The organism is Mesorhizobium sp. ORS 3428 (assembly GCF_001854785.1).
GTDB lineage: Bacteria > Pseudomonadota > Alphaproteobacteria > Rhizobiales > Rhizobiaceae > Mesorhizobium.
This window is the reverse complement of sequence record NZ_MDFL01000124.1, coordinates 1-57,671: the sequence shown is the minus strand read 5'-3', so window position 1 is coordinate 57,671 and position 57,671 is coordinate 1. Positions and strand designations below refer to the sequence as shown.

Sequence of the window (57,671 nt, the reverse complement as noted above, 5' to 3'; positions counted from 1 at the left end):
GGCTCGCGACCAGGCTCTTCGTCCAGTGGTGGTCGATCGGGCCGCCGGGCAGCAGCGTCAGCACCGTGCCTGGAGCGGTGATCTTGGTTTCACCCGGCTGATATGGATAGCGCACGATCGCGTCCGTATTGGCGACGTAGAAGTCGTTGCCGACCAGCGCCACGCCGAAGGGCGAGTTGAGATGATCAAGGAAGACGCCCTGATATTCGGGCTTGCCGTCGCCCGTTGGTGTCGCGCAGCAGGGTGATGCGGTTGCTCGGGCCTGTGTCGCCGCCCGAAGTGACCCAGGACTCGACCAAGTCCATGATAATGTCCTTCGGCCGCTTGATCGATGCCCCCTTCGGCGCCGTGGACTCCACGACAAGAATATCGCCGTTGGGCAGAACATAGAGTGAGCGGGGATGCTGCAGACCCTTCGCCAGCGCCTGGATCTGCAGGCCCTGCGCGACCGCAGGTTTTTCGTCATTCCTCCAGCCGACCACCGACGCGAGGTGCATGGGCGGGAAGAGATACTGGTTTATCTCCGRCAATTTAGGGTTCGGACCGATCTGGTCGCCGGGGCTGATGTCGTCATTGTCGCTGCAGCTTGAAGCCCCATGGCAACTGCGAACAACAAAGCCGCCGTCGTCCATTTGAAATGTCCATCAGATCGTCTCATCGGCCACTCCTACGTGACGGCGGATAGACCAGCCCCCARCCGAGCCAGCCCGTGAAGATCAGGATCACCACGACCAGCGCCGACAAGATCAGTCCTGTCGGCACGACCGAAGTCCAGGCGTCGYGCGTGTGGACGAGCATGTTGAAGAAGGCGAGCACGAGCGCGAGCAGATTGCCGGCCATGTGCAGCCAAGCGGTCGGTTGCTCGCGTATCTGGCGTCCGCCGACGAAATCTGTGAGGCCGACGATGGCCGCGAGGATCCCGACGATGACGCCGACGGTGACCAGCCATGCAGAGAAGTCGRCTCACATCATTTCCGCAGCCCGCCAATAGGCTATGTCAGTCAGTAAGGTGCCGAAAAAACAGGCTATCGGCACCGTGACCAGCATGGGATGAATAGGGTGTCCGGCTAAACTTGCCGTTGATCTTGGATTTGCCATGCCGAAGCTCCTTTCCGCGATCTGTCGGGTATCCAGAGATCGAACAAGGCAATCAGGCGGGACGTTCCGACCAAAACCTGCCGGGTCACCAAATGGTGAACTCGGCGACCAACATGGTGCCCAGCGTTCGACTGCGAATTGGCGCCTGTCGAGCATTTGCCTTTTGGYAGCGGAGCGGTCTTTGCGCTTGTTCGGCGCCCGATTTGTTCGCCCCACTATTCGGATCTTTCGTTGTCAGGCGCAGTTCGTTCGTTCCGTTTCGTCCTCAGCGCATCGCCAAGGTCGTCTTTGTCGGGATCCCGCAAATTTTCGCCGGCGGCATCGCGATCCTCATCCGGATTGTCCTCCGCGGGGAGATAGCCCCGCGGTCGATTTTCGGGTGGCCCTTCCCAGCGCGGCTTCTGGTCGGTGGTRCCTGGCGCGCCTTTGCGTGAGTTAGTCATAGGCGTTCTCCTTCAGTTGCGCCGTCGATGCTGTGTCTCTTCGCCGGCGTCGGTATCTTCACCAACCCGCAATAGGAAAGACCGTTCCGTCCAACGGCATAGGACGAGCAAGAATCTCTGAGACCGCCTCCGCGCGTTCGAGACCGCATGCCGGAGTAGATGCAATGGCAGGAACTTCCGGTTATTGCCGGCTCACAGCTGCTCCCCAAGTTCGCGTACCAGCCGKTTTCGTTCTCGGGACGAGACTATTTGGTGAGTCTCCACGGTCTTGGATCGCAAATGCGCCTTACCGCTGGTGCGGATGATCTCAAACAGTCGGGACGCTCCTATCAGTGCATCTTCAGAACCATACATGGCAACGATCGTTATTTCGAACTGATGGATGCTTGAATTCGATCCTTGAAAGGTCTTGTCGCCCGCCTTTTTCACGAAAGGYGTAGTCGAGGATGCTGTCGAAACTTCCCATGTCGATGAGCTTTCCGGGACCACGTGGTCCCTGGCGTGTCATATGCCGCCAGTCGGAGGGTCGCTTGGAGTTCCGCAGATCTTCCGCATCTGAGATGAATACACGATGATGGCCGAGCGGCGTTCCCAGATCGACGATGACGCTTTGAATAAAGACTGCACCTTCGCTCATATTGGTGACGAAGCATCGCGCGGAGAGCTCGCGTCCTTCTCCCCAATTGATCAAGAGCTTTGGCGTTCGTCGACGCCGATGGCTCCGCCAAAAGACGTGCAGATAGACTGACCAGATCACCAGCATGCCTATACTGGCAAAAGCAGAGATTAGGGTCGCCTTGTGCACCAACCACGGGAGCATCGGTCGTCTCGTACAGTGCCGTCGAATAGCACGTGGCCAGTTTTGTTCCACGCCGACAGGCCGGCCGCTTCGCCGACCTTTCTCCAGTTATTTAGGCCTGACGATCAGCTGACGCTCAGGCTCACGGCAGAGCGACCCGAACGGCGACCGTGCAACGGATAGAAGCAGCACCGGATGGCACTTCAATTAGCGAGTCTCGTAGGTGCCCACGAACTCGGTCGTGTCGATCACATGCTGTCGCGCGTGATCAAGTATGTTGGCAATGCGAGCCTTCTCCCCACAATTCAGCGTCTCGGTATCGAGCGCCGAGAGACGGAAGTGATATTGGTGCACACCATGTTCCTTCGGCGGCTGCGGCCCGTCATCCCTCGCATGGCAGGCCGCCGCCATGTGTCAGCTAGCTGAGAACAACGACTATTTTGTAGGTACTCGGATCGACAATGACGATCCGGCCGTCGGCGAGCACGAAATATTCATAGCCTTCGTAGGCCGGAACAATCTTGACAATCCTTGCCGGCAGACGACGCAGATGGACCTTCTGTCGCGGAACCTCCACACCGACCGAGATGTCGAAATCGACGTTGGAAACAGGCTCGACGTTGCTTTCCTTGATGACGTCGATGATCTGGGTTTTCTGTTCGACCGTCACATTGCTGATCGAGCCGGTCGTTTGGTTTTCTTGCGTCGAGGTTTTGCCCTGCGCCTGTTCGTTGGTCTGCCCATTCGTGCTACCCTGGGCCTGGTTATTCATTGTGCCGGTCGTGCCTTGGGTCGCCTGGCCGGTTGTCGTGCCGGTTTTACCCTGGGCCTGCTCATTGGTCTGCGTTTGGCTCTTGCTCTGGGCTTGATTGGTCGTCCCACCCTGGGTTTGCTCGCCGGTATTCGAACCCTGTTTGCAATTCTTCATTCCGGCCGCACAGTTGGCGCTTGGCTTTCCCTGAGCCTRCTGTTCGCTGCTCGTGCCCGAAGTGCCCTGAGCCTGTTGGTCAGTGGTGCYGACGGTCTTGCCTTGGGCCTGCTCGTTGGATTGGGATTTTGTGCTGCCTTGAGTTTGCTGTTCGGTAGTAGTGCCGGCTTTGCCTTGCGTCTGCTCGCCACTAGTCGAGCCCTTTTTGCAGTTGGTCATTCCGGCGGTGCAGTTGGTGCCGGATTGGGTGTCGGTTGGCTGCTGTGATTGAGCGAGCGCGGTTCCGCAACTGACGCCAAGGGCCAACATACTTGTTATCAAGACGCGTTTCATGGGTGATCTCCTCGGACAAAGTGCGTCCCCTCGCTGGGTAAAACCTCAGCTAAAAAGAATTGTTCCGAAGGAGGTTCGGTCGAAAAATGCCTTCAATGGGAGCAGGTGCCTTAATCCAACTGGCTGCGATTGGAACAAAGCCGTGGGACGGCTGTTCGGCCCCAGTTCATCGAGCAAAGGAGCTTGAGACCATGAACCCGCGGGCACTTCTTGCACCATTGGTAATCGCTGCGGCGTCACCCGCCTTTCCAGCCGCCGCCGCGGACAATGCGCAGACCTTCGTCAACAAAGCAGCCGTCGGCGGGATGTTCGAGGTGGATTCGAGCAGGCTTGCGCAGGACAGAGCCAAGGAGCAGCAGGTCAAGGAATTCGCCGGGAAGATGATYGCCGATCATGGCGCGGCGAATGAGAAGCTCAAGAAGATCGCCAACGAGCAGAAACTGGGAGTGCCGACCGAGCTCGACGCCGCACATCAGAACGAGCTGGATGAACTGCGGAATACTCTGCCTGGATTTGACCAGCCGTATATCGAGATGCAGCGCAGCGCTCATCGCGATGCCGTTGACCTCTTCCAGTCTTACRCAAACGGCGGCGACAACCCCAGCCTGAAGACATTTGCTGCGGAAACCCTGCCGACACTGAAGATGCACCGAGCCATGATCGCGAAGATCGCGGCCGCCAACGCGAGCATGCCGGCGGTCAAGTCGGCTTCGACACCTAAACCGCCCGCCCCGGTTCCGGGTGCCAACAKCTTTACCGAAGCGCAGGCGAAGAACCGTCTTCAGAACGCCGGGTATAGCGACATCTCTTCACTGACTAAGGATCCCCAGGGCATCTGGCGCGGCCAGGCGAAAAAGGACGGAAAAAGCATCTCCGTTGCCCTCGATTATCAAGGCAACATCTTTGCCGGCCAATAGCAATCCAGCAGGAGTCATCAACATGCAAACGATCACAGCGCTTTTTGACGATTATGACGATGCCGCCGATGCTGTGGGCGAACTGGAGTCCATGGGCGTGCCGACAACCGATCTCAGCATTATCGCCAGCAATGCCGACGGCCGGCATTCTGTCGCGGCGGAGAATGCGGCTAGCGGCGCCAGCCTTGGGGCCCTCGTGGGCGGCGCCGGGGGCTTGGCGACTGGTCTTGGAGCCATTGCGATTCCCGGCGTCGGACCGGTCGTTGCTACTGGCTGGCTGRCAGCGACCGCCGCAGGCGTAGCCGCCGGCGCAGTTGTGGGTRGCGCAGCCGGCGGCATTATCGGGGCACTGACTGACGGCGGCGTGCCGGAGAACGACGCCCATGTCTATGCGGAGGGTATTCGTCGGGGCGGCACGCTTGTTACCGCCCGCGTCGCGGACGATCTGGTTCAACCAGCTCGGGATATCCTGCATTCCGCTGGATCCGTGGACGTCGGCGACCGGCGAAACGAATACCAAGCAGGCGGCTGGAGCGGTTTCGATCCGGCGGCTGACGATCCCCGAACTGAGAACTTCGATCGCGGCATCGCACGCCGGAACCGATGACCCCCGCATCTGTCCGGAAAGATCGATCGCCAGCGCAGCGAATGAGGGCTCCAGCATGAAACGAGTTCTGTTGCCGCCGATACTGACCCTTGGGATCCTACTGGCGCTTGTCTATGTAGGGAAAGGTTGGCCGACGCCGCTGAAGCGAACGCTCGAGCAGAACCAGGGCGGAAAGCACCCCAGGACTCGTCTCCGGCTGCCGGCATGAAAAAGAACCCGCAAGCTAGCAACAAATGAAGGGGGGAAACAGTGAATTTGCCTGACCAGATATGCAGTCGCTCAGCCACGTTCGACAAATTTGTTGAAACGGCTGGGCAAACCTTCCGCGGTTATGTCCTGGTGCAGAAAAGCTAGATTGTTGTCATCCAGTATCGTGAAGAACTGATCCCACTCGATGGGCTCCAGATCCTCTGCTTGTTCGCCGAAGTCGACGCACAACACCGCAGTTCGGCCTTGAGCCCGCACCAATGCAGGCCTGCCGTCGCGGGCCTCTATCCATGCCCGGATCACCTCGTGGTTAGTGGTCTTCGATGCGTCGCTCATTATGAGCCTCTCCGGCGATCATTCCTGCTACTTTGCCCATCCGCCATTGACTATAATCCGCATCCAGCTCGCTCGTTCCCGCAAGCTCGTCGGGACGGCGTTGTTCAGCATGAATTCACTCTTGACCCTTGCAATTAGGCGTAGGTTCGTTTGTCGTCCGTACCGATGGAGGCACGCGAATTCTTGGAAGCGGCCATCATGCTTTCGCAGCGTCCAGGCAAGCCAAAATGCTGCCGCGCGATGTGGCGGACCGGCCCACTGGCAATTCTCGCAAAGGTCGTGGCTGACCATTGCTCACGGCTCAAGATTGCGCGAGTGGATGACCGCGAACGATAGGGATCAAAGCGGGGCATGCGGGACCTGGATCGGCTATCGGCAGAGCTTGAAACCAGGACGGGCGAGTCCGGCTTCACCAAGTAGTCAGCCCGCAAATCTGATAGCGTATCAACCTCATTATTCAGTGCCGCTCAAGTGAGCCATTTCCTGCCGCCACACGATGAATCCGGCGTTTGAAATGAAAGGCCCGTTGCCGGATTTGACAACGGGCCAGTCGGGGCCTGAGTGGGACCCAGATCGCAGGAGGGAAAACGATCGGGCTCAGAACCGGGAAGCTGACGAAAAGTTCCGGCAAGAACCGAAGAGTTTCGCAACGCGGTCCTTAGGGACGGCTAACGCATTTGACCGCCGTCTTGGATGGAAGGAACCAACAGCCGTCCTGCCGGTTCGGAGAGGCATTCAGCGGAGCCCTCATCATGTCAGATGCAGCGGAAATCCTTGTCGACAGCTTGATTGCCTGGAACGTCGGGGTCGTGTTCGGCCTGCCTGGCGACGGCATCAAGTCATGGAGGCGCTGCGAAAAAACCAGGACAAAATTTCCTTAGAGACGAAGTGAATATCGGCCAACTCTGCGGCCAGCAGTTCGGGGACGATGTAGCCCTTATCGGCTTCGGCACGCATGCGGCACCGTCGCCGCCGCCAAGGGTTGGGGTGGCGAGATGGAGCGGCTCTGCCGTGACTCCGGCGCCCCTCATTTTCTGCTCGATCTTGGAGCCGACGAAATCCTTCGTGACCGACCGAACGTCGGCTCGAACGCTTCATCGGCGTGATCTATCGCCCGGAAGCGGAGCTGCACAGCCGCTATGCCGACGTCTCGCTGGCGCGGCAATTCGATGCCTTCGTCTGCTTCGATGAAACAACCGCGGTGCCGGAGCATACGGCCGATAAGGTCCCGGAAACCTTCCCCTTCGGCGTGAAGAGACGGCCCGTCTCGATCGATATCAAGCTGACGGGAACCTTCGGTGCACCTCACGGTTCGTCCAGCATACACTCAGCGAGGAAGGCTATGACAGGAAATCAACACCCAAAGTCGAAAAAGCCCAGCGACGCCGACATTGGTAGCGACCCCGGCATTGGAAGGTCCAAGGGCAGCTACAAGGAAGGCGACCAGCTGGACCAGGGTGACAACACCGTCGAAGGCGATGTCGAGAATAACACCACCGACGCCGGCGGGATCAATCCCAGGCAGAAGGTGCGAACGAACAAGTGATGATGCCCGGCCGGGCACCACTTGTTGCAAATCAGGAAGAGCGGCAGCTGCTGCGTGACGATCTGAAGCYAGAACTATGTTCCATCGCCGCGAGCAGTCCTCAAGCGGATACCAGGATCGCCGACGTCCTTAGGCGCCCTTTTTACGCTTGGAGTGCTTGGCCGCCGACGGACCCGCTCCGGAACTCTCTTCTCCGGGCGGACCGGAGCCACGTTGGCCCGGAGGGTTATGGCCTTCGGACTGATGTGTCTTGTCTTCAACTTCGCCTTTTTTGCGGGTGAGCCCAAATCGGGCGTGAGGCTTTTCATTGTCGGCCGCAGCCTGTGAAAACTGGTCTGAAGGATCCGGATCGGTATTGGCCGGGTACTTCCTGGCGCCGGTCTCGCGGTGGTTCTCTTCTTTGCCCACGACTTTCTCCGGTTGATCTTGAGGATAACAGGACCATGGAATGAGCGTTCCCGAGCTCACGCAATCGGGCCGGCCGCTTCCAGCGATCTCCAGTGGAACTACCTGTTGCCCAATTGGGCGAGCAAGCGGCGGGAAGGGCGCGAGCAGGCGGCAGCGATGGACAGGGAAGAACGCGTYAGACGCCGCACCCACGAATCTGGGAGCGGCAAGGGCGGCCGGAAGGGCGGAATCGGAAACATTGGATCAGGCGCTCCAGGAGATCGAATCCAAAGGGCCGAGGCCGAGCGCGGTCCGGTTGCGCCCGATCCGACGTTCGGCGGGGCCTCGGACCCGAACACGAACAAGCCGGGCCGCTGACAGCCGCGCTGCGGAAGGACTGCTGATGTCTCGGATTACGCCGTTGGTTGCGATCGCGATAAGAATACTTGTGCTGATCGCCGTCTGGATCTGGGTCGGCAGAGAGCCACGACATTCCCTCGGCCAGCAGCCTCCGCCCCACGCCATGAACGAGAACGGGTGAGGCGAGCCTGAACGCGGCCTGCCGCGTTCTCAGCGCGCGGCCGTCYCCCCAGCCTTGCTTTGCCGGGCCTTGGGAGGCACGAGCCGGCCGGAATTGGCTCGCAGGCCCCTGAGGAGTTCCTCCAAATAGGGCAGCAGCTCGAAAAGCAGGATCACGCTCATGACAATTGCGATGTAGGCCACGGGCAGTTGCTGGCTTTTCCAGGCGAGGTCGAAGCGGGCGTTTTCAGTCCCTGCCCCAAACAGAGCCTGGAACTGGTCCCAATGCAACGTAACGACGCTGACAAGCCCCATCAGTGGGATCATCTCAAGGAAGCTGTGCACATGCTGTTCGATCGGGCTCACGGTGCGCGCGGTGGTCGCATAGCGCACGTCCCATATGGCGGTAGCTTCATGGATAAGAAAGACGATCATCATAGCGGCGATGACCAGCGAATTGATCTCCAGGAACATCGCCGCGAGCAGCGGAATCCCGACTTCGACAAACATCAGCAGGTGGATCAGCGATTCCTTTGCCCCAGTCGTGGATTCGATGTGTGTCGCGCGATGGCAGAGCCAGTCGGCAAATCCGGCRATCAGCCAGATAGGCAGGACGAAATACATCAGGATCAGCACCATCGGATCGTTCAGCATTGAGCAACGCTCCGACCCTGAGCCGTTTGCACTCTTCCGTTCCTGGCGAGTTTCTCACGCGGCGCCACTTCGCGGATCRAGTACCGCCGGCGCCCAACGCAACGGCGCGGTGAATGACTGATATGCTCAATGCACAAAGCGGCTTCTCAGCCAGGCAAGGAAGCGATTGCCGGTGATGATCCTGCGCACGCGTCCAGCAGCCCAACCGGCTTGCATAGTTGCGCCCGTGTGGCAACTGCAGACGATTTCGTGGAGTTCCCAATCCGAAAGTTGGAAGAAGCGTTTCGCCTCCCCATAAGTGTCGGATTGCAGCCCCGCAGCACGCAGCAGCGGATCCTCGAACGCAACCGTGAGAGGAGATCCCGGCGCCCGCGCTTGTTCGCGCATATTGGGATAGAGATACTCAGTACCGTTGAGCGCGGAGAGACAGCGCGATGGATTTCGTTCGAGCAGTTCCGCCCACCTCTTTATCTTTTGGATCCTCGTCGCGACCGGCGCCACCGGATTGACATCCGCGACTGATCGCAATTGATCGAATGTGTGATGTTTCATTGCTGAGCTCCTGTCCATCCTGGTCTGACCGGCCTTTCCTGGCGAAAATCGGCAGGGCCGCGTCGGAGGACAGCGTGGACCGATCAGCGTTGCCCACCGATCTTCGGCAAGCGCCGATCAGTGGCGTCTGCACCGATGAACTGGCAGCCGTCTCCAATGTTCCCGAAGAACCGGAATAATGTTGCATCCAAGAGTTCTCGATAGCAGACCGGCACAGTCTGCAGACGATGCGCCGCGAGCCAGGAAGGCAGTTTCCGGAGAATAGAGTTTCGCGTCCGCTACGTGCAGCGAGATTCCCGATCATCTGATTTGCAAGCTTCACCAGATCCAGGATCGCAGCCGGCTTGGTCATGTAGGGCGCGCATCGTGAAAGGCAGGGGCCTGGAACGCAGCGTCGTAGCCCGAATGAATTATGAAGGGCACATTCATCGTCTTGACGTAGCCGGCAGCGACACCGCGCTGCCCGTCCAGCAGTTGGATGGATAATTGCTGGATCCGGCACGTTGTCGGGTAACCACCTCTCGGCCCGCACTGTCGGAAGATACGCAGGCTACTTTGAACCCACTTGACGCAGTCCGTTCGCCACATCGGAAGCGATCAGATATTCGTCTTCCACGATCAGCGCCTTCATGTTTGGCCTCCTTAGCCTTTGCCTTCCCTGGCCTAACAAGATGTCGGCTCGCCCATCGAAGATGGCAAACCACCTTGCCGGTCGCTCCGCGAATGACCTGGAGACCGGCTTTTCGTCGCTTGTCTAACTCTTCCGTCGGAGCGTAGGGCTTTGCCGGGCAGGAAGACGAACCACCCCCTTTTGCGGCGCTCCGCCAACATTGCCGACCGGGTTAGGGCCGGCCTGGATCTCTGTGCCCTTGCACTGACGGAGTACGACCACTCCAGAAGCGGCAAAAGCCATACGTGCTCTGAGTAGGTTGGCAAGTTTTGGGTGCAGCCCGTCGCCTCTCGGCGCTGCGAGATTATCCAGGGCCAGAAACGGATGCATTGCGTATCCTTCTTTGTCTGAGCAGCCTGCGGTCCTCATTCCGCTGCCGCTTTTTCCCGTCTCGCCTCATCGAAATCGACCGAGACCACTATCTTGCCGCTACCGTCCAGKACCCGAACTGCCGAGCCCTCTTGCCCGCTTTCATTTGCCGTGCCGTCAACAAGCTCGACCCGCTGAACGCAGCGCCTCCTCATGCACGGACTTCAGGTTCGCAAGTTTCACGCCCTGAAGCTGCCGTATCTCGTCGCCGTCACGATATTCGAACGCGAAGAGACCCTCCGCTTGGCCGGTGCGGCAGGCCGGTCGGGCTCGCGATTGGCCTCTGGCCCGGGCCGCTATTCCGTGGCCTCGAAAACCGCACACTGCAATCTTTTCTCCGCTTTCGCCGAGAAATTCGACCACMACCACGCCTTCCGGCTTGGAAAGTATTCGGGTTTCGAGAACCTGCATCGGTGCCTCATTATCTCCAGGCAATGAAGATAAAAGCTGGGCCAATTGGAAAGGTTCCTGCTGCTCCGAAGATCGCCGCCGGCAGTGACCGGCATGCACGCAGCGGTGCTCATGCATGGCAGCGTTGCCATGGTTTGGAACCGGTGGGGCGGACAGATGTTTGGTTGCGAAGGAGCTGTCCGATGGCCTCAAAGAGCAAGCGAACACCTGCCGAGGATCGAGGCGAAATCCAGTCAGGCATGACGCAGGACAAGACGCCCGGTTTCGATCCGGCAGCCRCGGCCCAGGAAACTGATTCCGAGGCAGGAGATTCGGCGAGTCCGGCCCAGCCCGCACCTCGGCATCGACCAGGCTTTTCCAATCAGGCGACTTTCGCCAACGCCATGCGGCGCCCCGAGAACGCGCCCGGCCTTCAGCCGAGCAGGAAGGGACCGGTGCTGGCGATTGCGGCGCTCGTGCTTGTAGCTGCCGTCGCTTTTCTGCTTGCTGTCCTGTTCGCTTAACGTCTGCGCGGCGGCCCATCAGAAAAAAGTAGCGTTCAAATCTGAAACATCCGTCCTTCCGAACAGTTTTGGTACCTAGGGAGTGACTTACGATGCCAATATTGAAAAGGCTTCTTTGTCGTCTATGGTCGCGGAAGACCAAGCCGGCAACTGATCCGCCTCCGGTCGATGCGATCATCCGGCTGCTGCGCGAAATCAAGGACCAGGAATTGCATGGCTACAAAGGGTGAAATTGGCCCTGCTCCTCCTACGGTTCGGAACAGCAGCCTGTCGCGCAACGGCTGTCGCTCCGACGGTGAATAACGCTGGATCACCCTTGACCGCATGGAAGATCGACGAGAATAAACATGAGCCGACTGCCGCGGCGCGAGAGAGATTGGAAGCAGAGCGACTGATGCGTCAGACAAACACGGCTCGACTGTGCGAACGGCGCCAGCCGCAACACCGGCGATCAAGACTACCCTCCGCCGCTCAAGCCTGAGCCGCCGCCGAAGAAAACGAACCGTCGGTTAGCTTCCGCTTACGGCTGCCGCACTCTGGTAAGCTGCGGCAAAGGATCAGCCCGACCTTGTCGTCTTGCCGAGATGCATTGGCGTAGCCTGTTGACGTGCCTGTCTCGTCACCTCGTCAGCCCCGCTGGTGTCCTGATCGTCGGATTCCCTCAGCGTCTTCGTCGCTTCGGTCAAAGTGGCACGATCATTGCCGTGCTCTTCAATGAGTCGCTTCATTTGCTCGATGGTGACCCCGTTCTGACGCGCGAAATGCTCGATCTCATGATCCTCCACGACAGTGGGCGGGTCCCGGTGTTTGCCTGTGCTGTTCGGCACTTCGAATCCTCCTCGAACGGTATCGACGAAGTGCAACGCCTTCCAGCGCTATTCGTTGCCTCGGCCTGTCGCTAAAGGCACACGCCGCATCGCCCGACGCGGAGGCAGCTCCTATGCCAACTTGCGCCCGGAGGCACGCGTCTTCGTCTTTCTTCGTTTCGGGGCTCGTCTTGACGTTGGCRACGTGGATTGCTTTCCAGCCTCCGCGTTCAGGCTCTTCTTCAGCGCATCGAACAAATTGACCACATTGGATGGCTTGGGTTGTGYCTTGGTTTTTGGCGCCTTCCTGCCAGTCTGCTTAGTGCGAACCAGTCCCAGCAGCGCCTCCTGGTATCGATCCCGGAACTCGGTCGAATCGAACTTACGCTTCTGTTTGTCGATGAGAGTTTCGGCGAGTTCGATCGTCTTGCCATCCGGCTTGCCCGACTTAATGCCGGCAAAGACGTGGTCGGACCCGCGCACCGTGTCGCCGTAGCGCAAAGTGGTGAGCATCATACCCTTGCCGTGCGGCTCGATGACCACAGGGCGCTCCCTTTGATACAGCACGATACGGGCAAGGCCGGCCATCTTCTTTTCAGCCAGCGCATCGCGGATCACAGTAAAGGCTTCTTGCGACACCTTGTCCGCCGGCGTCACGTAGTAAGGTGTGTCGAGATAGATCTGCTCGATCGAAGATTTATCAACGAAGCCGTCGAGATCGAGCGTATGGGACGACTCGATCTGCACGGCCTCGATGTCTTCATCTTCGATAAAAATGAATTCGTCCTTGCCGACTTCGTAGCCCCTGACCTCGTCGTCTTCGTCCAGCGGCTTGCCGCTTCTGGCGTCGATATAGACGCGCCGGACCCTGTTGCCGGTCTTGCGGTTGAGAACGTGGAAGGAAACCTTCTCAGCATGGGTCACTACGTTGGTCAATTCGACGGCACAGGTGACCAGTGACAGCTTGAGATAGCCGCTCCAGGCAGGCCGCGGCGCCATAGCAATCTCCTTGGCGACAAGAATATAGCCGCAACGGACAACGCGCCGCTTCGTTCCGATGTCGGGAAGCCGGCGCATAGTGTCGGCTTTCGGCTGGCCGCAAACCAACGCTAGAGAATGTCATTCTTCCAACAGATGTCCTAAAGACCTGAGAGGCCGCAGCCGATCGGAAACGATTTTCAGGATGGCCAGCAGCGGGAATGCCAAAAGCGCTCCAGGCGCTCCCCACATCCAAAACCAGAATATCAACGACAATACGACAAGCGCGGGATTCAACGTGAAGCGGCGCGCGAGCAGGAAGGGAGTAAGCGTCTCACCCTCGACAAGGTGGATCAGAAAGTAGAGGACCGGCGCTAGTAATGCCCACCATAAACTGTCAAACGAGAGCAGCCCGACTAGCATAAATATCCCGACTCCCAGCAATGGTCCCAAAAATGGGRTGAAGTTTAGCAAGAACGCCATTGTGCCCCATAGCAATACGTCTTGAAACCCGCACGCATACATCACTCCGGCGGTCGCAAGTCCCACTCCGGCATTCATAATGGTTATCGTCAGCAGATAGACGGAAATGTCACTTTCGATTTCTTGGACTATCTCAACGGCCTGCCGCTTGTCGGCGAAAGTCGGGAGTATCTCGACAATGCGCCGAAGAAAGGTGTCTCCCGACAGCAACAGAAAATAAAGGACAAGGACTGTCGTGATTAGTCCATCCAGAACGGCCTTTGTGCCGGCAAACAGCGCTCCGGCAACACCGAGATCGCTGCGTACTGCCACCGTCGTGCGCCCTTGCGGGGGTGCGYTTGCGATTTCCTCCGCAACTTCGAGGGCACCCTGCAATTTGTGCATGGGGCCGCTCAGYACCATCAAATGCTCTTCCAGCCTCGGTATGCCTTGCGGCAGCTTTTGAGCCCATGTCGTTGCTGGCGCGGACAGGGCGGCCACCAAGCCGACCAAGAGTCCGACCAAGAGGATGATCGGCAAGATTGCTCCCAAAGCCCTGGGCACAAAGAAGYGTTCCAACAGACTGACAGCGGGTTGCAGGAGCAACTTGAGGAACWCAGCAAGCACGAGCGGAAGTACTATGGCACTCGCCGCAAAGGAGGCGGCGAGGATTGCTAAGACGAAGAGACCGCCAGTGAAGAACGTCACCCCGCCCAATCGTGTTGCTCGGCATCTCTCGCCAGATTGCGAAATCGGCTCAACCGCCTCTGCAGGAGCCGGCGGTGATTGTTCGAGCTCGAAGCGTCCGTTTTGCATTGAAGTCTCATTGCCTGTTTATTGAACYGRCAAACGACGCTGACGTTCCCTCCGGAATACAGAACAGTGAGCTCCGGCTGGCAAATGACGCCGGATGAGGTCGGCAGCCGCCGGATTGAGCCGAAAAGATGTGATCGAGTTTTAATAGCACTAGAAAAGGAAACTCTCATTCTTCGGTCGCCGGACCTTCCGTTCCAGCCGCGGGCTTTTCAAATATGTGCTCGTGGATGATGCCTAGAATTTGCAGCCTCACGGTCTCGCGTGCCTCCGGCTCGACGAATGGCATGAGTAGGTCAACCGTTTCTTTGACCCGGTCCGGCAGATCAGCGCTGGGATCGGTTAACCGACTCCCATGATCATAGATGTTTTCTGTGAGCTTCTTATCCAGATCCGAAAAAGTGCCCATAGTAGCGCTCCGACTAACGCCAACGGCCGGATCCTAAAAATGGTTCCGTCCTGGAGCGCTTGTTTCTGCCCGACATTTCAAAGAGTTGGACAGAATGTCCCCACCCAGTATCGACGATGCTGCTGAGACGATGCTGCTGGTTGGAGTCGCGTAGATCGAGGCCGGCCTGAGGTCAGCCCTACTTGGTGCGCTCGATGAATTTATTGAATCGGCTCTTTCCGCCGCTCTCAACTTCGTCCTGATGGAGGAATGCGAGGTCGTTCTCCTCGAATATCCGGAAGAACTCGTCCCACCCGATCGACTCGAGCGACTCCTCGGGCTCCCCGAAATCGACGCGCAGGATGCCGCCCTCGCCTTGTGTGCGAACCGCGGCGGGACGCCCGCCCCTTTCCTCAATCCATTTGCGTATCTCGTCATGATTGGTGGTCGTCTTAGCCTCGGACATGACTTTCCCTTTCTCGCGTGGAACCAATGCGGTTCTAACAGCGCGCAACGGGCAATGTTCCAACTATGCGGGCGGCCTGATCGCAGGTTGTCACGCGCATTGCGGGAGGAACTTTGTTGAAGCAGGGAACAAACCTTTTGTYCCGCAGTTCGGAAGCCCAACGCCACATCCGCAAGGAGTTCTCGTGAAACGTGTACTGATTACTGGGGGCTGCGGTTTCATCGGCCGTCATGTCGCCGAGGAGCTCATCGAATGGGGCTATGGGGTGCGTATCCTGGACGTGCTCCTGGACCAAGTGCATGGGAGCGAAATCAGCATTCCACCTGGCACCGAGYTGATAAGAGGCGACGTGCGCGACAAGGACTTGGTCGCCGAGGCGGTATCCGATGTCGATGCCGTTATCCATCTCGCTGCGGAGGTCGGCGTCGGCCAATCCATGTATGAGATCWCCCGCTACGTAGGTACCAACGATCTCGGCACCGCAACCCTGCTTGAGGCGTTGATCAAGAAATCGGTCGAACGCATTGTCGTCGCATCGTCGATGAGCATCTACGGGGAAGGCCTCTACGAGACACCGGACGGGCGGCGTGTTGATGACGCCCGTCGCAGGCCAAGCGACATCAGGAACGGTCAATGGAACCCGTTATCGGCTGCCGGCGAAAGGCTGTCGCCGATTCCTACTGACGAGCAGAAACGTCCTGACCTCGCCTCGATTTACGCGCTGACCAAATATGCGCAGGAGCGCGCGGTGTTGATTTTCGGCCAGGCATATGGAGTGGATGCGGTGGCATTGCGCCTGTTCAACGTCTTCGGCGCAGGACAGGCGCTGGCCAATCCCTACACCGGTGTGCTCVCCAACTTCGCGTCGCGGCTTGCCAACGGCAAGCGACCAATAATCTTTGAGGATGGCGAGCAAAGGCGCGATTTCGTCCATGTACGCGACGTCGCCCGCGCTTTCCGGCTGGCCTTGCAGCAGCGCCAGGCAGCTGGCCATGCAATCAACATCGGCAGCGGACGCTCGTATGCCATCAGCGAGGTCGCCCGCCTGCTTGCCGAAGCGATGGGGCTTCCGAAGCAGTCACCGGAGATCCTCGRCAAGGCGCGTTCGGGCGACATTCGCAACTGTTTTGCCGATATTGCTAAGGCGCGCGAACTGCTCGGCTTCGATCCGAGTCATCGGATTGAGAACTCCCTCGGTGAATTCGCGACGTGGGTTGGCAATACTGTGGTCATCGACCGCGGTAGCGACATGAGGCGCGAGCTTGAGGAGCGAGGGCTGGTGTCATGAGCGAGCGGCACCGCAAGCTTCACAAAGCGCCAGTGGCCGTCATCGGCGGCAGCGGCTTCATAGGATCAAACCTGGYCGACAGCCTGTTGTCGGATGGCGAGCCGGTGCTGGTTATCGACAATCTCAGCCGCCGCGGCGTCGAACAGAACCTGGAGTGGCTAGCGCGAAAACATGGAAGCCATCTCAGCATCGAGACCGTGGACGTGCGCGACAAAGGCAGGCTGGCTTCGGCGCTGACACCAGCAAGGGCGATCTTCCATTTGGCTGCGCAGACCGCCGTGACCACGAGTCTGCTCGATCCTCGGCAAGACCTCGACATCAATGTCGTGGGCACATTTAACGTGCTCGAAGCGGCGCGCCGCGTGGGCGCACCGGTGATCTTCGCAAGTACAAACAAGGTTTACGGCAGCCTGCAGCAGCTCGTGGTGCGGGAGACAGACGATCGTTACGAACCGCGTGACGACGCCATTCGCGCCAATGGAGTGGACGAGACGATCGGCCTCGATTTCTGCACGCCTTATGGCTGCTCCAAGGGCGCGGCGGACCAATATGTGCTCGACTACGCCAAATCCTACGGGCTACCGACTGCGGTGCTGCGGATGAGCTGCATCTACGGACCGCGCCAGTTCGGCACCGAGGACCAGGGCTGGGTCGCGCATTTCCTGCTGAGCGCACTCTGTGGCCGGCCAATCACCATATACGGCGACGGAAAGCAGGTGCGCGATATCCTGCATGTGTCGGACGCGGTTGCCGCCTATCGCGGCGTGCTCAGCAGGATCGAAGACCTGAAAGGCCAAGCATTCAACCTCGGGGGCGGACCGCGGAACACTGTCAGCCTGAGCTCGCTGCTGTCGGAAATCGCMGCCATGACCGGCCGCGACATCGTGCTCCGCCACGACCGGGAACGTACCGGYGACCAGCCCTTCTTCGTCGCCGATACCCGTAAGATTGAGGCCGCGCTCGGCTGGCGAGCCAATGTCCCGTGGCGCGAAGGCGTCAGCGATCTTGCCGGCTGGCTGTTGCAGAATCGCCTCCTGCCGCGCCTCGAAACGGCGAGGTACGTCGCGTGAAAGTCGCACTGGTCAACCCGCATTGGACATATGAGCACAGCATCTATTTCGGCTGCCGGCAGCCGCATTTGCCACTGGAGCTTGGGTACTGCAAAGCCCTGCTGGAGGCCGACAGCCACAGTGTGCTGATGCTGGATGGGCAGCTGCAAGATCTCGATAATGCTGCGCTTGCCGAGCGGGTGGCCGTATTCGAGCCGGACATGACGGTGGTCACGACCGCGCCGACTTACCTTTTCTGGCGCTGTGCACCGCCGGAGTTGCGGGTGCCGGCAGAATTCTTGAGACGTCTGGGCACGCGCGGCGGCCGAACCGTTGCCGTCGGACCGCATGGCTCAGCCACGCSCGCCCCCACCCTGCGAAAGCTTGGCGTCGATGTCGTTGCGCGCGGCGAATGCGAGGAAGTGGTGGCAGAGCTCGCTGAGCGGAGCGACTGGAGCGCGGTCCCTCACACGGCGCGGCTCGACAGCGGCGTRCTGGCCTGCAACGGTGGCGTAAACGTCAGCCGTTTCGCCGACCACCCGGCACTTCGCTGGCCGTTAGACTGGGTTGGCGCCCATTCGCACCATCATCATCGGTTCGACGCGGACCAGAATGGCGCCGGCGCAGAAGTAGAGGCTTCGCGGGGCTGCCCCTACAATTGCAGCTTCTGCGCCAAAATCGAATTTCGCGACGCCTACCGGCGCAGGAACCATGACGCCATCGTTGCTGAAATCGACGGCCTGATCGCCCAGGGCGTCGGGTACATCTATTTCATAGACGAGATCTTCCTGCCGCAGAAGGCATTGCTCGAGGCATTGGTCGATCGCGATGTGCTATTCGGAATCCAGACGCGCATCGATCTTTGGAAACCGGAGCTGCTGAAGTTGCTTGGCGAGGCCGGCTGCGTGTCGATCGAAGCCGGGCTCGAAAGCCTGACCGTCGAAGGCCGCGAGATGCTGGCCAAGCGCTGCCGGCTGGGGACCGAGGAACTAGCGGCGCTGCTGGTCGATGCCCGCCGGCATGTGCGTTTCGTCCAGGCCAACCTGATCGGCGTGGTCGAGGACGACCCTGCGTTGGTGGAATATTGGCGCAGGTACCTCATAGAGCACGGTGTCTGGGCCAACGAGCCGGTGCCGCTTTATCCCTATCCAAGCTCGCCCAGCTACCGCGAGCTCTGGGGCGAGCCCGACGATTTGGCCTGGGAGCGCGCGCACGAGCACTATCTCGCATCATTCCAGACATTCAGCGACATCCAGGACCAGCGCCCGCGCGCCCTGGCCGAGTTGGAGTCCTCATGCTGCAATCATTGATCCATCGCCCGAGGCGCATCCTCATGACCACCGATGCGGTCGGCGGGGTCTGGCGCTACTCGCTCGACTTAGCGCGCGAGCTCGCCGCCCAAGGCAACAGTTTGGTGCTTGCCGGGCTGGGGCCAGAGCCTTCAGAGGAACAGGCACGAGAGGTGCAGTCCTTCGCAACGCTCACATGGCTCGATACCCCCCCGGACTGGATGACCCGCAACGAGAGCGATCTCGAAGGCTTGCCCGGCGAGCTTCGGGACCTTGCAAGGGCCAATGCTGTCGACCTCGTTCACCTCAACGCACCGGCCCAAGCGGCAAAGCTCGATCTGCCGTGTCCCGTCGTCGCGGTTTCGCATTCCTGCATAGTGACGTGGCTGCATGCGGTACGCGGTCAAGTCGCAGCGGGGGCCTGGGCCTGGCATAAAGACCGCAACAGGGCTGGTTTCAATCGAGCCGAAGTCGTAGTTGCACCCAGCCGAAGCCACGCCGACATGCTGGAGGCCTGCTACGGGCCGCTCGCGCGGCTGAGCGTCGTACACAACAGCGCCCTCGCCGGCCCTATAGCATCGCGGCGCAAGCCTTTCGTCTTCGCAGCCGCCCGCTGGTGGGACGAAGGAAAGAACGCGGCGGCGCTGGACGCCGCGGCCGCAGTTATCGAATGGCCGGTCTATGCCGCCGGCCCGCTCGACGGTCCGGATGGGCAGAGGGCGTGTTTCGATCATTGCCTCGCGCTTGGCCCGATCGGCCATGCCGAGACGCGTCGGCAAATGGCCCGGGCCGGCATTTTCGTTTCGACATCGATCTATGAGCCCTTCGGGCTTGCCGCTCTGGAAGCCGCACTCTCGGGCACGCCACTGGTGCTCGCGGACATTGCGACCTATCGAGAGATTTGGGACGGCGCGGCCATGTTCGTCGACGCGCGCGAGCCGCATTCGCTTGCCGAATGCATCGCCCGCCTCTCCCGCGACGGAGGATTGCGGCGTCAGCTCGGCCGGCGCGCCGCTCGGCGGGCGCGCAACTTCTCGGTGCAGGCACAGGCAATGGCGATGCRCAAAATCTATGATCAGGCTGCGATCGCGGCTGCAGGGCGCTGATCATGCATTTCGTTTTCTACACGCATTCCGTCGTTTCCGATTGGAATCATGGCAACGCGCATTTCCAGCGCGGTATCATGCGCGAGCTCATTTCGAACGGACATCATGCCCTCGCACTCGAGCCCGCGGACGGATGGAGCCGTTCGAACCTGCTGGCCGAGCAAGGGCCTTTCGCTATCGAACGCTTCCGGAAGGATTTTCCCGAACTCGTTCCCGTGACCTATGATGCTTCTTTCGACCACGAAGCATGGATTGCCGACGCGGACGTGGTGATCGTCCACGAATGGACTGACCCGGATCTGGTCGCACGCATCGGAAGAGCGAAGCTCTACGGCGGCAATTTCACGCTGCTGTTCCACGACACGCATCATCGCGCAGTATCGGCGACGCAGTCGATCTCTGCACTGAGCCTTGAGCATTACGAGGGTGTTTTAGTCTTCGGTGAGGCGTTGCGGGAGAGCTATCTTCGAGCCGGTTGGAGTAAGCGAGTTTTCACCTGGCATGAGGCGGCGGACGAACGGCTGTTCAAGCCGTCTTCCGATGTCGATCGCGTCTCGGACCTGATCTGGATCGGCAACTGGGGCGACGACGAACGCAGCTCTGAAATCCAGGAGTTTCTCGTCGAGCCGGCGCGCGAGCTCGGACTGTCGGGAACCGTTCACGGCGTACGCTACCCCGCGCACGCGCGTGCCGAATTGGCCAACGCGGGCCTTAGCTACGAGGGCTGGATCGCCAATGCCGATGTCCCGAAGGTCTTCGCACAGCATCGCGCCACGGTGCACATTCCGCGCCGGCCTTACCGGGAACACCTGCCCGGCATTCCCACAATCCGCATGTTCGAGGCATTGGCCTGCGGCATTCCTCTCATCTCAGCGCCCTGGTCCGACGTCGAAGGGCTGTTCCGTCCCGGCAAGGATTTCCTTTTTGCCCGCGACGGCGCGGAGATGCGGCGACACTTGCGTGCTGTGCTGCATGACGCCCAGCTAGCAGAGGAACTGGCGGCAGCCGGGCTGCAAACCATTCTTGCGCGGCACACATGCCGGCGCCGCGCGCGCGAGTTGTTCGACATACTTGCCGCATGCGGCAATCGCCATGCGGTCGACAAGATGYCAGCAAAGGAGGCCGTCGCGTGAAGATCGCCTTTTACGGATCGAGCCTGCTATCGTCCTACTGGAACGGCGCAGCCACTTATTATCGGGGCCTGCTGAAGGCACTTTCCCAGCGCGGCTACGAAATCGTTTTCTATGAACCGGACGCCTTCGATCGGCAGAACCACCGCGACATCGAGATCCCCGAGTGGTGCGACGTCGTCGTCTATGAAGCGACGCCGGATGCTCTGATGCAGGTCGCGTCCCGCGCCGCGCACGCTGATATTGTCGTCAAGGCAAGTGGCGTCGGCTTCGAAGATGAAGCGCTGATGCGAGCCGTGCTCAATSACGCCCGTAACGACGCGCTCACGGTGTTCTGGGACGTCGACGCCCCTGCGACGCTCAGCGAGTTGCGAAAGGATCCCGACCATCCACTCCACGAAGAGCTGAAGAGGATCGGGCTGGTCCTGACCTATGGCGGCGGCGATCCGGTCGTGCGTGAGTATCGAGCGCTTGGCGCGGCCGAATGCGTGCCGGTCTACAATGCGCTCGATCCCGAAACGCACTACCCGGTCGCCGGGAATCCGCGTTTCGCCTGCGATCTCGCCTTTCTCGGTAATCGCCTGCCGGACCGCGAGGCGCGGGTCGAATGCTTCTTCCTTCAGCCAGCTCGCGCATTGGCCAGCCAACGATTTCTGCTCGGCGGGTCCGGCTGGGGTGACAAGCAATTGCCTGCGAATGTCTCGTGGCTCGGCCACGTTGGTACACGCGATCACAACGCCTTCAACGCCACGCCAAAGGCGGTGCTGAACATCAGCCGCGACAGCATGGCCAGCAACGGCTTTTCGCCGGCAACACGCGTTTTTGAGGCGGCTGGTGCGGGGGCATGTCTTATCACAGACGCTTGGGTCGGCATCGAGATGTTCCTGAGGCCCCGCGAAGAAATCCTGGTCGCGCGGGACGGCACGGAAGTCGCCGAAATCATGCGCACGCTTACGCCACGGCGAGCGAAGGCGATCGGCGCAGCGGCGCGACGCCGTGTTCTGGCCGAACATACCTACGCGCTGAGGGCTCGACTGGTTGACGCGATCTTCAAGGCGCGTTTCCAGGGCCGTACCGTGGAGGCTGCGGAATGACGAAAGCACTCAATATTGTGATCCTTGGCCTTTCGCTGTCATCTTCCTGGGGCAATGGCCATGCGACCACGTTCCGGGGGCTGTTACGGGCGCTCAACCAGTTCGGTCACAGCGTCACATTCCTCGAACGTGATGTGCCTTGGTACGCGCATCAACGCGATCTGCGCGACCCCGATTTCTGCAACTTACGCTACTACGACACCGTCGACGAACTCCGTCGCAACCATAAACAGGCCCTGCAGCGCGCGGATGTTGTGGTTGTCGGCTCGTTCGTACCTGAAGGCCGGGCAGTGATCGACGAACTCGCGTCGATTTGCACCGGGCAATTCTGCTTTTATGACATCGACACGCCAGTGACGCTCGCAAGGATTATCGAAGATGATTGCGATTATCTCGCCCGTCGGCAGATTCCCTATTTCGACATCTATTTCTCCTTCACGGGCGGACCGACCCTCGATCGCTTGGAGCTCGAATTCGGCGCGCGTCGAGCGGAACCGCTCTATTGCTCCGTCGACCCCGAGCGGCACCATCGGACGCGAAGCAAGATCAAATGGGATCTCGGCTATCTCGGCACCTACAGCCCGGACCGGCAATTATTGCTGGAAGCGCTACTGGTCGAACCAGCGCGAAGGCTGCCGGAACAACGATTCGTGGTCGCCGGTTCGCAATATCCTCCCGACATCACTTGGCCTCCCAACGTCGAGCGGATCGAGCACCTGCCCCCCGCCGAGCATGCCGCCTTCTACAGCATGCAGCGGTACACGCTGAACCTGACACGCGCGTCGATGATTGCGGCCGGTTGGTCGCCCAGCGTGCGGCTTTTCGAGGCCTCTGCTTGCGCGACCCCCATCATCAGCGATCRCTGGCCTGGCCTCGAAAGCTTCTTCCCGAAATCTGCGATTCGGACGGCTGGTCGCGCAGAAGACGTAACCGGGATCCTCCTCGGGCAATCGGACCGGGCAAGGCTCAGCATGGCCAGGCAGGCTCGCTCGATAGTCCTGGCGAGACACACCGGAGCCGTTCGGGCACGTGAGTTCACTTCCGCGCTGACGCAACCGGCACGGATACGCCCGGTGCTCGATCTGCATGTCGAAAGTGCAGCGTGACAGGCACATAGGAGAACATAGAGATGCGGCGTTCAAGAAAGCTTCAACAGACACAGACGGTGCTTGTCGCAGGCGGCGCCGGTTTCCTCGGCTCGCACCTATGCGAGGCCCTGTTTGATAGCGGCTATCACGTGATCTGCGTCGACAACTTTCTGACCGGACGGATGGAGAACATCGCTTCACTTATAGGCCAATCGCGCTTTCGACTGATCGAGCACGATATCTGCAGTCCTCTGGAGCCAGGTGAACCGATCGGCCGCATTTTCAACCTGGCATGCGCCGCATCGCCGCCCCGCTACCAGGCTGACCCGGTTCACACTACACGTACCTGCGTAATCGGAACGCTTAACTTGCTTGAGCTTGCCGTCCACGACGGCGCACGCTTCTTGCAAGCCTCAACCAGCGAAATCTATGGTGATCCTAAACAGCACCCGCAACGCGAAGACTATCTCGGCCATGTGAATTGCATCGGTCCGCGCGCCTGCTACGACGAAGGCAAGCGTACGGCGGAGACGCTTTGCTTTGACTATCTCCGAGCCGACATGGCTGACATTCGTGTCGCGCGCATCTTCAACACTTATGGTCCGAGAATGGACCCTGCCGACGGCCRCATTATCTCGAACCTAGTCATGCAGGCACTCGAAAGGCAGCCGTTGACGATATTTGGCGACGGCCGACAGACGCGATCCTTTTGCTACGTCACCGATTTGGTCGACGGGCTGCTGAGCCTCATGGACATCGAGCCTAATCCGCGCCAGCCGATCAACCTCGGCAACCCCGGAGAATTCACGATTCTGGAGGTGGCAGGCCTGGTGCAGGAACTGACCGGCACCAGATCGACCATGAAATTCCTGCCCTTGCCGGAGGACGATCCTCGACGACGGCGCCCTGATATAGCTCGAGCGAAGGCGCTTCTTGGCTGGTCGCCCAAAGTGCCCCTCAGGCAGGGCTTGCTGCAAACCGTAATGCACTTCGCCGACCTTGATGACACGTCGATGGTGCCGGCGATCTCGACGAACGGCAGACCTGGCGCGCGCAGATCAGGAAAATTCAACTCCAAGGCCCCGGATTCGGCCAGCGTTCTTWTCGCCCAGGCGGAACATCCGACTGCGGTTCTGGTTGGACTTAAAAGCCAGCGAGGAGAACGTAGTCGTGAAGCCGAAGCGATCAACCAAAGACATCGAGCAGATGGCGGCCGCGCAAACAGYCGCCTTCCTGCGACGAGCCTCCATCACGTACCTCGAATGTTGCGTCAGCCTGATGATGACGCACCTTCAACGCGAAGAGGTTGCCGCAATCCTGGAACAGGAAGCTGACATGCTGCGCAGGCTGGACTAAGGCCACYGGATCCCACGGACAGTTTCGTTCCAGATTGCCGCACCGATCTTTGCACGAGCTCCTTGCCGAGAAGGAGAGCTGGTATGAGTCTCAGCACGATCCTCATCATCATTCTCATCTTGCTCTTGATCGGCGCGATCCCGACTTGGCCGTATTCGTCGGGTTGGGGCTATGGACCTTCGGGCCTGGTCGGCGCCCTGCTTGTCATCCTGGTGATCCTGGCTGCCATGGGCAGGATTTGAGGCATCTGTCTCGCTACCRTCCTCATTCGGTCGACTGGCTGACAGCATCGGAGGCTTGCCGTATCGGCTGCTGGGTTTCGGATGCAACTCGCACCTCAGCAAATTTTCTTCACAGCGGACGATCCACTTCTGATCCAAAGGCCAGCCAGGATTAGTGCAGCTGCCAAGTAGAACGCGCTAGCACCCACCCACATGAATAAGCCTCCAAGCTGCTGGTCTTCCAACGCTGTCAGGTTCCATTGCGGCGCTGCCGAGTTCCTGGCGATAAAGATCTCATTTTTCGACAGAGCCAAAATCGCGCCGAGCAGCCCACAATGCATGGAGGTGAAGAACAAATAAAATAGCGAAGCGCCGTAGCCCTTCCGGCGCGCTCGGCCATTGAGCAAAGCCCACCAGAAGATCAACGCGCTTGCGAGGAAGCTGAAATGCTGCAGCCAGTGTATCGGCGTGCTCGCCAACGCAGCGTCGAACAGAACTGGYATATGCCACAACCAGATGGCGAGGCCGTGCAGGATCGTTRCGGAAACCGGCTCTGTCAGACTTCGCCATATGGTTCGAACAAATGGCCATCGTAACGCCCCCGCGAGCTGTTGCCGAATGGTGGGAGGAAATGCCCACAGTGTGGCGCCGAGCGGCCGCGAGAGGACAAGCGGAGGAGCTGCTGCGACCATCAGGATCTCATGTTCTATCATGTGCGCCGCGAAGAGCCGCTCGCCCAATCCATGCAGAGGCGACAAGAAAGCTGCGAAAAGTAGTGCCCACCCCGCCGCGAAGCAGCCCGGCTGYCACCACGCGATGCCATGCCCGGCTCCTGCCTGTCCCCAAAGCCGCGCCAAGYCACCAACGTAGAGCAGCAACGCGAGGCCAAGCGGGGCGACAGTCATATCGGGAGGGAACCAGCCGTCAGGGTGCTGTTCAGCGCCATGTGCGAATGCGGCGCCCGGAACCAGCACGATGCACAGCCCCGCAACCAGCGTCCTTGGCAATTGTCCCTTTTCGATGCTGGGGACGACCCGCATCAGAGCCTCGGCAGCCAATAAAGGACTGCATAGAGCGGCAACCACGACAGGACGACAAAATACCAGTAGAACGCATTGTCCTCTGCATCGCTGAAGCGTTTGCCGGACCCATGCCGCGTGAACATCAGTACGGTCAGGACCAGCGTGTCGGCGACGTCGGTCAGCACATGCACGCCATGTAGGCCGAGAAGAAGCCAAACAAAGGAAGCGTAGGCGTTGTCGCTCCAGCGCACCGGCAAGACCGAAAATTCCATGATGCGCAAGCCGACAAGCACCAGACYGACCGCGCTCATCACCAGAAGCAGCAGACGGACCGAGCGCAAGCTCTCCTGCATMGCTGCCCGCCTTATCAGAAAATTCGGCAGCGCGCTGACTATCAGGATGAGCGTGAACGTCGCGGACCAGGTTAGATCCAAAGGAACAGCGTCCTTTGCCCAATTGCTGTTGGTGACGGCTAGATAGAGATACCCGCCAATGCCAAGTGCGAACCCCGTCCCCTCCAGCAGGCAGAAGGAAAGGGTTCCCCACCAAGGCGTGACACGCGAACCGAAGGCGTAGGTAGGCAAGCCGGAGACATCCATGATGGTGCGGTCCATCTAGACGTTCTCCTCGGTAGTTTTCGGCCAGAACCAGGCGATCAGCACAATGGCAACGACAGGCGAACCCCAAGTGATCGCCCATGGCGTGTAGATCGAACCGATGAAGGCGACGGCAGTGGCGAACGCCGCCAGAAAAGGCCAAATCGACGGCGCCGGCGATTCCTCTCTAATGTCAGGCCGCGCCTCGGTGATGCTCGTCACGATCAGCTCGCGCTCATCGACTTTAAGACCGCTGACCACCGGCCTGTCGTCGCCCTGGCTCCATAGCGGCGACGCGCCTGTGACGTAGGGAATGCGGTCGAAATTCTGCGGCTGGGGCGGCGAACTGGTCGCCCATTCCAGCGTGTCGGCGCCCCACGGATTGTCGCCGGCAAGAGAGCCCGAGCGGGCATTGACTGCCATGTTGTAGAGCATGAGCAGGAAGCTCACGAAGAACAGCAGCGCACCGGCGCTGGCGAGCAGGTTGAGCCCGCCCCAGCCCATTTCTGCGGGGTAGGTGTAGACCCTGCGCGGCATACCATGGAGGCCGAGCAGGTGCATGGGAAAAAAGGCTGTATTGAAGCCGATGAAGGCAAGAGCGAACTGCCATTTGCCGAGCCGYTCGCTCATCAGCCGACCCGTGATCTTAGGGAACCAGTAGTAGACGGCAGCGACAATTGGAAAGACAGTCCCGCCTATCAGCACATAGTGAAAATGGGCGACGACGAAATAGGTGTCGTGGACCTGCGCGTCGATCGGTACCGACGCCAGCATGACACCCGAAAGCCCACCGATGACAAAGATGAAGAAGAAGCCGAGCACGTAGATCAGCGGCGTCTTCAACACCGGCTTGCCATCCCAGAGCGTAGCGATCCAGCAGAATATCTGCACGCCGTTCGGAATGGCGATCGCCATAGAGGAGGCGGTGAAGAATGCAGCGCCTACCTGCGGCAACCCTGTCACGAACATATGGTGGACCCATAGGCCGAACGACAGAAAGCCGATCGCGATCAGCGACAAGACCATTGGCAGATAGCCGAACACCGGCCGTCTGGAGAAAGTTGCAACGATCGACGAGACGAAAGCGGTCCCGGGCAGGAAGATAATGTAGACTTCCGGATGGCCGAAGAACCAGAAAAGGTGCTGCCAGAGCAGCGGATCGCCGCCCGCTTGAGCGTTGAAGAATTGCGTGCCGACCAGCCGATCCATGATCAGCATCGACGAGGCGAGCATGACCGCCGGCATGGCGAAGATGATGATGAAGGAATGGACCAACATGGTCCACACGAAGAGCGGGATGCGGTCAAGCGTCATGCCCGGCGCGCGCTGCTTCAGAACYGTAACGATGATCTCGACTRAGACCGCGAGCGCAGCAACCTCTGTGAAAGTGATCATCTGCGCCCAATAATCAGGCCCCTTGCCGGGAGTGAAATCCAGGTTCGCGAGCGGCACGTAGGAGAACCAACCGACATCCGGGCGAATGCTCAAGGCGAAGCCGCCCCATAACATCAGTCCGCCGAACAGATAGACGTAGTACGAAAAAGCGTTGAGTCGCGGAAAGGCAATGTTGCGCGTGCCGACCATAAGCGGCACCAGGTAGACGGCGAACGCCTCGCCGACCGGCACTCCGAACAGGAACATCATCGTCGTGCCATGCATGGTGAAGAGCTGGTTATAGAGCTCGGCACTGACGAGGTCGTTGTCAGGCCGCGCAAGTTGCAGCCGCATAATCACCGCCAGGATGCCGCCCGCCAGCAGGAAGGCGAAGGCGGTCACGGCATAGCGCAGCCCGATGATCTTATGGTCGACGGTCGAAAGAACGCCGATCAAACCACGCGTAGTGCCCCAGGTCTTGGCCAATCGAGCGCGCAGTTCTTCGTCGCCGAGTTCGGTGTCGCGGATCTCATGGCGCACTTCGATCCCAAGGCTCATTGCGAACTCTCCAACAAAGCGGAGGTGAAGACGCGTTGCTTCGTGAGAAAAGCGGTCGGCTTTGCCGGCGCGGCTTGGCCGATGCGCCAGCGTTCGAATTCGTGTGGCTGCAGTGCCACGACGAAGATCGCCATATGCGCGTGCTGCTGACCGCAGAATTCGGCGCATTGGCCGCGATATACGCCGGGCTTGCTTGCTTCAATTCGGAGCTCGTTGCTTTTGCCGGGGATGAGATCAAGCTTGCCAGCGAGGCTTGGTATCCAGAATGAATGAATGACATCTGCGGTCATGAGCTTGATGTCGACTGGACTGCCAACCGGAATACGAATCTCATTCGCCGTTTCGAAGCCATTGTCGCCCTCATAGCGGACCTGCCACCACCACTGATGCCCTATTACCGAGATCGTCAGCACGGCACCGGCACCGCTCCCGAAAATCGTTCTTTGTCCGCGGAAGCTGAGCACGGCCAAGCCTGATAGAACGATGGCGCTCAACGCGAGCATTCCGGCAAAGGCGACGATCATAGGCCGCTTGACGGCTGGACGCACTTCAGCAGATTCGCCGCGACCGTCTCGCCGGCGGGTTAGCGCCAGGAGCAGGCCTGCCATAGTGAGGAGCCAGACAAAACCGAGTATGGCGGTAAAGGTCCAGAACAGAACAGCAACCGTGTCGGCTTGCTCGCTATGCGGATCGAGAGCCGACTGCGCACCGGCGCAGCCTGATAAGAGAGCGTATCCGCCGACAGCACCCAGGAGGCTGGCCAACCTCGCCCTTAGACAGGCTTTGAGAACAAGAGGGAGCGCGGGATCCGCAACCCTCTGTTGCTGTTCCGCGTTGTTGGGGTCGTCCGTTGCCGAGGAGGCGCATCCGTGAGCCTGAAACACGACGCCAGAATTTTCCGCGAGCCGGGATTCTACGTGGCGACGCTCCTCGCCTTCTGCCTGGTTGGCGGCGTTCTTCTGTTTTGCGGCATTTACGCGCCTTAGCTGCAGCAGCAAACGCCCGGGGCGGTCGCCGCACCCAAAATTCTGGATCTCGTGAGCCGGCCGGAAGTCCATTCAGCGTGGTAACCCGCGGGAGAGGATGCTTCATCGGTTGTCCGCTTTCACGGTCCGCCCGTGCTTGAACAGACAGAGCGAGAGAAAGTTCCTTAAATCGACCTCGGTCTTCCTTGCGCAATATGTGCCCTCGCCGTCTTAGCCGAGATTCTGCGAGGCTCCGAGACGCGCTTCATTGCGAGCCTTCGGATCGCTCGGAAAAATAGGCCGAAACTGCTCGTATATCATYATCCGTGAGACGTTGGGCCGCGGTCGCCATGATGCGCCAGAACTGCGTGCCGCCCCGGCTCTCGGACCTGAATAGCTTCAGCTGCTGTTCGAGGTATGCGGCATGCTGACCGTCAAGCCCCGGAAAGACCGGGTTTCTGTCGGAACCGATGTGGCACCCAGAACAGGCAGGCACGTTCCGTTCTGGAAATCCAGCCTCTGCGATTTGCTGTCCTTTGTTGATTATCTCGCCCGGGCTTTGACCGCGACCCATGGAGATCGGCGGTTGTGTCGCAAAATGCCTGGCAAGCGCGTCCATTTCTGCCGGGGAGAGGCCGGTCGTCGGCAAAGCCATGAAGCCGCTCGTGCGATCTCCGCTGGCAAAGGCCTGGAGGCTGGAGCGCAGATAGGCTTCTTTTTGGCCARCCAGGGCGGGCATGAGATCACCCCTGCCCTCGCCGCGGTCTCCGTGACAGCGCACACAGTCAGCGAGTGCGCCCGGAGCGCCAGGGTGCAGTTCGCTGCCAAAGGCAAGTGCCCGAAATTCGTCCATATTGAGTTTCGGAAGTTCCCGCAGGAAGGCGACCATTGCCCAAATCTCGTCATCGCGGTCGCGGGCCGGCCAGGCCGGCATGCCCGTGAAGCGTATTCCATGCTTGACGATCCGAAACAGTTGAGCGTCGGTCCAATCTCCGACAGTCCGTGCGAGATCCGGCGGTTGCGGAAGCATTCGCAGCACCGCCGCAGATCGGGGCTCGCCAGGTGCGCCGTGGCAAATCGCGCAGCCTCGCGCAAAATGCCCGGCAGCGGCCGGCAACTCTCGCCTGTCCAGAGTTTTCGGAGCGGTCACCGTCAAAGCGTATGTGCGCACGGCCGAGCGCATGGCGAGATCGAGGAACCAAGCCGTCACCTTCCAATGGCCGGTGCTGGCGCCAACATTGAAAAAGCCGATCCAGGCTACAAACAATATCAGCACAGGCAGACCGATGGAGCCGAAGAGGACATGCTTCAGCCGGATGACCGTCGGCTGGTTTGCCACCCTAGCGATCTCATCTTCTTCACCGGACTTGGCACTGGATGGCTGTGGCCAGGGACGGATCCGAGAATCTGGCATCATTGCAAGGCTTTCAAATAGCGCGCGATCATCTGAACATCGGTTTGTGGAAGCATATCGAATGCCGGCATTTTCACGCCTGGTTTCACCAGGTCGGGTCGGGCAATGAACTGTGCAATGGCTTCATCGGTATTCGGCAGGATGCCGGYGCCRATCRCTCTTCGCGATCCGATATGAGACAGGTCCGGGCCGATCGTCCCGTGGGCCTCACTGCCTCTTATGGTGTGGCACGCGCCGCAACCGTTGCGCAGGAACAACCCTAGTCCACTATTCGGCTGGTATTGCGATCCGGCTTGCTCTTTGGCCCGCTGCGCAATTCCGATTGTCAGGAATGTCGCCACCACCGCAGGCTCGAAGGGCCGCGCACGCCGGTGCTCGCTCTCTGCTGCACCGGGAAACCAGAGAGTGCAGCCCATCAGCAGGAAGACGGTGAGGTTTGAGAACATAGTACTTCTCCCGCGCTTTAACTGGGGAGGTTGGGTAGGGTTCCATGCGGTTTGCCGACGATCATGAAACCTGCTGGATCGGCACAACCGACCGCCTTGCGGCTTTCCAAAAAATGGGAAGAGAAATGTCAGATATTCCTGCTGAGGAAGTTGAGGGCCGGCTGAACGCAATTCGGCTGATCGTCACCTTCCTGCTGGCGGAAGCTGCCCGAGTTTCGGGCAATCCCGAACGCCTGTTCAAGAAAATGAGGACGAACTGCAGCTTCACAATCACCAGGAAGACCCCGGTTCATTTCCTTCCAAGGCCTTGCGATCGAGGCCGCCCTAACCGGTGAGCTAGTCTAAAGTTGATCGCAGACCGAGCGAGAGGCCAGCTGAAATCCGAATAACTGCCTCTTCGAGCAACACCCAGCCTCCCAAAGCGCGCCCCCTGATCAGAGCAGGGAAGCGACGGCAGCCGTGACGCAGGTGAGCGACAGAAAGCGCATCGGCCATGGAGTGATGCGACGCTTGCGCCGTCTGCTGACGGTGGCCGACGCAAGCCACTATTCGGCTTCGCAATTTTTCCGTCCGGCGAGGAACATTCGAGGCTGATCGCAGTTCGGCAGCGAGGAACTTACCTCCAACAACAGAGGCGAAGATTTCGTGACATCGAAAAAGGTTCGTATCGGCATTGTCGGTATYGGCAATTGCGCATCCTCCCTTGTGCAAGGCCTCACCTTTTATCGGCAAGCAAATTGCAACGAGCCGATCCCGGGGCTGATGCATACGGATCTCGGTGGTTATCATGTCGAAGACGTCGAGATCGTCTGTGCCTTCGACGTCGCCAAGAACAAGGTCGGGCGCGATGTGGGCGAAGCAATTTACACCGCCCCGAACAACACCTTCCGYTTTGCCGAAGTGGCACCGATGGGCATCCGCGTAGCACGTGGACCGACGCTCGACGGTATCGGCAAATACCTGCGCGACGAGATTGAGGAAGCGGATGAACCTGTTGCCGACGTGACCGCAGGCCTTCGGGAAAGCGGAGCCGAGGTTCTGGTATCCTATCTGCCGGTCGGGTCGGAAGCGGCCACCCGCTTCTATGCCGAATGCGCTTTGGCGGCCGGATGCGCTTTCGTCAACTGCATACCGGTCTTCATCGCTTCGAGGCCGGAATGGAGACGGCGTTTCGAAGAGCGCGGTCTTCCGCTTGTCGGCGACGACATCAAGAGCCAGGTCGGCGCCACCATTGTTCACCGTCTGCTCGCCAATCTGTTCCGGGAGCGCGGGGTTCGTATCGACCGGACCTACCAGCTCAACTTCGGYGGCAACACCGATTTCCTCAACATGTTGGAGCGCGAGCGGCTGGAATCGAAGAAGATCTCAAAGACGCAATCGGTCACCAGTCAGATTGATGTCCCGCTCGAACCCGGTAACATTCATGTCGGGCCCAGCGACCATGTGCCTTGGCTCACTGATCGCAAATGGGYCTATATCCGCGTCGAAGGCACGACTTTCGGCGGTGTACCCCTGAATGCCGAGCTCAAGTTGGAAGTCTGGGATTCGCCCAACTCCGCCGGAGTGGTGATCGATGCCATACGCTGCGCGAAGCTTGCTCTCGATCGCGGCATTGCAGGGGCGCTGACGGGGCCTTGCAGCTATTTCATGAAATCACCGCCGCAGCAGTTCACCGACGCTGAAGCCCGCCTACGGACGCTCGCCTTCATCGCCGGCAGGGACGAGCCGATGCTCGACGCCGCGGAATGACCACGACCTTCTTCCTCGTCCGGCATGCCGCGTATGACAACCTTGGCTGTTACCTGGCCGGCCGTCTGGAAGACATCAAGCTTTGTCGCGCCGGCCAGGCACAGGCGCGACGTCTGGCGCGCCGAATGGCGAGGGAGTCGCTTGCCGCGATCCTGAGCAGCCCACGCAAGCGCACGTTGGAAACCGCGAAACCCATCGCCGTCGCCTGTAGCATCGAGCAAATCTCGATCCGCCAGGAACTGGACGAAATCGACTACGGCGCATGGTCCGGCAAGACGTTCGAAGAACTCAATGCTGATGCCGCTTGGCGGCGATGGAACCACCAGCGACACGACGCCCGCACGCCAGGCGGCGAGACAATGCACGATACGCAGCAACGAATTATCGGCCTGATGAATGTGCTGCGTCAGCAAACCCCAAACCGGTGTGTTGCGCTGATCAGCCACGCAGACGTGATCAAGGCTGCGGTGTGCCAGGTCCTTGGCTTGCAGCTGGGCGACTGTTTCCGRTTTGATGTCGAGCCCGCCTCGATCACCACAGTCGTCCATGGCGACTGGGGCTCAAAGCTCATCCGCCTCAACGAAGTTGCCTGATGGAGCTGCCCAATGCGGATGGTGATCTTCGGCCTCACTGTCACCTCCTCTTGGGGAAATGGTCATGYCACGCTCTGGCGCGGGCTAATACGTGCACTAGCGCCACTTGGCTGGCGCATCACGTTCTTCGAGCACGACAAGCCCTATTACGCCGGCRCTAGAGACCTGGACCATCTCGATGGCGGCGCTTTGGTGCTTTATGGCGCTTGGAGTGACATTGCCGACGCCGCGGCGATCGCCATCCGGGACGCCGACGTCGTCATCGTTACATCCTACTGTCCGGACGCCATCGAAGCTTCACGCCTGGCGCAAGAGAGCCGTCCTAGGCTCAAGGTATTCTATGATCTCGACACCCCGGTGACGCTCGCGCGCATCGAGCAGGGCGATCAACCGCCCTATTTCGGTCCGGAAGGACTTCGCAATTTCGATCTGGTGCTGAGCTACACTGGCGGCCCAGCGCTCAATGCACTCAAGACCGTTCTGGGCGCGCGTCTCGTCCTGCCGCTCTATGGACATGTGGATCCTCAGCACCATCGACCGGCGCAGCCCAGAGTGGAGTTTGCCGGCGATCTGTCGTATCTCGGCACCTATGCTGAAGATCGCCAGGCAGGCGTCGAGAAACTGCTGGTCGCGCCCGCAGTCCGGAAGCGCGATTGTCGCTTCGTCATAGGCGGCGCACAGTATCCGCAGGATTTTCCTTGGAGCGACAACATCTTCTTCGTCAGGCATCTGCCGCCTGCCGACCACCCGGCGTTTTTCTGTTCGTCACGCCTCACCCTGAACGTCACCCGCGGGGCGATGGCACGGAAAGGTTGGTGTCCGTCGGGCCGGCTGTTTGAAGCGGCAGCTTGYGGCGCCGCGATCATTTCCGATGCGTGGGAGGGCCTGGACAATTTCTTCGAACCCGGAAACGAAATCCTGCTCGCACATTCCACCGACGATGTGGTCGCCGCGCTCRATTTGTCAAACCGCGAGCTCGCAGCACTACGGCGCCGAGCGCACGAACGCGTTCTCGACGAACACACATCCGCGCGCCGCGCTGCGGAACTGGACAAAATGCTGAACGATGCCGCTGGGGCGTCAGCAAACGAACCGATGAAGGAAACCGTCTGATGTTGGGTATCGTGCCTGCGGCAGGTCGCGGCAGYCGCATTCAACCGCTTGGTTTTTCCAAGGAACTGCTGCCGGTGGGCAGCCGGATGGACGGGCAAACCGAGCGTCCCTGCGCGGTGAGCGAATATCTGGTGCGCCGGATGATGCGCAACGGCGTCGACAGAATCTGCTTTATCATCGGTTCGGGTAAGTCGGACATACTCGAATACTATGCAGCAGGCTATGAGGGCGCGGCTGCCATCTTCGTGGCGCAACCCTCTCCGATCGGCCTTTGCGATGCGATCTTCCGCGCCGCCCCCCTCGTTCCATCGGACGAGACAGTCCTCATCGGTCTGCCGGATACAATCTGGTTCCCCGAAGACGGTTTCTGCCATCTTCCAGATGACCGGCTGTCATTTCTGCTGTTTCCTGTAGATCGGCCGGAGCTTTTCGACGCCGTGGTCGTCGATCAGGATGCCAGGGTTGAGGAAATCCAGGTCAAGCAACGCAATGCAGCCTCCGACTGGGTTTGGGGCGCGTTCAAAATGCCTGGCTGCACCTTTCACCGGCTCGCGGCGCTGTGGCGCGCGCGGGATGGTCGCGATGAGTATTTCGGAACGCTGATCAATGCGTACCTGTCCGTAGGAGGCCAAGCGTGGGGCATCAAAGCGGGCTCGGCTTATGTCGATGTCGGCACGTTCAACGGCTACCGAACGGCGCTCCGGCTGCTTGAAAGCTATGACGCGGCGGATGGCACCTCGATGCCCRCACCGCCGATCCGTTCGCAGGTGCCGTCCTTGGCAGGCGAAGGAGGCTGATCATGCTGCATTCCCATGCGGAAATTCGCCGCCGCATCGATGCGCTGGGGYCTTGGTTCCATAACATGGAACTGGCCGGCGTGCAGACAGCACCCAACCATTTTCTCGGCAACTACCCCTTGATCAAATGGCAAAAATTCGCGGATGYGATCCCGGCTGACCTTTCGGGCAAGTCGGTACTCGATATCGGCTGTAACGCCGGCTTCTATTCCATAGAAATGAAGAGACGTGGCGCCGACCGCGTACTCGGCATTGACTTCGATGCGGACTATCTGACGCAGGCGCGTTTTGCTGCCGAAATCGTGGATTGCGACATCGAGTTCCGCGAGCTGTCGGTCTACGACATCGGCGCGCTCGGCGAAACCTTCGATATCGTGCTCTTCATGGGCGTGCTCTACCACCTTCGTCATCCGCTACTAGCGCTTGACCTGATCCGCGAGCACGTCGCGCGCGATCTGATGATCTTCCAGTCGATGCGACGCGGAAGCAGCGAAGTCCTCACGCTTCAGGAGAACTACCAATTCTGGACGCATGATCTGTTCGATCGACCAGAGTTTCCAAAGCTRCATTTCATCGAGCATCGCTACGCGGATGACCCAACCAACTGGTGGATCCCGAACCGCGGCGGCATCGAGGCAATGCTACGCAGCGCAGGTTTCGAAATCCTGCTTCACCCGGAAGACGAAGTATATTTCTGCCGCGTGTCCGGTGAGCCGGCCGGTGAAGGAGCGGTCTACCCGTCGAAAGGACAAAATGATGATTGAAGCCGCGATGATCTGGAACGAGCCCAACAACAAGTCGCATTGGGACCCCGAGCTCGATCCGGACTGGAGCCGCTTCGCCAACATGGYCATATTGGCAGCCGACGCGATCGGGCTCGAAAATCCCGCGATCACCAGAGTTCTTGGCGGCATTTCGCCCATCGATGCCGGCTTCATGTCGCTGATGAAAGGGCATGGCGTGCTGGATCACGTGGACGCCGTCGCCGTGCACGGATTCCCACTGGACTGGAATCTTTGGAACATTCACGAGTGGCCGCAGAAGCTCGGTGAGATCTCCCAAGTTACTGACCTGCCGATTTGGGTCAGCGAAGCCGGTGTGTCGAGTTTCGGCGCCGAGGAGGTTCAGGTCTGGGGCCTGCGACGGACGGCAGAACTCCTCCGTGGAAATGCACCCCGCGTCCAATGGTACAGCCTATATGATTTGCCTCACGCGTGGGGAGCGACCACCCGCCATCGAGAGGTAGAAGGCTCCTCCTATTATCGACATTTCTACATGGGTCTGTTGCGCGAGGACGGCACACCCAAGCCGGYCCTCGACGAGTTCCAGCGCCACACTCCGGAAATGGGGATCGTCCAGTGGTTCCATTTCGAGGACCATCGGCTGCACGATGCTGTCGCCTGGATGAAGCGGCTGGGCGTGACTAACCTGCGCACAGGCCTTTCCTGGGCAGACAGCTTCAGGCCGAATGCCCTCGATTGGTTTGACCGCCAGATGGAAGCCCTTGCAGATTTCAACGTCACCGTCACTTTCTGCTTTACACCCGAACATCGAGGCCTGCAGCCACATCATACCAGCCCTCCACAGTTGGCCGAAGAATTCGCTGAATTCTGCTCAAGCATGATGCGCCGCTACGCACCTRGCGTGTGCAGCACCGCGACGCCGATGCGGCGGGTCTCGGCCGCATGAGKCCGCAATGTCGTCCGCCGAACAGTCATCAAATCCGCTGGTAGAATTCGCCACACGGCTGACCGGCAACGACATCGATCTAGGTGCCCGTGTGACAATTGTTGTGGCGCACCCAGATGATGAAACGATCGGCATCGGCGGCCATCTTGCCGCGCTGCCCGCCTGTCGTATCGTGCATGTGACCGACGGAGCGCCGCGCAATCTTGCCGACGCAAAAGCACATGGTTTCAGGACCTGGCAAGACTATGCTTGTGCCCGGCGTGAGGAATCGGTCGCTGCATTGTCAGCGGCGGGTTTGTCGGCGGCAAACCTGACCGGCCTTGCCTACCCCGACACTGAGGCGGCCAAGCATCTTGTCGCAATTGCGCAGGAACTGGCCTGCCTTTTCGCCGCCGCGGAGACGTGTTTTGTCTGCACCCATCCCTTCGAAGGCGGACATCCCGATCACGACGCCACTGCGTTTGCGGTCCATGCGGCATGCCATTTGCTGCGCCGCGACCGGTGCGCGGCRCCAACCATCGTCGAGATGGCATTCTATGCGGCGGGGCCGGRGGGCCCGATCTTCCAGGATTTCGTCGACGATCCGGGGTCGGATCGCCTCGAGGTCTGCCTAACCGAAGCGGCCTTTCGGCTCAAGCGGATCATGCTGGCCAGCCATAAGACGCAGCAGCGGACACTTGCACCGTTCTTCGGGTCGACCGAGCGGTTCCGCTTAGCACGCGCCTACGATTTCCGGGCACTGCCCAATAGCGGAAGGCTCTACTATCAATCGCTGCCGTTAGGCTTCGAGCCTTCGACGTGGCTGAGCGCGGCGGCCACCGCACTTGAGGAGCTTCGGCTCGATCAGCCATGACGCTTACCGTGCTCAACGTTGCCTATCCACTCGCACCGGTCGGTCCAGATGCGGTCRGTGGCGCCGAGCAGGTTTTGTCAATGCTGGATCGCGCACTGGTGAGGCTGGGCCACCATTCCATCGTCGTCGCCTGCCGGGGTTCCAGCGCGGCAGGGACCTTGGTCGAGACGCCTGCCGAAACAGGCGCGCTTGACGAAACGGCAAAGAGCCGCGCCCAGTGCGCGCATCGTGCGGCGATCGCAGCCGCGAGGGCGCGCTGGCCGATCGATGTCGTTCACCTGCACGGCATCGATTTCGACGCCTATCTGCCCGACGGCGGCCCGACACTGGTGACACTGCACCTGCCGCTCTCTTGGTACCCGCCCGAAGTGCTGAGGCCGGTTCGTCAAAATCTGTGGCTGCACGCCGTCTCTGAGGCTCAGCACAAGACCGCGCCTCCCGGGTCGAGACTGATCGCACCCATTCCCAATGGGGTCGATGTCGATGCGCTGAACGACGTGCGGTCGCGCCGCAATTTCGCGCTCGTGCTAAGCCGGATATGCCCGGAAAAAGGCATACACTTGGCGATTGAAGCCGCGAAGYGCTCCGGAGTGCCGCTTGCAATAGGAGGGCAACTATATCCCTACCAGACACATGTTCAGTATTTCGCCGACGAGGTGCAGCCTCGGCTTGACCGGCGGCGGCGCTTTCTGGGACCGCTCGGCTTTTCTGCCAAGCGCCGGCTTCTCAATGCCGCCCGCTGCTTGGTTATTCCGAGCCTTGCCGCAGAAACGAGCTCGCTTGTTGCCATGGAGGCGCTCGCCTGCGGCACGCCCGTCGTTGCCTTCCCGAATGGCGCTCTACCCAGCGTAGTTGAGCACGGCAAGACCGGCTTTCTGGTCAATGACGTTGACGAGATGGCGATAGCCATCGACGCGTCGGCTGACCTCAACAATGAAATATGCCTTGGCGAGGCGCGACTTCGCTTCTCGCTCGATCGCATGGTCTCAGCCTATATGGATGTCTATCGGGCATTGACGGACCTCGGCGCGTCGCGCGTACGGTTCGGGACCGTTCGATGAGCCACCTGCGTGCCGATGTCATCCGGGACCGAGATGGGCTCGACGATCTCGAGCCGCATTGGTGGCCGCTCTGGTCGCAATGCCGCTCTGCTACGCCTTTTCAATCACCCGCCTGGCTCTTGCCATGGTGGCGGACATTCGCGCCGGGCGATCTCTCAACGATCGCAGTATGGAGCGGAAATGATCTCGTTGGCTTGGCACCGCTCTACCTCGAACGCCAGGCTTCCGGTTCACTCCTCCTTCCGATCGGGATATCGGTGAGCGATTATCTCGATGTTCTATGCGCACCTGAGTTTGAAGAAGCCGTCGGGATTTTGATTGCCGAAGCAGTGCTTTCGCTCAAATGGTCACAWTGGATCCTGCCCAACCTTCCGGCCGAGGCCATAGCCCTGGACATTGCGCTGGGCCATATTGAAGACAGCCGATCTCCCAGCCTTACCGCTTGCCCAGTACTTTCCTTGGCTGGCGAAGGAGCGCTTGCCTGCTCGGTTCCGGCGCGAAGAAGACGCCAGCTACGTCGAGCTCTGAAAGCAGCGCAACAAAGAGGCCGTGTAGCGATCAAGCGAGCGGAGGGCGCTTCGGAGGTGTTTCTCGATCAACTAATCCGTCTACATAAGGCTCGGTGGGCCAGACAGGGTGGCGGCGTGCTGACCGATAGCGCCATCCGATTTCATCGTAATGCCTTGCCTCGTCTTGCCGAGAACCATTTGGCACGGTGTTGGGTGATCGAAATCGATGGTGCGGTCGTCGGTGCCTACTACGGGTTCCATCACCGCGACCGAGCCTACGCCTATCTCGGCGGCTTCGACCCTGCCTATTCAGACCAGAGCCCCGGTTCCATTCTGATTGGTAAGGCTATCGACGAAGCAATTCAGGACGGCGCGCGAGAGTTCGATTTTCTACGCGGTCGTGAGCGCTACAAATACAGCTGGGGAGCAGTCGACCGATGGACGACGCAACGAGTTTGGACCCGGAACGCGCCATGACACCGACGAAGCAAGATCGAATAGCGGCGAGGCGCATTCTCGCAAATTGCATGGCAAACGACCTGTCCGCCGAAGTCGCGGTCGCCAGATTGGCTGTCAAGACGGCGATCGGCGCGATCGAATTGGCGGAGATCGCACTGGAAATGCGAGCAAACGCCGTCCACAAGAGAGGCTGGCTCGAGGACACGGCCATACTGCTTTCCCGCTATGTTGACGCCTTTGACGATCTACGGTCGACGTCGGCTTCAGTGTGCCATACCCCCCCGGGCGACGAAACAAGTGAGATCACGGTCAGTAGGCTGGCCAGGAGCTTTGACGAGRCGGTCGCTATATCTCCGGCGGCTAGCGTCCAGCTTTCTTCCCTTGCCGATGAGGAAAAGCTTTCGGCTACAACAGCCGAAATCGCGGCCTGGCTGGAGCRACGACGTTTTACCGGCGCGGGCAACACAATTCTCGATATCGGCTGCGGCATCGGTCGTTTCGAATTCGCGCTTCACGCCAAGGCAAAGCATATTGTTGGTACCGATATCTCCTGCAGGATGATCRCTGTCGCGCGTCGACGGTGCRCCGGCCTCGCTAATGTGGAATTCCGCCAGAGCTCAGGCCTCGATCTCAGCGAATTTGTCAACGCCAGTTTCGACGGCGTATTGGCGGTAGATAGTTTCCCCTATTTGGTGCTCGCCGGCGTCGCCGAGCGGCACTTCGGTGAAATCGCGCGCGTCTTGCGCCCTGGCGGCATGGCGGCAATTCTCAACTATTCATACCGGCTGTCACCTATTGCCGATTCCTCCGACGTCCGCCGTCTCGCCCATGCATATTCCATGGACATCGTCGTCAATGCTGAGATGCCYTTCCGCCGCTGGGACGGCACTGCCTTTCTTATTCGTCGTACCGGCGGAACATAACGGACGGACCGAAGTTCGGGCGCATAAGTTGGCGGATTCCGGGAGAGAATGATGGCATCCGGCGGTAAGAAACATATGGGTCGCGGCAGTCAGGGCAAAGGTGCAGGGACAGGGGCGAAGGCGACGGCTCGGAAAGACTTGGTTGGCGAAAATGTCATCCTGTCGAATAGGGATAAAAAGCAGCATACAAAAGAACGCGGCCTCGACAGCAATCGGATCAAGTCCGATCAATATCAGGACCACTCAGCGGACCGACTCCCCGAAGATTGAGCTTTTGGTGGCTGTTTAGGTGCTTGGCGATCGCGCAAACGGATCAGGTATTGGAATAAGGCAGTAGGTTTCGCTCTGTCCACAACCTAGTGCGGAGACGAAGCCGAACGGCGGCTGAATGCGCCTTGCAAACTCTGGCCGCCTATGGTCTCACTGAATTTCGATGGGACCTTGTTTGCTATGAGAATGCCATGCCTCGTTCGAGCCAGCGCGATCTCGCCGGTCAGGCGAATCTGACGATAGACCAAGAGATTGCATCGTTGTTGACCGCCATCGAGCGGGAGAAAGTCCCTGACCGCCTGACTAAGCTCGCGATCGAATTGCAGAATGCGCTCATCCTGAAGCGTCGCTGCAAAACKGAGAGCTGACGACCTTCATCGATGTCTGTCAGCACCTCTGTCCCAATGATCCTCAGGAAGATGGTCACGTTTTTCGACCAGCGCTTGGGATGAGCTTTCATCAAGAAATTCCAACACGCTCGAGCGCGCCCGGTTGAGACGGCTTTTGATGGTTCCGACYGCGCAATCGCATATCTCGGCAGTTTCTTCGTAGCTGACACCCAACACACCAATCAGCATCAATACCTCGCGCTGATGCGGCGGAAGCCTCTGGATAGCTTGGTAGACTTCCTTAGTCCGAATCGACCAGTCCTGCGAGGCTTCCGAAATTGGTCGACTGGAGGCGCAATCAACCAGCCCAGGTGATTCTCTCGCGGCCGCCTTGACCCGCGTATAGTGCGTATTGCGCATGATGGTAAAAAGCCAGGACTTCAGGCGCGTTCCCGGCTCGAACTTGWCCAAGTTCGCAAGTCCTTTGGTCAAGGTCTCCTGAACCAGGTCATCGGCATCATCGGGCACACGGCAAAGGCTGCGAGCAAAAGCTCGCAAGGCGGGAATAAGATCGACGACAGCGATTTCGCCCGATACGCGGCCAGGCGCAACACGGCCTTGAGGTAACACGGTTCGAACCCCGGTAGCGAAAGTTGACACGGATTGATTATGGAGAATGCGTGAAAAAGACGATCGTTCCTGGCCCCAACGAACTTGTCTAAAGGTCACGACCTATGATTGCATCCCCAATCGACTTACAGGAACCAACTCGCGACGAGACCACCAGAGGCTGCAAGATTGCTACCGTGGTGATGACCCAGGGTGATCCGTGCTCCGGTAATTGACCAAGCCGCCATGATCCTGCGATCGTTCATCAGGTGCGCTTCAAAGCTGATCCGGCCGAACCTTCCTCTGTAGGAACGGCGAAACGGCAGAGGCTGGACAGGCCTTGAGCGGCGTCTCGGCGCCGGGCGGTGTCCATTCGCAAACCAGCCATCGATGACAGTGACCACAATGAGCCTAGCCGTCGGTCTACGCCGGCAAAGCAGACCCACCTGAATGTCCCTGGCGTCAGCGCGGCCACTTCTCACGCTGCCCAGCTGCGCACTGGCGCTGCATGGGGCCTGCAATTCAGCGCCTAGACTCGCCGCCAGTTCGGCTGGCGCCTATCGCGGAATCATGCCAAGCGAGATTCCCGCTGCCAACTCCGACTGAACGAGCGCGCGGAGTCTCGGCGCTCAACTGATAATTTGAGCAGAAACGATCATGGGCGCACAGCTGCCGCCATAGGGGGTCGCGTTCGAATTTGCCGGCGATGTATTGCGATCAGCGGCTTGCCATCCTCCGGTCTGCAAGGTCCGCCGGCCCCGCCATTTTCGGTTGGGAGTTGCTCTGGACTTAGGYCAGAGCGGCCCGGCGTTTCGAGCCCCTCCACGCAGCCAAGCTTCAGGCATGGTTCTCATTCGCGTACGAACAGCGCTTCGCCTTCATCGCGCTGCTTGCCGCCAAGCGTTGCCGCAACACTGGCGATGAATGCGCCGACTATCATCGACAGGGCGCCGACCAGCGCAAAAGTGGCGCTTGCCTTCTTGGCCGTGTCGGCGGCTGCCTTCGCCTTATTCTTGGCATCATCCATGCCAGTGAGGACGGCGTCGACACGCTTCGCTGCATCGGCCTGCGAAAGCCCGGTCCGGGATGCGACGAGCTTCGCAAGATACGCCTTGTCGTCGGCCGACACTTCGCCTCTAGCGGCGCTCACTACCAGGATGCGCGATGCCTGCGCGCTCGAGCTGGCATCGTTCTGTCCAGCCGGAGCGACGGTTCCGGTATCGGCCGGACGGAACAGTGCGTCGACGAAATAGGCCAGGCTGTTGCCGTCGGCCGTGCCGCTCGCTGCATTCGTTGCCGCAGAGGTGGCGCCAGCAGCCGCGCCAGATGCGACATTGGACGCTGCCTGCACCCCCGCACCGACCGTTGCGGATAAAGCAGAACCGAAGACGCCCGCAACCAGCAGTGTTGCGAGCGCCCAGGCAAGGAAGCCATGCGCCGTATCGCGAAAGTAGACTTCGTCGTCGTGAATACCGACCCATTTTGTCCGGAGGCGTCCGGTAAGATAGCCACCGAGGCCGGCCGAGAGCCACTGTACGATAACCAGCCAAACCGCGGCTGAAACCACGAAAATGGAAACCGAGGCACTTGCACCGGTCCAGGGTGAAACCATAGTCAGCCCCAGTCCGGAGCCGACCAGCATCAGAATGACCGTGAGCGTCGATGCAGCGAACGCACCCGCGATGATCGGACCCCAGCTTACGGCAGATGATGAAGACTCCCTTGCGCCTGAAACTTCAACGTCGGTAACTGTGGAGTTCATCTGATGCTCCTACCGTACGAACAGCATGAGCAGAATGATGATAGGAATTGGCACTCCGAGCAGCCAAAGCAATATACCGCGTCCCATGGAGACCTCCTATATTCTTGAGACGGAATACCAATTCCGACAACCCGCTTTCGTTCCAAAGGATTAGGGAGCAGAATTGAGAATAGACAGATAGGATTTAGTTCCGAATCTTGGACAAACCCAACAGCTTTACTTCCTCGCTCCTGGCTGGGAAGCGGGGCCAATTAGCCCCCAATAGGCGGCGCCCTCACGTCGCCGCAAAGGCCAAACTTCGAAGCCGTGTATTAGTTCCATCTTAAAGACAACGGAACGGCTGGAGTGGCAACTCAGCCCTTCGCCGCCGGACTTGGGAAAAGAGAAGGGTCATCAGGCTGCCGACAAGGACCATCCGCGGATCTCGGAAATCACARGCACCTAGCTGGGCCGATTTCCATGCTGAACTGGTGCGATCGGTGGACCGCGGCTTCAGTACACCGCTGCAGTGGTGAAGACCGCCGGAAAGGCTGTCAGACCGTGACCTGGACATTCCACGTCTCTCTTCCGCGGGGATGGTCGTCGGGACTCCGCGTGGCAGTCCTGCGGCACTGACGATGTGCCATTTGGGCGGCAGCCGTTGCGGCCGGCACCAAGACGAGGGTGCAGCGAGAAGCGCTATCTTGATGACTCTCCGCGTCGTGAATAGCCCTGCTCGTTTTGTCACTTTCGCGTCGCGGTCCTCACTGAGGTAGACAAGGGCAACTCGGCATCAATTTCTCCTCGGTTTCGAGGCACGACGCATGCGAATAGAAAGGTTGGTATCGGCTCCAATGTCTGGTTGCCCAGTTCGCGTGTTATCCGAGCGATCTCCGCTGGCGCATCTCCCGCCGCATCCGAGCAAACCACAACAGCAAGTAGCTGGCATTTTTAGCCGCTGTCAGTCGGGTCAATGCAACCACCCGACGGAAGCTTCGTTTACGCGATCTCAACTATGCGATGGCGCGACAAATGAAGCTCTTGGGACCAACAACCCTGTGGCGGCGGCCCAACGGCGGCGCACCCCGTCGGGATCGCGAGGTTTACGCGCGAATGCCTAAGGTGGTGAAAGACCGTTGAGCAGATTCCTGCCGCTCACCATCCATTTCGTCAACGGCGGCACGATGGTGGTTTCGTCGATTGCCGACGCCAAGACGGCGCTCGCCGAACATGGAAGAGCAAGAACACACCAGCATATCTCAAAGCTGCCCACTTGGTGGAATGYGACCAACGGAATTTACCGTCCGGCAATCGCCTTTGCCGCCTTCAAAAAAAAGCGGCCGCCGAGCAGGTCTGCTGGAGCATGCTGGACCAAGTGCCGCACTCACCATGCTCGACCACCTTTCCCGCGACGCCAAGGGCCCGCCGAAGTAACGTCCGACCACACAGCTCGGCTGGTCGCTCCGTGTGAACTCCGGATATTGAAGTTCACAAAATATTTCACCGGGAACATCGGTTCATGCCGCCGGTTTTGATTTCCTCAAGCGCTCGAACGAAGGAGACATTGATGGTGAAGAAAAGTTCGTCCGGGGCTGCGAACGGCCTGGAAAGCCTGTTCGTGGATGGCCTGAAAGACATCTACTATGCAGAGAAGAAGATCCTGAGGACGCTGCCGAAGATGGCCAAGGCGGCRCAGTCGGAAGAAGTGAGCGCGGCCTTCGAAAAGCATCGTAACGAGACGGAAGACCACGTCGACCGGCTCGAGCAGGTTTTCGAAATGCTGGGCAAGCCAGCACGGGGCAAGATATGTCCCGCGATCGACGGCATCATCGAAGAAGGCTCGGAAATCCTCGAGGAATATAAGGACGAGCCGGCGCTCGACGCAGGCCTTGTAGCGGCCGCCCAGTCGGTCGAGCATTACGAGATAGCGCGCTACGGCACGTTGATCGCCTGGGCGGAGCAACTGGGGCTGAAAGACGCGCTGCCTTTGCTTCGGGAAACCCTCAAGGAAGAATCCGCTACCGACGAGACACTTACCAAGCTCGGCGAAAGCGGTGCGAACAAGCGGGCCATGCAGGCGGCCGCCTAAGGCGCCTGTACACGCTCGGTTCGCATGCCAGGTCGAGCTTGCGGCCCCGGTCTGCAGGCCGGGGTCGTGATCATTCGGTTACGACAATCACCGTGTCGTCCTCCTTTATCTCCTTTTTTGACAGAGCGGCCGTTTACTCGGCCCTCGCGCCTGCTTTCAGCTTGATCTTCTTGGCAGTACCTAGCGCTGCGAGAAGATTTCCTGTTACACTAAAAACCGATGCCGACGATGGGAAGAACTGCTCGATTTCGCGGCACAGATCGTCGGGCGACGATCCTTCAATTGGCTCCGGTCCGCAAAGTCCGCCGGCCCCGCAATTCGCTAAGAGGCTTTCTACAGGAACCTCCGAGGCATCGCCACCGTTTGTATTCAGTGGAAATCCAAGGAGGCTTACGACCATGGATTGGAACCGTGTCGAAGGAAATTGGAAGCAGGTCAAAGGCAAGGTTAAGGAACAGTGGGGCAGACTCACGGACGACGATCTCGACCTCATCGCCGGCAAGCGCGATCAATTGGAAGGTAAAATCCAGGAACGTTACGGCCTAGAGAAGGATCGTGTGCGCCGCGACGTCGATGATTGGGCGAACCGRCAGGATTGGTAGAAGCCACTGCAGCCCTCAAGCTGGGCTCGATCTTTAAAAAAGCGAGGGATCTTAGGTTCCCGAACATTGGTGAAAATTGTTCGCCGACTTTGTCCTGCGATGAACTGATGGCCAAGAAGAAATCCAGACCCGCTTTGTCGGCCATAGCGACAGCCTCTCGACCGGAAGCTTCCGAGGCAGCCTATTTTGCCCGCAAGTGCGGCCTCACGACCGACGAAGCGCTGCGGATAATGCGTGAGGCGCAGGAGACTTCGCAACGCAAGGCTCCGGACGGCCGAAAACGAAAGCGCTAAAGCGTTGCGCTTTGAATTTGGGATCGCTGTTTGTCCGGGCGGTCCGGCAGGATCTTGCAGATCGCGGCGAAGAGCAGTGCAATCAGCGCGAAGGAGACGAACGGCAGCCGCGGTCCGAATACCGGACGTTCTGCCATGCGTTGCCTTACCCCGAGGATCGGAGCGGGCCGGGTGGGCAAAGAGCTCGGCTGTCGTTGGCCAGGGCGTGCAGCCGAACAAATCTGTTCTCTGTGCCACCACGTCCGGTTGATGCGCCGCTAAGATCAGGCCCTGCCCGGTCGGATTATTCCGAATCTGCTCGCATGCCGGCGGCCCTTGCCTCAACTTTTCTGCTTGATCTAATAACCCCCAACGATCGGCAGGATTTCTCCGGTGATGTAGCTGGAGCATTGCGGCGAAGCGAGAAATACATAGGCCGGAGCGATTTCCTCCGGCTGTGCCGGCCGTTTCATCGGCGTCTGAGCGCCGAATTGGGAAATCTTCTCCGCCTCCTTCTCCGACGGATTGAGCGGTGTCCACACTGGTCCCGGCGCTACGGCGTTGACGCGAATGCCCTTGCTGATCAGGTTTCCAGAGAGCGCTCGAGTGAACGCGTGAATGGCTCCCTTGGTGATCGAATAATCGATGAGGTTCTTCGACCCTTCAATGCCAGTGACTGACCCGGTGTTGACGATGGCCGAACCTGGCTTCATGTGCGGGACGGCTTCCTGTGCCATGTGGAAATAGCCATATATATTGGTCTTCAGTGTGGTGTCGAAATGCTCCTCGGTCAGATCGGTAAAATCGGCTGAATGCACCTGAAAGGCTGCATTATTGACGAGTACATCGAGCCTACCGAAGGTCTTGAGCGTCTGCTCCACCGCCTCGTGGCAGAATCTCCGCCTGGCAACGTCTCCCCGAAGCGTGATGCAGCTCCTGCCTTCGGCCTCGACCRCTCGCTTCGTCGTCTCCGCGTCGCGGTCTTCGCTGAGATAAACAATGACGACGTCCGCCCCTTCCCGGGCAAACAGAACGGCGACTGAACGACCTATCCCGGAATCGCCGCCGGTGATCAATGCCACTTTGCCAGTCAGCTTGTTCGACCCTTGCCAGAACGGCGCATCGTAGAGCGGGGCCGGTTCGATCGCCCACTCCTTGCCGGGCTTGGGATGATGCTGCTTCGGGAACGGCGGCGCTGGATATTCGCGCGCGCCGGCTTGCATGGCGCCATGTGATTTGGATTTTCCGCTCGGCTTGACGCGATCGATCGCGTCCACCTTGCGCTGTACGCTTCGTTGCTTGCGAGCCGCCCGCTCGGAGATACTTTCAGCTCTCGACGACGTGGCGGATTTCGACGTCCTGTTTGGTTTCGCCGGCATGGGCTTCTCCTTCGCTTTCGAAGGACAACGCATTCGAACAGAAATGGTTGAAGTCGCTGCTGAAGCCAACAGTTCCAGAGCGTCCGGCCATGCGCTAGTCCGCATGCCTGTAACCAACCCAATTGCAAGTGGCCAACGGCCGGCGCTGCTGGCCGGATCGCCGGCTGGGAACTCTTGAAGAGAGGAGCTGTCGGTATGGTGCCGCTTCGCCGGTCCCCGAAACCAACCCGAAAATTGCTCGTCGACCCGCTATTGCTCGTCCACCCCCGCTGATGAGGCCGCGACCAGCCGCGACATTCATTATCGATCACAGCCCAGCTCTCCCGGTAACTTTTCAGCTCGTCTTTTGGCCGGGCTTTGTCGGATTCCATGCAACCACGAGACAGCAGCTTCGTTTATGGRTGTGGTGGCACGATGAAGCTCTTTCGGACGAACCAGCCTTTCTTTGTAATTGGCGACAGCGCCCGTCGTTGGCCTCACCCAGCACAGTCGCGAATGGTCAGGATAGTGTAAGGGCCGTGAGTAGATTCCTGCCCCTCACCATTCACTTTATCGATGGCGGCACGATGGCGGTTTCCTCCATCGCCGACGCGAGGGCGGCGCTTGGCCGGACATGGCAGAGCAAAGATTCGCCAGCCTATCTCAAAGCGACCCGCCTGGTAGAAGACGCAACTAATGGAATTTGCCGCCCGGCAATCGCCTTTGCCGCCTTCAAGAAGGCGGCCGCTGAGCAGGGCCTGCTGGAGCACGCCGGGCCAAGTGCCGCGCTTAGCATGTTCGACCAGCTCTCATCCCGCGACGGTAAGCGTCCGTCGAACTGACTTCTCCGAGTTTCGTCTCATCAAGCTTTCTGAACACGAAGATCACAAATATTTCGCTGGGAACGTCGAGTAATTCTGTCGGCTTCGTTTGCTGAAGGAAGCCGAACACACCTTCCTTGAATTCATTGGCTTGGAACAAACTCTCGGACGACGTTCCTTAAAGGGCAAAAACCGGCCGAGTCATACGGGGCCGAGCAGTCCTGCTCTTGCTGCGCAAAATCCGAAAGAACGAAACCCGCAACTGACGTAACACTTACCGCGGTCAGCGAAAGCAGAGCAGACAAGCGGCCCTTGCACGTGGCAGCGCGAGGCAATGCGGCCTAGCTCATTTTGCCGAGCCGAATGGCAGAACGCCTCCAGCTGATCTGGCGGCATGGAACCAGTTTGCACTTGTTCAGTTGCCTTAGAGTACCGCGCACTGGTCCGCAGATCTGGGGCGACCATGCCCACGGTTGTTGGAGTTACCATGTCCAAGCACGTCACTCGTGTCGAACACGCAACGCGGATGGAAGCCTATTCGTCGTTCGGCCCTGCCCTTATCGATGCGCTCATGCARTCCGTGGCCAAGCGCGAAGGAAAGAAGGGACTGAAGGAGTTGGAACGAACTCTCGTGGAGCTGGTGGAGGTGACCGATATTGTCGCGCCGCATGCTGACGCGATGAAGGAGTTCGCGATCGAGCTCATCGTGTCATCGTTGCATAAGGCAGGCGAGCACCCTGATGCCAAGCAATCCCTGGAAGAGATCGAAGAGCGCCGTACGGACGGGCGCTCCGAGAATCCGAATACCTTGGAACAGCAGTTGCAGTCGGGTCTGGAAGACAGTTTTCCGGCGAGCGATCCGCCCTCCGTGGTATCTACCGCCATTTCCGGCGGCACGAAGGAGATTGTCGGCACAGACGAAGTGCTGCGTCGCAAGAAGAAGGAATTGGGGCGCGAGCGCGCGGAAGATAGCAGTTAGATTACCGAGGGATCTGGATTCATGCTCACCGGCGGCACCGAATGTCCTCACTGGAAATCTGTAAGTTCTCCCCCTCGCCCTTCCCTTACGCTGGAAGACGTGAAGCCTTTCATTCGCGTCAGAAGGAGAAAGATCATGCAAAAAAGCGAAATCCCATCCCGTCACGGAGCCGGCGATGCGCAGCGTGATGGAAAGCTGCCCACCAAGGGCGGCAATGATCCGGACGTGCGGTTCCTGGCGGAAAACACAGACCTTTCGCCGAAACAGGCGCGCGAACTTATCCGGGAACACGGCCATGACCGTGAAAAGCTGCTGAAAATCGCAAAGACCATCAAAGCTGAGAGTTGATCGGTCCGAGACGCCTTTTCGCGTTTTGAGCCTACCATGCCGCGCGGCGACAGGATTTCCTCCGCAGCGACAGGAATACGGGGCGCCTCGGGCCAGTATGAAAAGGCCGAGGTTTAAGAATTCAGAAGCAAGTACACGAAGGAAGATGCGACTGCACGCCGTCAGCGGTTCGCGGGAAGGCGAACCTACTTAGAGCCCCGATGCTTGTTGTGCTCACTTTCTTGGTTCTTGCCACGAAGGACATTGCGGTCGTCCGGGTGAACGAGGTTCGGCACGTCGCTCCTGAGGTCCGAACCTTTCCGCCGCGCCTTGCGCTCCGCAACTGGCCGCTTCAGCTCCGACTTGGCGTCAAATTCCTTAGGCGCGTTCTTCGTGTTCTCACGTTCTTCCAGGTTGCGCATTTGCTGATCATGGGTTTTGCGTCCGGTCATGGCTCTCCTCCTGTGCCTTTGTCGTTAACAGCAATTGGAGTCGATCGTTCCGAACAACTACGGAAGTTTCGACCGTTCTGAAATCTGCGCGCGCAAGCGAAGCACGCTGATCTGACGCGCGACTCGCCCCCAAGCGGGTGGGTTATCGCCTTGGTCTTTGCGACATGCCGGGGCACAGCCCTGCGATAGAGATGTTCCTGTCCACGGTTCCTTGACACAGCGGTATCGTCCGGGAGCAGACTATCATCCGGAACAAAATACCGGCTCCTGTCGACAAACTCTTCACTCTTCACTGGCTTGCGATCAGACTCGCTTGCCCCTTCAGCCGATAGAACCATGCCGTTCCGGACACAAGCCAGCCCGAGCGCGACGGTCAAGGCTCGTCGATATTTCGCCTCGACGGGTTTTGCGAAACGACCATTTCTTCCCCGTCATCCGGCAGCGGATCGCCCCGATCCAGAGATCCACGGGCATGATCTTCGTCGCGCGCGTGGTTCTTCGAGTCACCTCAGGCGCCGGCTTGGGCAGAATGCGGATCGCTTTTCGCAATCTTGCTGTTCGAGGGCCGGCTTCTCGGAAGCTCCTATGTGCTTCTTACGAGTCAACGGTTGCCTCGCTTGCGCGTTGCTGCCTAACGACGATTAAACTCATTGCCAGTATGGCTCGACATGCCAAAAGCCGAAAGAAGCTTCACRAGCCGGCCTGCCGTCGTCTGCTGTCAGTTCATCAATCGAATATGCCGGCGCCGCCTTGAGCTGCTCCGCGCTAAATGGCACGACATAGCCTCCACGGCTGGTATCGAAGTCGAGCAACGACCAAGGAATCGCATGATATTTTTCGCCGATGCCTAGAAAGCCACCAAAGGAAATGACGGCAAACATGATGTCGTTGGCGGTTTTTTCGAGGACAACGTCTTCGATCGTTCCTATGTCTTTTCCAGCCGAGTTATAGACCTTGGTGCCGATCACTCGGGAGGCGCGGATGGCGTCGGTATGTCCACTGGGTGTTGGCATGGGTTGCACTCCTCGTTTCCCGTGCGTATTGCACCAAACGGCCGGTGGAAGACGATGTTCCCAAAAAAAATAGCTAACCGGATGGGTGTATAGCGACCATTCACGAAGCAGTGGGAGCCGAGGCTTCGTTAGTCCACCGGCGGCTCGTCTGCGGCTTGACGAACAATGTTGTGACTTCCTGGCGCTCGGCGGCTAGCCTGGTCTCCAGGCGTTCGACGCAATCTTCGATGTCATCGGCATTCGCCTCGTCGTGAAATTGTGCGCTGAGCGCGGCCACTATCTGATCCGGCGCCAGATGAACCGTAATCACGCCGTTAACTTGCTGAATGGCCGGATCCTCCTTCGCCATCTTCAAGATGGCGGCCTCGACACCCGGCACTGCGCGCTCTCCGATCAGAAGTCCCTTGCATTCGTGCGCCAAGAACCCAGCGGTCAGCGCGAGCAAGATGCCGATGCATATCGAGCCAAATCCGTCCAGCCTCGGCATATCGAAATGTTTTGCCATTGCTATGCTGGCAAAGGCGATGYCAATACCTGTCAATGCTGCGCTGTCTTCCAGCAAAACAGTGAAAGTGGTTGGATCCTTGCTACGGCGTATTGCCTCCAGATAATTGCTTTTCCCTTTGGATGACCTGAAGTGCTTGAAGGCGAGCTGCCACGAGTAGCCTTCGAATATCGCGGAAAGGGCCAGAACAATGAAGTTCACGCCAGTGCTCTCGATTGGTAGGGGAGCGAGAATGTGAACTACACCCTCATAGAAGGAAATCCCGGCACCGAGGGCAAAGACAAGCAATGCGACAACGAAACTCCAGAAATAAAGCTCTCGCCCATGCCCAAGGGGATGGCTGTCATCCGGCGGCTTTGACGATYGGTTGAGGCCGTGCAGGAGCAGCACTTCATTGCTGGTATCGATTAGCGAATGCACGCCCTCACTCGCCATCACAGAACTGTTGGTGACAGCGGCCGCGACGAATTTCGATACAGCAATCAGCAGATTGCCTATGAGGGCCGCGTAGATGGTCTTCCTCGACGGGCGCGCGATCGAAATGCGATCCGAGTCATCGTTGGTTTCGGTCACGTCCGGAATTTCCTCAACCGCTGGAGAAATGCCGCGATAGCGCGAACGGCCAAGGCCGTATCGCCAACAAACTTTTGCGAGTTGATGTTGTTCCGCTACTAGATGATCTTAACCGCGCCGGGCTATCAGCCAAGGGTCGGACAGCAGTCCAAACCTGAGGCCAACACCTCTTAGGGTGTTGGATATGAAACCTCGGATCCTTCCAGCCAGCGAAGTACGAGCGCCTCCCATCTGTCTAGCCCTTGCGGCGGCTTGCCCAGCTGTTGTTCAACCTGGTGGAGTTCGTCGGCCAGTCGACCGGCGCACCAAGCATCGATCACAAGCGGGYGAATATAGCATTTGCGACATACCGCGCGGGTGTTGCCGAGCTTTGTGGCGACCGTGTCTATCGCCTTGWTCATCGCCATGGCTGCTTCCCGTTTCGTCTTCGGAACCTCTGTTTGGGAAAGGATTTTCGCCGCCCGAACCGTGCCGCCCCAAGTGCGAAAGTGCCTGGAACTGAAGTCGGCTTTACTGGCCCGTCGAATGTAGTCATTGACATCTTGCGAGTGTATCATTTTGCGGGAGCCGTCCGCGTCGATAAACTGAAACAAATGTTGCCCCGGAAGGTCCTGAGCGCCCTTCACGATGTTGGCAATGCGGCGGTCGTGGATCCTGAGTTTCCATTCTTTGCCGGATTTTCCGCGAAAGGCGAAACGAAGCGTTGACCCGTCGATGTCTGCGTGACGATCGCGCAAGGTCGTGAGCCCAAAGCTGTTATTTTCATGAACGTAGGCCGGATTGCCCACCCTGATGAGCGTCTTGTCGAGAAGCCATACAACCGAAGCTATCACACGTTCCGCTCCCAAACCGGTCTTACGCAAATCGGCTTCGATATGCCGCCTGACGCGAGGCAACGTGTGCGCGAAGGCTGTAAGGCTCGAATATTTTACCTCGTCGCGAATTACGGTCCATCGGGGGTGATAGCGATATTGTTTGCGACCACGATCGTCGCGACCAGTGGCTTGGATGTGACTATCAGGGTGCGGCGAAATCCAGACATCCCTCCAGGCCGGCGGAATCGCGAGCCGGCCAATCCTGTCGAGAACCTCTGGGTCGGTGATCCTGCCGCCCTTCGGACCAACGTACCGGAAAGATCGACCACTGCGTCGACGTTGGATACCGGGCTCGGCGTCGCTGCAATAGATTAGCGCAGCTGCTTGCGCCGATGTGGTCCCGTCCGGCGCACCACAGCTGGCATGCTCCTGGGCTGGGTTCAATGAACACATTCCGCCTGCGCTCTTTGACTATGGGCTCGAGTGCCAGGAAGAAGCATAGAATGTTCGATCGACGGCACGGCGTCTAAACGCCATCTGCCAAGGCTTGTTCCTATCGATGTCAGGATTTTGCGTTCTGCCCACACAATGTCCGTCAGACAGGCACCATGGAACCTAAGCACGCCAGGTGCATTTCGTGGCCGCTCGGTGGCTAACCTGCCATTCAATGGACGTAACGAAGATTGYCGAAGCGCCGACACATTTCGGCTGGCGTGGCGAGAGTCTGTCGGACCCGGGGTGGAGCATTGCGATCGCCAGGGCTTCGGCATGCTCGTCCTCAAACGTGTAGCGCCCCAGGCAGTGGATGGGTCTGGTCAACTGGAATTCAGCAAGGCAGGACTCATCTGGACGCTGACAGCGCCCCTCCAATCGGTGCAAAGCGCATCGGAATGAAGTCGGAAGACGACCTGCCGACTATCTGCAAAGCGCCTACAACGGGGTGCATTCATTCCGATCGGGCAGTAGACGGCGGCTTCTCATTTATCGACGAACTATCACCTGCGGCGATTGTGACCGACTTGATGTTGACGAACTCCTTAATTCCATAGTGCGACAGCTCTCGGCCGAAGCCGCTCTCCTTGATGCCACCGAAGGGGAGTTTGGGATTTGACTGAACGGTCGCGTTGACGAATACGGAGCCRGCCTCAATTTCCTCGACCGCCAGAAGCTCGCCGTGTTCGAGATCGCGCGTGAAGATCCCGCCGCCAAGACCGAAAACCGAATCATTAGCAATCCTTATCGCCGATTCCTCATCAGGAACCGGAATAACGGCCGCTACTGGTCCGAACATCTCCTCGTCATAGGCCGGCATACCGGGCTCGACGTCGGTGAGCACGGTTGGCGGATAGAAAGCTCCTGGTCCGTCGGGCACCTTCCCTCCCAAGAGGCAGCGAGCTCCTTTGCCAAGGCTCCCTTCGACCTGGCGGTGGAGGGTATCGCGAAGACCTTCGCGGGCCATCGGGCCCACTACAGTTTCCTCCAACATCGGATTGCCGACTTTGGCGGCCCGCATCTCCTCGACGAATGYCTTCTCGAAACGGGATCGCACGCTGTCGACCACGATAAAGCGTTTGGCTGCTATGCAGCTCTGGCCCGAATTGACGAGGCGGCCTTCAGCACTTGTCTTCGCAGCAAATGCAACATCGGCGTCGTCAAGCACGAGATAGGCATCGCTGCCGCCCAAYTCGAGCACAGTCTTCTTCAACATCTCTCCGGCCTTACGGGCGACCGCGCGGCCGGCAGGACCGCTTCCGGTGAGAGTGATGGCGCGTATTCTGGGATCTTCAATTATGCCGTCCACGGCGCCCGTACCGACCATGAGCGTGCGAAAGAGATGCTCCGGAAAACCCGCCTCGCGGAATATCTCCTCGATTGCAAGGGCRCAGCCCGGGACGTTCGAGGAATGCTTGAGGACCGCGGCGTTCCCAKCCATGAGCGCCGGCGCGGCGAAACGGAATACCTGCCAGAAAGGAAAGTTCCAYGGCATGATCGCGAGAATGACGCCCAACGGCTGGAAGACGACCAGGCGTTTCGGCGGCCCGGCTTCGACTGACTCGGGCGCAAGAAAGCCGGCTGAATTGTCGGCAAAGTAGTCGCAGGTCGCCRCACACTTCTGTACTTCTGCCATCCCCTGTCTTAGAGGCTTGCCCATTTCTTCCGCCATCAGCCGTGCGTAATCCTGCGCCCGGTCGCGAAGCAAACGGCTCGCAACGTGCATGTGTTGTGCCCGCTCATCCAAATCGCGGCGGCGCCATTCGCGCCACGCGTCGTGAACGTTGGCGATAATCTCTGTCACCGTGACTGCCGGAGTTTCTTCGTAGGTCGCGAGAGTTTCGCCGGTTGCGGGATTGATTGAACTGAATGCCATCGGCCGGATCTCCTTCGATGCGTCATCGACAAGCTGGCCGTTTTGGCTTCAGTGCAGCTTGTTCTGTATCTGCTTGTTCTTCAGTCCGTCACGGCTGTGYCGCAGCGGCAATGAAGGTTTCGGCTGCAGGGCAAGCTCTCTAGGGACAATCTGGCCAGGGCCGCCCTTGGCGATCGGCGTGCCGTCTTCGGTATACCAGAGAGCGCCGCTCACATTGCTTGCTTCCTCGGAGGCAAGGAAAGCGTAGACATTCCTCCTCGGGCGTGCCGCGACCTACCGGCCACGGTCATTTTTCCGTCTGCTCGTTCATGGGGAACGGTTTCCTTGTGYGTCCGGGCCTATCAACGGGCCGCGGACAGGCAAGCCGGCGAGCACAAGCTTGGCCCCTTCCCGAGCGAATTTGGGCGCAATCGCCTCGCCGGCGCGCGCCCGTCTCGATTGCAACTTTGCCGTCCAGGCGTCCTGCCATTGGGGAATCCCTTTCGTCTTTGAGCCTCGCTCCAACGGAGGCTCCCGCTCGTGTGCTGAGCAACCGGATGCGCTGCGCCGTTCGGTCGTGGCGGCACCGAACTATGTCACCTCTAGGACAATCTTCCCGCGGACATGGCCCTTTTCCAACGCGCGTTCGGCATCCGCCGCCTGGCGCAGCTGGAAAACCTTGCCAACCTCGACACGGATAGCGCCCGCGTCGATCAGCCGTCCGATCTCGGCCAGCTGATCGCCGTCCGGTTTGGTCATGTAGTGAGTCCCGCGAGCTTTGCGCTCGGCGGCTTTTTCCTTCGAAGGTTGCTGAAGCGTCGAGACGATGATCCCGCCTTCCTTCAGAACCGACCAGGACCGCTCCTGGGTTTCGCCRCCAACGAGATCGTAGACAACATCCACATCTGGCACCGTATTCTCGAACCGCTGGCTTTTGTAGTCGATCGCTTCGTCAGCCCCGAGGCTTCGCACGAAATCGATGTCGTTCCCGGAGCATGTCGCGTAAACCGTGGCGCCGTTCGCCTTGGCGAACTGAACCGCAAAATGACCCACGCCGCCGGCCGCGCCGTGGATCAATATCCGCTGACGCGAACTTAGACTGCCATTGTCGAAAATTCCCTGCCAGGCGGTCAGCGCCGCAAGAGGGACGGCGGCAGCATGCAGATGGTCGAGACTTTTCGGCTTGCCTGCGCAGTCCTGGGCCTTGGCAGCCACGAACTCRGCATAGCCGCCGCGATCAGGTGGCAGGAGCGCATAGACTTCGTCCCCCGGTTTGAAAGGCTCGACCCCCGCCCCGCAACGTTCCACTACGCCGGAGAAGTCACGCCCGAGTGTCAGCGGCAGCCGATCTTCCGCGACATAACCGCCATTGCGAATCTTGTAGTCTACCGGATTGACACTCGCGGCATGGACGCGAACCAGAATCTCCCCGGGCTTCGGCTCGGGTGTCGGCTCTGTCTCGAGCTTCAACACCTCGGGACCGCCAAATGCGTGGATACGAACGCTCTGCATTCCAACACTCCTGTCGGCTCTAGGCGCCTGCCGCCGATTTGACCGCCTAACCGCCGTGGGAAGAATTGGTTCCAGGCGGAGCCAAGGCTCGGCTCGTCGAAACCAGCGCCATCTGCTCGTTCA

Annotated in this window: 62 protein-coding genes and 2 pseudogenes (1 of these 64 running past the window's edge); 31 read left to right on the top strand and 33 right to left on the bottom strand. The window is 59.4% G+C overall.

Features of this window, described 5'->3' with window-relative positions; all coding sequences use genetic code 11:
• The 6 genes and pseudogenes from ORS3428_RS18500 to ORS3428_RS18475 all read right to left on the bottom strand — a co-directional run.
• A pseudogene (locus ORS3428_RS18500) lies at positions 1-632 on the bottom strand (PQQ-dependent sugar dehydrogenase); it reaches 680 nt to the left of the window's first position.
• A gap of 12 nt (positions 633-644) precedes the next feature.
• Positions 645-1,098 (bottom strand): annotated as a pseudogene (locus ORS3428_RS18495) (DUF2231 domain-containing protein).
• Between the two features lie 215 nt (positions 1,099-1,313).
• Positions 1,314-1,541, bottom strand: coding sequence for a hypothetical protein (locus ORS3428_RS34005; RefSeq protein ID WP_083355201.1), 228 nt, complete (start codon positions 1,539-1,541; stop codon positions 1,314-1,316).
• Positions 1,542-1,881: 340 nt separating this feature from the next.
• Entirely contained in the window at positions 1,882-2,361 is a 480-nt protein-coding gene (locus tag ORS3428_RS33080) for a hypothetical protein (RefSeq protein ID WP_131802918.1), read from the bottom strand.
• A 186-nt stretch (positions 2,362-2,547) separates the two neighbouring features.
• Complete coding sequence (locus tag ORS3428_RS34440; protein ID WP_071099735.1) at positions 2,548-2,751, bottom strand: hypothetical protein; 204 nt, start codon at positions 2,749-2,751, stop codon at positions 2,548-2,550.
• A gap of 7 nt (positions 2,752-2,758) precedes the next feature.
• Complete coding sequence (locus ORS3428_RS18475) at positions 2,759-3,601, bottom strand: DUF1236 domain-containing protein (RefSeq protein WP_071099734.1); 843 nt, start codon at positions 3,599-3,601, stop codon at positions 2,759-2,761.
• A 191-nt stretch (positions 3,602-3,792) separates the two neighbouring features.
• On the opposite strand from ORS3428_RS18475, the gene ORS3428_RS18470 reads away from it, so the two are divergent.
• Complete coding sequence (locus tag ORS3428_RS18470) at positions 3,793-4,518, top strand: DUF4142 domain-containing protein (protein WP_071099733.1); 726 nt, start codon at positions 3,793-3,795, stop codon at positions 4,516-4,518.
• 22 nt (positions 4,519-4,540) lie between these two features.
• A complete protein-coding gene (locus ORS3428_RS18465) occupies positions 4,541-5,125 on the top strand; it encodes a general stress protein (protein ID WP_071099732.1) in 585 nt (194 codons plus the stop codon).
• A gap of 279 nt (positions 5,126-5,404) precedes the next feature.
• On the opposite strand, the gene ORS3428_RS18460 is transcribed toward ORS3428_RS18465, so the two are convergent.
• Entirely contained in the window at positions 5,405-5,668 is a 264-nt protein-coding gene (locus ORS3428_RS18460) for a hypothetical protein (RefSeq protein ID WP_071099731.1), read from the bottom strand.
• An 834-nt stretch (positions 5,669-6,502) separates the two neighbouring features.
• A complete protein-coding gene (locus ORS3428_RS34435; protein ID WP_443136862.1) occupies positions 6,503-6,625 on the bottom strand; it encodes a hypothetical protein in 123 nt (40 codons plus the stop codon).
• Positions 6,626-7,010: 385 nt separating this feature from the next.
• Between ORS3428_RS34435 and ORS3428_RS18455 the strand changes: the two genes are divergently transcribed.
• On the top strand, positions 7,011-7,214 hold the full coding sequence (locus ORS3428_RS18455; protein WP_071099761.1) for a hypothetical protein: 204 nt from the start codon (positions 7,011-7,013) through the stop codon (positions 7,212-7,214).
• Between the two features lie 129 nt (positions 7,215-7,343).
• Here ORS3428_RS18455 and ORS3428_RS31615 read toward each other — a convergent pair whose 3' ends face one another.
• The 9 genes from ORS3428_RS31615 to ORS3428_RS18405 form a co-directional block, all read right to left on the bottom strand.
• Positions 7,344-7,622, bottom strand: coding sequence for a hypothetical protein (locus tag ORS3428_RS31615; protein WP_083355200.1), 279 nt, complete (start codon positions 7,620-7,622; stop codon positions 7,344-7,346).
• 549 nt (positions 7,623-8,171) lie between these two features.
• Positions 8,172-8,774 carry a diguanylate cyclase gene (locus ORS3428_RS18445; protein ID WP_071099729.1) on the bottom strand — a complete coding sequence of 201 codons (603 nt, stop codon included), beginning with the start codon at positions 8,772-8,774 and terminating at the stop codon, positions 8,172-8,174.
• Positions 8,775-8,900: 126 nt separating this feature from the next.
• Entirely contained in the window at positions 8,901-9,326 is a 426-nt protein-coding gene (locus tag ORS3428_RS18440) for a hypothetical protein (protein WP_071099760.1), read from the bottom strand.
• A gap of 1,156 nt (positions 9,327-10,482) precedes the next feature.
• Positions 10,483-10,776 (bottom strand): hypothetical protein, encoded by a 294-nt coding sequence (locus ORS3428_RS33075; RefSeq protein ID WP_131802917.1) that lies wholly within the window; start codon positions 10,774-10,776, stop codon positions 10,483-10,485.
• A gap of 1,060 nt (positions 10,777-11,836) precedes the next feature.
• Positions 11,837-12,106, bottom strand: coding sequence for a DUF3606 domain-containing protein (locus ORS3428_RS18425; RefSeq protein WP_071099726.1), 270 nt, complete (start codon positions 12,104-12,106; stop codon positions 11,837-11,839).
• Between the two features lie 111 nt (positions 12,107-12,217).
• Complete coding sequence (ku, locus tag ORS3428_RS18420) at positions 12,218-13,084, bottom strand: non-homologous end joining protein Ku (RefSeq protein ID WP_071099759.1); 867 nt, start codon at positions 13,082-13,084, stop codon at positions 12,218-12,220.
• Between the two features lie 120 nt (positions 13,085-13,204).
• Complete coding sequence (locus ORS3428_RS18415; RefSeq protein ID WP_083355198.1) at positions 13,205-14,341, bottom strand: AI-2E family transporter; 1,137 nt, start codon at positions 14,339-14,341, stop codon at positions 13,205-13,207.
• A 166-nt stretch (positions 14,342-14,507) separates the two neighbouring features.
• Positions 14,508-14,747 carry a hypothetical protein gene (locus ORS3428_RS18410; RefSeq protein WP_071099725.1) on the bottom strand — a complete coding sequence of 80 codons (240 nt, stop codon included), beginning with the start codon at positions 14,745-14,747 and terminating at the stop codon, positions 14,508-14,510.
• Positions 14,748-14,925: 178 nt separating this feature from the next.
• A complete protein-coding gene (locus ORS3428_RS18405; RefSeq protein ID WP_071099724.1) occupies positions 14,926-15,192 on the bottom strand; it encodes a hypothetical protein in 267 nt (88 codons plus the stop codon).
• A gap of 184 nt (positions 15,193-15,376) precedes the next feature.
• On the opposite strand from ORS3428_RS18405, the gene ORS3428_RS18400 reads away from it, so the two are divergent.
• The 9 genes from ORS3428_RS18400 to ORS3428_RS18360 all read left to right on the top strand — a co-directional run bounded on the left by ORS3428_RS18400 (position 15,377) and on the right by ORS3428_RS18360 (position 24,834).
• On the top strand, positions 15,377-16,480 hold the full coding sequence (locus ORS3428_RS18400) for an NAD-dependent epimerase/dehydratase family protein (protein WP_071099723.1): 1,104 nt from the start codon (positions 15,377-15,379) through the stop codon (positions 16,478-16,480).
• A complete protein-coding gene (locus ORS3428_RS18395; RefSeq protein ID WP_071099722.1) occupies positions 16,477-17,550 on the top strand; it encodes an NAD-dependent epimerase/dehydratase family protein in 1,074 nt (357 codons plus the stop codon). The genes ORS3428_RS18400 and ORS3428_RS18395 overlap by 4 nt, the downstream gene beginning before the upstream one ends.
• Positions 17,547-18,839: a TIGR04295 family B12-binding domain-containing radical SAM protein gene (locus tag ORS3428_RS18390; RefSeq protein ID WP_071099721.1), complete on the top strand. Its 1,293-nt coding sequence runs from the start codon at positions 17,547-17,549 to the stop codon at positions 18,837-18,839. The genes ORS3428_RS18395 and ORS3428_RS18390 overlap by 4 nt, the downstream gene beginning before the upstream one ends.
• On the top strand, positions 18,824-19,924 hold the full coding sequence (locus ORS3428_RS18385; RefSeq protein ID WP_083355197.1) for a glycosyltransferase family 4 protein: 1,101 nt from the start codon (positions 18,824-18,826) through the stop codon (positions 19,922-19,924). Before ORS3428_RS18390 ends, ORS3428_RS18385 begins: the two co-directional genes overlap by 16 nt.
• Positions 19,925-19,926: 2 nt before the next feature.
• Positions 19,927-21,057, top strand: a complete 1,131-nt coding sequence (locus ORS3428_RS18380; RefSeq protein WP_071099719.1) for a CgeB family protein — start codon at positions 19,927-19,929, stop codon at positions 21,055-21,057.
• Positions 21,054-22,148, top strand: a complete 1,095-nt coding sequence (locus tag ORS3428_RS18375; RefSeq protein WP_071099718.1) for a CgeB family protein — start codon at positions 21,054-21,056, stop codon at positions 22,146-22,148. Before ORS3428_RS18380 ends, ORS3428_RS18375 begins: the two co-directional genes overlap by 4 nt.
• Positions 22,145-23,254, top strand: a complete 1,110-nt coding sequence (locus tag ORS3428_RS18370; protein WP_071099717.1) for a CgeB family protein — start codon at positions 22,145-22,147, stop codon at positions 23,252-23,254. The genes ORS3428_RS18375 and ORS3428_RS18370 overlap by 4 nt, the downstream gene beginning before the upstream one ends.
• A gap of 23 nt (positions 23,255-23,277) precedes the next feature.
• Entirely contained in the window at positions 23,278-24,570 is a 1,293-nt protein-coding gene (locus tag ORS3428_RS18365) for a UDP-glucuronic acid decarboxylase family protein (RefSeq protein WP_071099716.1), read from the top strand.
• 105 nt (positions 24,571-24,675) lie between these two features.
• Entirely contained in the window at positions 24,676-24,834 is a 159-nt protein-coding gene (locus tag ORS3428_RS18360; RefSeq protein WP_071099715.1) for a DUF3309 domain-containing protein, read from the top strand.
• Between the two features lie 95 nt (positions 24,835-24,929).
• Here ORS3428_RS18360 and ORS3428_RS18355 read toward each other — a convergent pair whose 3' ends face one another.
• The 6 genes from ORS3428_RS18355 to ORS3428_RS18330 all read right to left on the bottom strand — a co-directional run bounded on the left by ORS3428_RS18355 (position 24,930) and on the right by ORS3428_RS18330 (position 31,188).
• Positions 24,930-25,853: a cytochrome c oxidase assembly protein gene (locus ORS3428_RS18355; RefSeq protein WP_083355196.1), complete on the bottom strand. Its 924-nt coding sequence runs from the start codon at positions 25,851-25,853 to the stop codon at positions 24,930-24,932.
• A complete protein-coding gene (locus ORS3428_RS18350; RefSeq protein WP_071099714.1) occupies positions 25,853-26,449 on the bottom strand; it encodes a cytochrome c oxidase subunit 3 in 597 nt (198 codons plus the stop codon). The genes ORS3428_RS18355 and ORS3428_RS18350 overlap by 1 nt, the downstream gene beginning before the upstream one ends.
• Positions 26,450-28,363 carry a cytochrome c oxidase subunit I gene (gene ctaD, locus ORS3428_RS18345; protein WP_071099713.1) on the bottom strand — a complete coding sequence of 638 codons (1,914 nt, stop codon included), beginning with the start codon at positions 28,361-28,363 and terminating at the stop codon, positions 26,450-26,452.
• Positions 28,360-29,421: a cytochrome c oxidase subunit II gene (gene coxB, locus ORS3428_RS18340; RefSeq protein ID WP_071099712.1), complete on the bottom strand. Its 1,062-nt coding sequence runs from the start codon at positions 29,419-29,421 to the stop codon at positions 28,360-28,362. The genes ctaD and coxB overlap by 4 nt, the downstream gene beginning before the upstream one ends.
• Positions 29,422-29,593: 172 nt before the next feature.
• Positions 29,594-30,667, bottom strand: coding sequence for a c-type cytochrome (locus ORS3428_RS18335; RefSeq protein ID WP_244508028.1), 1,074 nt, complete (start codon positions 30,665-30,667; stop codon positions 29,594-29,596).
• Between the two features lie 74 nt (positions 30,668-30,741).
• Complete coding sequence (locus ORS3428_RS18330) at positions 30,742-31,188, bottom strand: c-type cytochrome (RefSeq protein WP_071099711.1); 447 nt, start codon at positions 31,186-31,188, stop codon at positions 30,742-30,744.
• Between the two features lie 44 nt (positions 31,189-31,232).
• On the opposite strand from ORS3428_RS18330, the gene ORS3428_RS33070 reads away from it, so the two are divergent.
• The 13 genes from ORS3428_RS33070 to ORS3428_RS33545 all read left to right on the top strand — a co-directional run bounded on the left by ORS3428_RS33070 (position 31,233) and on the right by ORS3428_RS33545 (position 41,572).
• Entirely contained in the window at positions 31,233-31,523 is a 291-nt protein-coding gene (locus ORS3428_RS33070; RefSeq protein WP_131802916.1) for a hypothetical protein, read from the top strand.
• A gap of 310 nt (positions 31,524-31,833) precedes the next feature.
• Positions 31,834-32,937, top strand: a complete 1,104-nt coding sequence (locus ORS3428_RS18325) for an inositol-3-phosphate synthase (protein WP_071099710.1) — start codon at positions 31,834-31,836, stop codon at positions 32,935-32,937.
• Entirely contained in the window at positions 32,934-33,530 is a 597-nt protein-coding gene (locus ORS3428_RS18320) for a histidine phosphatase family protein (protein WP_071099709.1), read from the top strand. Before ORS3428_RS18325 ends, ORS3428_RS18320 begins: the two co-directional genes overlap by 4 nt.
• A 12-nt stretch (positions 33,531-33,542) precedes the next feature.
• Positions 33,543-34,643: a CgeB family protein gene (locus ORS3428_RS18315; protein WP_071099708.1), complete on the top strand. Its 1,101-nt coding sequence runs from the start codon at positions 33,543-33,545 to the stop codon at positions 34,641-34,643.
• Complete coding sequence (locus ORS3428_RS18310) at positions 34,643-35,440, top strand: sugar phosphate nucleotidyltransferase (protein ID WP_071099707.1); 798 nt, start codon at positions 34,643-34,645, stop codon at positions 35,438-35,440. Before ORS3428_RS18315 ends, ORS3428_RS18310 begins: the two co-directional genes overlap by 1 nt.
• 2 nt (positions 35,441-35,442) lie before the next feature.
• Positions 35,443-36,204 carry a TIGR04290 family methyltransferase gene (locus tag ORS3428_RS18305; RefSeq protein WP_071099706.1) on the top strand — a complete coding sequence of 254 codons (762 nt, stop codon included), beginning with the start codon at positions 35,443-35,445 and terminating at the stop codon, positions 36,202-36,204.
• Positions 36,197-37,129 (top strand): beta-xylosidase, encoded by a 933-nt coding sequence (locus ORS3428_RS18300; protein WP_071099755.1) that lies wholly within the window; start codon positions 36,197-36,199, stop codon positions 37,127-37,129. Before ORS3428_RS18305 ends, ORS3428_RS18300 begins: the two co-directional genes overlap by 8 nt.
• A gap of 7 nt (positions 37,130-37,136) precedes the next feature.
• Complete coding sequence (locus ORS3428_RS18295) at positions 37,137-37,982, top strand: PIG-L deacetylase family protein (RefSeq protein WP_071099705.1); 846 nt, start codon at positions 37,137-37,139, stop codon at positions 37,980-37,982.
• An 80-nt stretch (positions 37,983-38,062) separates the two neighbouring features.
• Positions 38,063-39,043, top strand: a complete 981-nt coding sequence (locus ORS3428_RS18290; RefSeq protein ID WP_244508027.1) for a glycosyltransferase — start codon at positions 38,063-38,065, stop codon at positions 39,041-39,043.
• Positions 39,040-40,029, top strand: coding sequence for a GNAT family N-acetyltransferase (locus ORS3428_RS18285; RefSeq protein ID WP_071099703.1), 990 nt, complete (start codon positions 39,040-39,042; stop codon positions 40,027-40,029). The genes ORS3428_RS18290 and ORS3428_RS18285 overlap by 4 nt, the downstream gene beginning before the upstream one ends.
• A complete protein-coding gene (locus tag ORS3428_RS18280; protein WP_244508025.1) occupies positions 39,990-40,934 on the top strand; it encodes a class I SAM-dependent methyltransferase in 945 nt (314 codons plus the stop codon). The genes ORS3428_RS18285 and ORS3428_RS18280 overlap by 40 nt, the downstream gene beginning before the upstream one ends.
• 51 nt (positions 40,935-40,985) lie before the next feature.
• On the top strand, positions 40,986-41,204 hold the full coding sequence (locus ORS3428_RS31610) for a hypothetical protein (protein WP_083355202.1): 219 nt from the start codon (positions 40,986-40,988) through the stop codon (positions 41,202-41,204).
• Between the two features lie 191 nt (positions 41,205-41,395).
• Positions 41,396-41,572, top strand: a complete 177-nt coding sequence (locus tag ORS3428_RS33545; RefSeq protein WP_172833699.1) for a hypothetical protein — start codon at positions 41,396-41,398, stop codon at positions 41,570-41,572.
• Between the two features lie 6 nt (positions 41,573-41,578).
• Here ORS3428_RS33545 and ORS3428_RS18275 read toward each other — a convergent pair whose 3' ends face one another.
• Together ORS3428_RS18275 and ORS3428_RS18270 are read right to left on the bottom strand one after the other, a co-directional pair.
• Complete coding sequence (locus ORS3428_RS18275; RefSeq protein WP_071099701.1) at positions 41,579-42,163, bottom strand: sigma-70 family RNA polymerase sigma factor; 585 nt, start codon at positions 42,161-42,163, stop codon at positions 41,579-41,581.
• Between the two features lie 829 nt (positions 42,164-42,992).
• Positions 42,993-43,904 (bottom strand): hypothetical protein, encoded by a 912-nt coding sequence (locus ORS3428_RS18270; RefSeq protein ID WP_071099700.1) that lies wholly within the window; start codon positions 43,902-43,904, stop codon positions 42,993-42,995.
• A gap of 1,546 nt (positions 43,905-45,450) precedes the next feature.
• Here ORS3428_RS18270 and ORS3428_RS18265 point away from each other — a divergent pair.
• From ORS3428_RS18265 to ORS3428_RS18255, 3 genes are all read left to right on the top strand, one after another.
• Positions 45,451-45,972: a YciE/YciF ferroxidase family protein gene (locus ORS3428_RS18265; protein ID WP_071099699.1), complete on the top strand. Its 522-nt coding sequence runs from the start codon at positions 45,451-45,453 to the stop codon at positions 45,970-45,972.
• A 398-nt stretch (positions 45,973-46,370) separates the two neighbouring features.
• On the top strand, positions 46,371-46,574 hold the full coding sequence (locus tag ORS3428_RS18260; protein ID WP_071099698.1) for a CsbD family protein: 204 nt from the start codon (positions 46,371-46,373) through the stop codon (positions 46,572-46,574).
• Between the two features lie 107 nt (positions 46,575-46,681).
• The gene (locus ORS3428_RS18255; protein ID WP_071099697.1) at positions 46,682-46,867 is read left to right on the top strand and encodes a hypothetical protein; all 186 of its coding nucleotides are present in this window, start codon (positions 46,682-46,684) and stop codon (positions 46,865-46,867) included.
• Between the two features lie 338 nt (positions 46,868-47,205).
• Here ORS3428_RS18255 and ORS3428_RS18250 read toward each other — a convergent pair whose 3' ends face one another.
• Complete coding sequence (locus ORS3428_RS18250) at positions 47,206-48,225, bottom strand: SDR family oxidoreductase (RefSeq protein WP_071099754.1); 1,020 nt, start codon at positions 48,223-48,225, stop codon at positions 47,206-47,208.
• Between the two features lie 518 nt (positions 48,226-48,743).
• Between ORS3428_RS18250 and ORS3428_RS34000 the strand changes: the two genes are divergently transcribed.
• The 3 genes from ORS3428_RS34000 to ORS3428_RS18235 all read left to right on the top strand — a co-directional run bounded on the left by ORS3428_RS34000 (position 48,744) and on the right by ORS3428_RS18235 (position 50,352).
• Complete coding sequence (locus ORS3428_RS34000; protein ID WP_071099696.1) at positions 48,744-49,046, top strand: DUF982 domain-containing protein; 303 nt, start codon at positions 48,744-48,746, stop codon at positions 49,044-49,046.
• Between the two features lie 466 nt (positions 49,047-49,512).
• Positions 49,513-50,004, top strand: a complete 492-nt coding sequence (locus ORS3428_RS18240) for a hypothetical protein (RefSeq protein WP_071099695.1) — start codon at positions 49,513-49,515, stop codon at positions 50,002-50,004.
• A 135-nt stretch (positions 50,005-50,139) separates the two neighbouring features.
• Positions 50,140-50,352: a hypothetical protein gene (locus ORS3428_RS18235; RefSeq protein WP_071099694.1), complete on the top strand. Its 213-nt coding sequence runs from the start codon at positions 50,140-50,142 to the stop codon at positions 50,350-50,352.
• A 185-nt stretch (positions 50,353-50,537) separates the two neighbouring features.
• Here the strand turns inward: ORS3428_RS18235 and ORS3428_RS18230 are convergent, their stop codons facing one another.
• The 7 genes from ORS3428_RS18230 to ORS3428_RS18205 form a co-directional block, all read right to left on the bottom strand.
• Complete coding sequence (locus ORS3428_RS18230; RefSeq protein ID WP_071099693.1) at positions 50,538-50,783, bottom strand: hypothetical protein; 246 nt, start codon at positions 50,781-50,783, stop codon at positions 50,538-50,540.
• A 647-nt stretch (positions 50,784-51,430) separates the two neighbouring features.
• The gene (locus tag ORS3428_RS18225) at positions 51,431-51,796 is read right to left on the bottom strand and encodes a PRC-barrel domain-containing protein (protein WP_071099692.1); all 366 of its coding nucleotides are present in this window, start codon (positions 51,794-51,796) and stop codon (positions 51,431-51,433) included.
• A gap of 100 nt (positions 51,797-51,896) precedes the next feature.
• Positions 51,897-52,874, bottom strand: coding sequence for a cation diffusion facilitator family transporter (locus ORS3428_RS18220; protein WP_244508024.1), 978 nt, complete (start codon positions 52,872-52,874; stop codon positions 51,897-51,899).
• Positions 52,875-53,044: 170 nt separating this feature from the next.
• Positions 53,045-54,142 carry a DNA topoisomerase IB gene (locus ORS3428_RS18215; protein ID WP_071099691.1) on the bottom strand — a complete coding sequence of 366 codons (1,098 nt, stop codon included), beginning with the start codon at positions 54,140-54,142 and terminating at the stop codon, positions 53,045-53,047.
• Between the two features lie 493 nt (positions 54,143-54,635).
• Positions 54,636-56,057 carry an NAD-dependent succinate-semialdehyde dehydrogenase gene (locus ORS3428_RS18210; RefSeq protein ID WP_071099690.1) on the bottom strand — a complete coding sequence of 474 codons (1,422 nt, stop codon included), beginning with the start codon at positions 56,055-56,057 and terminating at the stop codon, positions 54,636-54,638.
• A 48-nt stretch (positions 56,058-56,105) separates the two neighbouring features.
• Positions 56,106-56,270 (bottom strand): hypothetical protein, encoded by a 165-nt coding sequence (locus tag ORS3428_RS33345; protein WP_157895970.1) that lies wholly within the window; start codon positions 56,268-56,270, stop codon positions 56,106-56,108.
• Between the two features lie 357 nt (positions 56,271-56,627).
• On the bottom strand, positions 56,628-57,548 hold the full coding sequence (locus ORS3428_RS18205) for an NADP-dependent oxidoreductase (RefSeq protein ID WP_071099689.1): 921 nt from the start codon (positions 57,546-57,548) through the stop codon (positions 56,628-56,630).
• Positions 57,549-57,671: the final 123 nt, after the last annotated feature.

Bases quoted from the DNA above. Each gene is read 5' to 3' on its own strand.
- ORS3428_RS18405 (WP_071099724.1), bottom strand. From the start codon at position 15,192: ATGTCCGAGGCTAAGACGACCACCAATCATGACGAGATACGCAAATGG.
- ORS3428_RS18255 (WP_071099697.1), top strand. From the start codon at position 46,682: ATGGCCAAGAAGAAATCCAGACCCGCTTTGTCGGCCATAGCGACAGCC.
- ORS3428_RS18410 (WP_071099725.1), bottom strand. From the start codon at position 14,747: ATGGGCACTTTTTCGGATCTGGATAAGAAGCTCACAGAAAACATCTAT.
- ORS3428_RS34440 (WP_071099735.1), bottom strand. From the start codon at position 2,751: ATGGCGGCGGCCTGCCATGCGAGGGATGACGGGCCGCAGCCGCCGAAG.
- ORS3428_RS18360 (WP_071099715.1), top strand. From the start codon at position 24,676: ATGAGTCTCAGCACGATCCTCATCATCATTCTCATCTTGCTCTTGATC.
- ORS3428_RS18440 (WP_071099760.1), bottom strand. From the start codon at position 9,326: ATGAAACATCACACATTCGATCAATTGCGATCAGTCGCGGATGTCAAT.
- ORS3428_RS18230 (WP_071099693.1), bottom strand. From the start codon at position 50,783: ATGACCGGACGCAAAACCCATGATCAGCAAATGCGCAACCTGGAAGAA.
- ORS3428_RS18455 (WP_071099761.1), top strand. From the start codon at position 7,011: ATGACAGGAAATCAACACCCAAAGTCGAAAAAGCCCAGCGACGCCGAC.
- ORS3428_RS18270 (WP_071099700.1), bottom strand. From the start codon at position 43,904: ATGAACTCCACAGTTACCGACGTTGAAGTTTCAGGCGCAAGGGAGTCT.
- ORS3428_RS34435 (WP_443136862.1), bottom strand. From the start codon at position 6,625: ATGCGTGCCGAAGCCGATAAGGGCTACATCGTCCCCGAACTGCTGGCC.
- ORS3428_RS18460 (WP_071099731.1), bottom strand. From the start codon at position 5,668: ATGAGCGACGCATCGAAGACCACTAACCACGAGGTGATCCGGGCATGG.
- ORS3428_RS31610 (WP_083355202.1), top strand. From the start codon at position 40,986: ATGGCATCCGGCGGTAAGAAACATATGGGTCGCGGCAGTCAGGGCAAA.
- ORS3428_RS33070 (WP_131802916.1), top strand. From the start codon at position 31,233: ATGCGGTTTGCCGACGATCATGAAACCTGCTGGATCGGCACAACCGAC.
- ORS3428_RS18235 (WP_071099694.1), top strand. From the start codon at position 50,140: ATGCAAAAAAGCGAAATCCCATCCCGTCACGGAGCCGGCGATGCGCAG.
- coxB (WP_071099712.1), bottom strand. From the start codon at position 29,421: ATGGACTTCCGGCCGGCTCACGAGATCCAGAATTTTGGGTGCGGCGAC.